Annotated in this window: 52 protein-coding genes and 1 other RNA gene (2 of these 53 cut by a window edge); 33 read left to right on the top strand and 20 right to left on the bottom strand. The window is 43.5% G+C overall.

Annotation, left to right across the window (positions count from 1 at the left end):
- Positions 1-624, bottom strand: the 5' portion of a protein-coding gene (locus GGD38_RS14160; RefSeq protein ID WP_375300179.1) for an agmatinase family protein. 423 nt of this gene lie to the left of the window's left edge; 624 of the gene's 1047 nt are visible here — the first part of the coding sequence; it begins with the start codon at positions 622-624; its stop codon lies off the left edge, out of view.
- 410 nt (positions 625-1034) lie between these two features.
- Between GGD38_RS14160 and GGD38_RS14155 the strand changes: the two genes are divergently transcribed.
- From GGD38_RS14155 to GGD38_RS14145, 3 genes are all read left to right on the top strand, one after another.
- On the top strand, positions 1035-1454 hold the full coding sequence (locus GGD38_RS14155; protein ID WP_375300180.1) for a cytochrome c maturation protein CcmE: 420 nt from the start codon (positions 1035-1037) through the stop codon (positions 1452-1454).
- Between the two features lie 9 nt (positions 1455-1463).
- A complete protein-coding gene (gene ccsA, locus GGD38_RS14150; protein WP_375300181.1) occupies positions 1464-3887 on the top strand; it encodes a cytochrome c biogenesis protein CcsA in 2424 nt (807 codons plus the stop codon).
- 487 nt (positions 3888-4374) lie between these two features.
- Positions 4375-5016 (top strand): DUF4294 domain-containing protein, encoded by a 642-nt coding sequence (locus GGD38_RS14145; RefSeq protein WP_375300182.1) that lies wholly within the window; start codon positions 4375-4377, stop codon positions 5014-5016.
- A gap of 150 nt (positions 5017-5166) precedes the next feature.
- Here the strand turns inward: GGD38_RS14145 and GGD38_RS14140 are convergent, their stop codons facing one another.
- The 5 genes from GGD38_RS14140 to panC all read right to left on the bottom strand — a co-directional run bounded on the left by GGD38_RS14140 (position 5167) and on the right by panC (position 8482).
- Complete coding sequence (locus GGD38_RS14140; RefSeq protein WP_375300183.1) at positions 5167-5574, bottom strand: hypothetical protein; 408 nt, start codon at positions 5572-5574, stop codon at positions 5167-5169.
- A gap of 15 nt (positions 5575-5589) precedes the next feature.
- The gene (gene rfaE2, locus GGD38_RS14135; RefSeq protein WP_375300184.1) at positions 5590-6078 is read right to left on the bottom strand and encodes a D-glycero-beta-D-manno-heptose 1-phosphate adenylyltransferase; all 489 of its coding nucleotides are present in this window, start codon (positions 6076-6078) and stop codon (positions 5590-5592) included.
- The gene (locus GGD38_RS14130; protein ID WP_375300185.1) at positions 6065-7087 is read right to left on the bottom strand and encodes a lysylphosphatidylglycerol synthase transmembrane domain-containing protein; all 1023 of its coding nucleotides are present in this window, start codon (positions 7085-7087) and stop codon (positions 6065-6067) included. The genes rfaE2 and GGD38_RS14130 overlap by 14 nt, the downstream gene beginning before the upstream one ends.
- Before the next feature lie 132 nt (positions 7088-7219).
- Positions 7220-7564, bottom strand: a complete 345-nt coding sequence (panD, locus tag GGD38_RS14125; RefSeq protein ID WP_375300186.1) for an aspartate 1-decarboxylase — start codon at positions 7562-7564, stop codon at positions 7220-7222.
- 75 nt (positions 7565-7639) lie between these two features.
- Positions 7640-8482 carry a pantoate--beta-alanine ligase gene (gene panC, locus GGD38_RS14120; protein WP_375300187.1) on the bottom strand — a complete coding sequence of 281 codons (843 nt, stop codon included), beginning with the start codon at positions 8480-8482 and terminating at the stop codon, positions 7640-7642.
- A 192-nt stretch (positions 8483-8674) separates the two neighbouring features.
- Between panC and GGD38_RS14115 the strand changes: the two genes are divergently transcribed.
- The 6 genes from GGD38_RS14115 to GGD38_RS14090 all read left to right on the top strand — a co-directional run bounded on the left by GGD38_RS14115 (position 8675) and on the right by GGD38_RS14090 (position 14831).
- Entirely contained in the window at positions 8675-9487 is an 813-nt protein-coding gene (locus GGD38_RS14115) for a glycogen/starch synthase (RefSeq protein WP_375300188.1), read from the top strand.
- A gap of 158 nt (positions 9488-9645) precedes the next feature.
- Positions 9646-10899, top strand: coding sequence for a methionine adenosyltransferase (gene metK / locus GGD38_RS14110; protein ID WP_375300189.1), 1254 nt, complete (start codon positions 9646-9648; stop codon positions 10897-10899).
- Between the two features lie 364 nt (positions 10900-11263).
- Complete coding sequence (locus GGD38_RS14105; protein WP_375300190.1) at positions 11264-11824, top strand: NUDIX domain-containing protein; 561 nt, start codon at positions 11264-11266, stop codon at positions 11822-11824.
- The gene (gene rlmB / locus GGD38_RS14100; protein ID WP_375300191.1) at positions 11808-12572 is read left to right on the top strand and encodes a 23S rRNA (guanosine(2251)-2'-O)-methyltransferase RlmB; all 765 of its coding nucleotides are present in this window, start codon (positions 11808-11810) and stop codon (positions 12570-12572) included. The genes GGD38_RS14105 and rlmB overlap by 17 nt, the downstream gene beginning before the upstream one ends.
- A 240-nt stretch (positions 12573-12812) precedes the next feature.
- Complete coding sequence (locus GGD38_RS14095) at positions 12813-13685, top strand: hydroxymethylglutaryl-CoA lyase (RefSeq protein ID WP_375300192.1); 873 nt, start codon at positions 12813-12815, stop codon at positions 13683-13685.
- 141 nt (positions 13686-13826) lie between these two features.
- A complete protein-coding gene (locus GGD38_RS14090; protein WP_375300193.1) occupies positions 13827-14831 on the top strand; it encodes a GSCFA domain-containing protein in 1005 nt (334 codons plus the stop codon).
- Positions 14832-14974: 143 nt separating this feature from the next.
- Here GGD38_RS14090 and GGD38_RS14085 read toward each other — a convergent pair whose 3' ends face one another.
- On the bottom strand, positions 14975-16324 hold the full coding sequence (locus GGD38_RS14085) for a Gfo/Idh/MocA family protein (RefSeq protein ID WP_375300194.1): 1350 nt from the start codon (positions 16322-16324) through the stop codon (positions 14975-14977).
- A gap of 51 nt (positions 16325-16375) precedes the next feature.
- On the opposite strand from GGD38_RS14085, the gene GGD38_RS14080 reads away from it, so the two are divergent.
- Positions 16376-17074 (top strand): uracil-DNA glycosylase family protein, encoded by a 699-nt coding sequence (locus GGD38_RS14080; RefSeq protein ID WP_375300195.1) that lies wholly within the window; start codon positions 16376-16378, stop codon positions 17072-17074.
- A 106-nt stretch (positions 17075-17180) separates the two neighbouring features.
- Here the strand turns inward: GGD38_RS14080 and GGD38_RS14075 are convergent, their stop codons facing one another.
- The gene (locus GGD38_RS14075; RefSeq protein ID WP_375300196.1) at positions 17181-17789 is read right to left on the bottom strand and encodes a tRNA-(ms[2]io[6]A)-hydroxylase; all 609 of its coding nucleotides are present in this window, start codon (positions 17787-17789) and stop codon (positions 17181-17183) included.
- Between the two features lie 45 nt (positions 17790-17834).
- Here GGD38_RS14075 and GGD38_RS14070 point away from each other — a divergent pair, with 45 nt between their 5' ends.
- A complete protein-coding gene (locus GGD38_RS14070) occupies positions 17835-18947 on the top strand; it encodes an aminotransferase class I/II-fold pyridoxal phosphate-dependent enzyme (RefSeq protein ID WP_375300197.1) in 1113 nt (370 codons plus the stop codon).
- Positions 18948-19040: 93 nt separating this feature from the next.
- Here the strand turns inward: GGD38_RS14070 and GGD38_RS14065 are convergent, their stop codons facing one another.
- Complete coding sequence (locus GGD38_RS14065; RefSeq protein ID WP_375300198.1) at positions 19041-19529, bottom strand: cupin domain-containing protein; 489 nt, start codon at positions 19527-19529, stop codon at positions 19041-19043.
- Between the two features lie 597 nt (positions 19530-20126).
- On the opposite strand from GGD38_RS14065, the gene GGD38_RS14060 reads away from it, so the two are divergent.
- The 6 genes from GGD38_RS14060 to GGD38_RS14035 all read left to right on the top strand — a co-directional run bounded on the left by GGD38_RS14060 (position 20127) and on the right by GGD38_RS14035 (position 28081).
- On the top strand, positions 20127-22586 hold the full coding sequence (locus GGD38_RS14060) for a penicillin acylase family protein (protein WP_375300199.1): 2460 nt from the start codon (positions 20127-20129) through the stop codon (positions 22584-22586).
- A gap of 4 nt (positions 22587-22590) precedes the next feature.
- Positions 22591-22992: a hypothetical protein gene (locus GGD38_RS14055; protein WP_375300200.1), complete on the top strand. Its 402-nt coding sequence runs from the start codon at positions 22591-22593 to the stop codon at positions 22990-22992.
- Positions 22993-23151: 159 nt separating this feature from the next.
- On the top strand, positions 23152-23640 hold the full coding sequence (locus GGD38_RS14050) for an RDD family protein (RefSeq protein ID WP_375300201.1): 489 nt from the start codon (positions 23152-23154) through the stop codon (positions 23638-23640).
- 136 nt (positions 23641-23776) lie between these two features.
- Positions 23777-26242 (top strand): DUF5686 and carboxypeptidase regulatory-like domain-containing protein, encoded by a 2466-nt coding sequence (locus GGD38_RS14045; RefSeq protein WP_375300202.1) that lies wholly within the window; start codon positions 23777-23779, stop codon positions 26240-26242.
- A 91-nt stretch (positions 26243-26333) separates the two neighbouring features.
- Positions 26334-26876, top strand: a complete 543-nt coding sequence (locus tag GGD38_RS14040) for a hypothetical protein (RefSeq protein ID WP_375300203.1) — start codon at positions 26334-26336, stop codon at positions 26874-26876.
- A 161-nt stretch (positions 26877-27037) separates the two neighbouring features.
- The gene (locus GGD38_RS14035; RefSeq protein ID WP_375300204.1) at positions 27038-28081 is read left to right on the top strand and encodes a rhodanese-related sulfurtransferase; all 1044 of its coding nucleotides are present in this window, start codon (positions 27038-27040) and stop codon (positions 28079-28081) included.
- A 759-nt stretch (positions 28082-28840) separates the two neighbouring features.
- On the opposite strand, the gene GGD38_RS14030 is transcribed toward GGD38_RS14035, so the two are convergent.
- Both GGD38_RS14030 and GGD38_RS14025 read right to left on the bottom strand, forming a co-directional pair.
- Positions 28841-29953, bottom strand: coding sequence for a lactonase family protein (locus tag GGD38_RS14030; protein ID WP_375300205.1), 1113 nt, complete (start codon positions 29951-29953; stop codon positions 28841-28843).
- A 91-nt stretch (positions 29954-30044) separates the two neighbouring features.
- Positions 30045-30458, bottom strand: a complete 414-nt coding sequence (locus tag GGD38_RS14025; protein ID WP_375300206.1) for a DUF3592 domain-containing protein — start codon at positions 30456-30458, stop codon at positions 30045-30047.
- 118 nt (positions 30459-30576) lie between these two features.
- On the opposite strand from GGD38_RS14025, the gene GGD38_RS14020 reads away from it, so the two are divergent.
- Positions 30577-31113 carry an STM3941 family protein gene (locus GGD38_RS14020; protein WP_375300207.1) on the top strand — a complete coding sequence of 179 codons (537 nt, stop codon included), beginning with the start codon at positions 30577-30579 and terminating at the stop codon, positions 31111-31113.
- 51 nt (positions 31114-31164) lie between these two features.
- On the opposite strand, the gene GGD38_RS14015 is transcribed toward GGD38_RS14020, so the two are convergent.
- Positions 31165-32091, bottom strand: coding sequence for a phosphoribosylaminoimidazolesuccinocarboxamide synthase (locus GGD38_RS14015; RefSeq protein WP_375300208.1), 927 nt, complete (start codon positions 32089-32091; stop codon positions 31165-31167).
- Between the two features lie 146 nt (positions 32092-32237).
- On the opposite strand from GGD38_RS14015, the gene GGD38_RS14010 reads away from it, so the two are divergent.
- A complete protein-coding gene (locus GGD38_RS14010; protein WP_375300209.1) occupies positions 32238-35096 on the top strand; it encodes a TonB-dependent receptor domain-containing protein in 2859 nt (952 codons plus the stop codon).
- A 56-nt stretch (positions 35097-35152) separates the two neighbouring features.
- Here GGD38_RS14010 and GGD38_RS14005 read toward each other — a convergent pair whose 3' ends face one another.
- From GGD38_RS14005 to GGD38_RS13995, 3 genes are all read right to left on the bottom strand, one after another.
- Complete coding sequence (locus GGD38_RS14005; RefSeq protein WP_375300210.1) at positions 35153-36274, bottom strand: epoxide hydrolase family protein; 1122 nt, start codon at positions 36272-36274, stop codon at positions 35153-35155.
- A 69-nt stretch (positions 36275-36343) separates the two neighbouring features.
- A complete protein-coding gene (locus tag GGD38_RS14000; RefSeq protein WP_375300211.1) occupies positions 36344-37171 on the bottom strand; it encodes a helix-turn-helix domain-containing protein in 828 nt (275 codons plus the stop codon).
- Positions 37172-37251: 80 nt separating this feature from the next.
- Positions 37252-37827, bottom strand: coding sequence for a hypothetical protein (locus GGD38_RS13995; RefSeq protein ID WP_375300212.1), 576 nt, complete (start codon positions 37825-37827; stop codon positions 37252-37254).
- 136 nt (positions 37828-37963) lie between these two features.
- On the opposite strand from GGD38_RS13995, the gene GGD38_RS13990 reads away from it, so the two are divergent.
- The 5 genes from GGD38_RS13990 to GGD38_RS13970 all read left to right on the top strand — a co-directional run bounded on the left by GGD38_RS13990 (position 37964) and on the right by GGD38_RS13970 (position 43113).
- Positions 37964-38755 carry a hypothetical protein gene (locus tag GGD38_RS13990; RefSeq protein ID WP_375300213.1) on the top strand — a complete coding sequence of 264 codons (792 nt, stop codon included), beginning with the start codon at positions 37964-37966 and terminating at the stop codon, positions 38753-38755.
- Between the two features lie 65 nt (positions 38756-38820).
- A complete protein-coding gene (locus tag GGD38_RS13985) occupies positions 38821-39840 on the top strand; it encodes a hypothetical protein (protein ID WP_375300214.1) in 1020 nt (339 codons plus the stop codon).
- Positions 39841-39903: 63 nt separating this feature from the next.
- Complete coding sequence (locus GGD38_RS13980; RefSeq protein ID WP_375300215.1) at positions 39904-41478, top strand: phosphate ABC transporter substrate-binding/OmpA family protein; 1575 nt, start codon at positions 39904-39906, stop codon at positions 41476-41478.
- An 11-nt stretch (positions 41479-41489) separates the two neighbouring features.
- On the top strand, positions 41490-42290 hold the full coding sequence (locus tag GGD38_RS13975; protein WP_375300216.1) for an ABC transporter permease: 801 nt from the start codon (positions 41490-41492) through the stop codon (positions 42288-42290).
- A 4-nt stretch (positions 42291-42294) separates the two neighbouring features.
- On the top strand, positions 42295-43113 hold the full coding sequence (locus GGD38_RS13970) for an ABC transporter ATP-binding protein (protein ID WP_375300217.1): 819 nt from the start codon (positions 42295-42297) through the stop codon (positions 43111-43113).
- An 87-nt stretch (positions 43114-43200) separates the two neighbouring features.
- Here the strand turns inward: GGD38_RS13970 and GGD38_RS13965 are convergent, their stop codons facing one another.
- Complete coding sequence (locus GGD38_RS13965; RefSeq protein WP_375300218.1) at positions 43201-43980, bottom strand: (Fe-S)-binding protein; 780 nt, start codon at positions 43978-43980, stop codon at positions 43201-43203.
- 147 nt (positions 43981-44127) lie between these two features.
- Between GGD38_RS13965 and GGD38_RS13960 the strand changes: the two genes are divergently transcribed.
- Positions 44128-45678: a S10 family peptidase gene (locus tag GGD38_RS13960; RefSeq protein WP_375303834.1), complete on the top strand. Its 1551-nt coding sequence runs from the start codon at positions 44128-44130 to the stop codon at positions 45676-45678.
- A 40-nt stretch (positions 45679-45718) separates the two neighbouring features.
- On the opposite strand, the gene GGD38_RS13955 is transcribed toward GGD38_RS13960, so the two are convergent.
- On the bottom strand, positions 45719-46132 hold the full coding sequence (locus GGD38_RS13955) for a winged helix-turn-helix transcriptional regulator (RefSeq protein WP_375300220.1): 414 nt from the start codon (positions 46130-46132) through the stop codon (positions 45719-45721).
- Positions 46133-46230: 98 nt separating this feature from the next.
- Here GGD38_RS13955 and fabF point away from each other — a divergent pair, with 98 nt between their 5' ends.
- The 4 genes from fabF to GGD38_RS13935 all read left to right on the top strand — a co-directional run bounded on the left by fabF (position 46231) and on the right by GGD38_RS13935 (position 51889).
- Complete coding sequence (gene fabF, locus GGD38_RS13950; RefSeq protein WP_375300221.1) at positions 46231-47472, top strand: beta-ketoacyl-ACP synthase II; 1242 nt, start codon at positions 46231-46233, stop codon at positions 47470-47472.
- 259 nt (positions 47473-47731) lie between these two features.
- Positions 47732-48373, top strand: coding sequence for a carbohydrate-binding family 9-like protein (locus GGD38_RS13945; protein WP_375300222.1), 642 nt, complete (start codon positions 47732-47734; stop codon positions 48371-48373).
- 334 nt (positions 48374-48707) lie between these two features.
- Complete coding sequence (locus GGD38_RS13940; protein WP_375300223.1) at positions 48708-49577, top strand: DUF6089 family protein; 870 nt, start codon at positions 48708-48710, stop codon at positions 49575-49577.
- Positions 49578-49966: 389 nt separating this feature from the next.
- Entirely contained in the window at positions 49967-51889 is a 1923-nt protein-coding gene (locus GGD38_RS13935) for a menaquinone biosynthesis decarboxylase (protein ID WP_375300224.1), read from the top strand.
- Between the two features lie 116 nt (positions 51890-52005).
- On the opposite strand, the gene GGD38_RS13930 is transcribed toward GGD38_RS13935, so the two are convergent.
- A complete protein-coding gene (locus GGD38_RS13930) occupies positions 52006-53235 on the bottom strand; it encodes an ABC transporter permease (protein WP_375300225.1) in 1230 nt (409 codons plus the stop codon).
- A gap of 361 nt (positions 53236-53596) precedes the next feature.
- On the opposite strand from GGD38_RS13930, the gene GGD38_RS13925 reads away from it, so the two are divergent.
- From GGD38_RS13925 to fsa, 3 genes are all read left to right on the top strand, one after another.
- Positions 53597-54889, top strand: coding sequence for a DUF5103 domain-containing protein (locus GGD38_RS13925; protein ID WP_375300226.1), 1293 nt, complete (start codon positions 53597-53599; stop codon positions 54887-54889).
- Between the two features lie 203 nt (positions 54890-55092).
- Positions 55093-55192, top strand: an RNA gene (gene ffs, locus GGD38_RS13920) — signal recognition particle sRNA small type.
- 215 nt (positions 55193-55407) lie between these two features.
- Positions 55408-56082 carry a fructose-6-phosphate aldolase gene (gene fsa, locus GGD38_RS13915; RefSeq protein WP_375300227.1) on the top strand — a complete coding sequence of 225 codons (675 nt, stop codon included), beginning with the start codon at positions 55408-55410 and terminating at the stop codon, positions 56080-56082.
- A gap of 73 nt (positions 56083-56155) precedes the next feature.
- Here the strand turns inward: fsa and GGD38_RS13910 are convergent, their stop codons facing one another.
- A complete protein-coding gene (locus tag GGD38_RS13910) occupies positions 56156-56605 on the bottom strand; it encodes a hypothetical protein (RefSeq protein WP_375300228.1) in 450 nt (149 codons plus the stop codon).
- Positions 56606-56803: 198 nt separating this feature from the next.
- Positions 56804-57124, bottom strand: a complete 321-nt coding sequence (locus GGD38_RS13905) for an antibiotic biosynthesis monooxygenase family protein (RefSeq protein WP_375300229.1) — start codon at positions 57122-57124, stop codon at positions 56804-56806.
- Positions 57125-57478: 354 nt separating this feature from the next.
- On the opposite strand from GGD38_RS13905, the gene smc reads away from it, so the two are divergent.
- On the top strand, positions 57479-57671 hold the 5' portion of the coding sequence (smc, locus tag GGD38_RS13900; RefSeq protein ID WP_375300230.1) for a chromosome segregation protein SMC. Its footprint extends 3332 nt past the window's final position; only the first 193 of its 3525 coding nucleotides appear in the window; the start codon lies at positions 57479-57481; the stop codon falls past the right edge of the window.

Here is a 57671-nt window from a genome sequence, read left to right as displayed (position 1 = left end):
TAGTGATGGAATTTCCTGCAGCGCATTGTACATAACACTGGCATGGCTGTACGTAAACCATTCGTATCCTTTGCGCAGGTCGCAGTGCGCATCTATTTGCAACACGCCAAAATCGCCGTGCTGTTCGGCCAGGGCTTTAAAATAACCCAGCACAACACTGTGGTCGCCTCCCAAAATGGCTACCAGTTTATTACGGTTCAGTAATTGTTTGGTTTGTTCGTACACCCATTTATTTAAATAGTTACCGCCTTCATTTATATCGCGCTGCGATTTGCACATGAAGAGGTTCTTCTCCAGTATTTCGCCGTGCGAAATGTAGTCGATGTACAGTTCCGCTTCTTTACGCAGGTAATCGCTTTTAAGCAGGATCTTTTTATCGGGCGAACGCATAAAAAAACCCTGTTTCCAAGCTTCCTTGGCATCAGGGTCAAAAAGGTCAACATGCATGCTGGCCTTGAATATATGATCGGCTGCACGGGCAGTACCTGCATTATAACTTACTGTTACTTCCCAGGGAACTGGCAAAATAACCAACCGGGCATCTTCTTCAGAGAAAGGCAATCCAAAAATGTTATTATTGGGATTACTTGCCGCGTTAGGATCAAAATGTGATAGATCTGTCATATATCTACGCTTACGCTAAAAAAAACGGGGTGCAAGGTAGCACTCGATCAATTAGTAGCAAAAAAATTATGATATCCAAGCTTACGTTTGTTAGTACAAAGTTCTTGATTTTTAGTTTTCAGTTCACTGTTCATAGTTCATAGTTCACTGTTCACAGTTCTTAGTTATGCCGAAATTCGGAGTTCCCGGCAGGCCGCGCCTACAGCCTGTGAACTGTAAACTGAAAACTGTGAACTTTTTTGAACCTTTTCCCGGGTCGCTTTGTTAGCTCCACAGTTAATGAAAACTGAGAACTTTTTAATGTCATATGATCAAAATCATTCCCTACCTCAATACATTTTTGAACTAACTTTGCGGTGCATATATAACAATTGTGCCACGCAGTCAAAGCGTTACAATAAAAATTTCAGATGAAAAAGATCCATATTGTTATACTGGTAGGCATTGCGGTCTGTATTATGATCCTTTTAAGCTTTATGGCCGACTTATCTACCTATGAAACAATCGCCTCAGCCCGTCAAAAAGAAGGAAAAACGGTAACAGTTATTGCCAAACTCGACAAAACGGTAGCAGTACCCATCGAGTACGACCCCGCCAAAGACCCCAACTTAACCAAATTCTACGTAGTTGACTCATTGGGGAACCGCGCACAGGTGCGTTACTATTTCGAAAAACCTTTCGATATGGAGAAGAGTGATCGTATTGTGCTGAAAGGAAAAATGCAGGGCGACGTTTTTGAAATTACCCGTAAAGATGGTATCCTCATTAAATGTCCTTCCAAGTATAAAGACGACCCCAAAGCTGCGCAGAACAACCTGACTCAAAATTAAAACCCTGTAATGAAGTATATCGGTGAACACCTGTTACCCGGTCAGTTGGGACATTTTTTGATAGTGCTTTCCCTGATAGCGTCGCTGGTGGCTACAATTGCTTATTTTAAAGCCGCCAATGCCACTACACCTCAAGACCACGATAGCTGGAAGAAACTGGCCCGTGCTGCATTTTTTGTCGATGCGGTTTCGGTGCTTACCACCTTCGGCATCATCTTCTATATCATTGCCAATCATTACCACGAATACTTTTATGCCTGGAACCACTCGGATGTTACCCTGAACCCAAAATACCTGCTTAGCAGCATTTGGGAAGGGCAGGAGGGCGCCTTTCTTTTATGGACCCTCTGGCAATCGATTTTAGGTCTGGTGCTTATAAAAACAAGCAAAAGGTTCGAAGCGCCCGTGATGACGGTAATGAGCTTTGCACAGTTTTGCCTGGCTACCCTTATTTTAGGTGTTTATGTGTTCGACCTGAAAATAGGAAGCAGTCCGTTTTTGCTTACACGCCACCAGTTTCAGGATGCGCCGGTATTTTCGGCCCTGGATTACCTGAAACAACCTAAAATAGCTAATGGTAACGGCCTCAACCAATTATTACAGAACTATTGGATGGTTATTCACCCACCGGTGCTGTTCCTGGGTTATGCCAGTACCATTGTTCCTTTTGCTTTTGCCATTGCCGGCTTATGGAAAAAGGACTTTGGCGGTTGGACGAAGATGGCCTTACCCTGGTCGTTATTCTCTGGCGCTATTTTCGGACTGGGCATTATGATGGGTGCCGCCTGGGCATACGAGTCGCTCACTTTTGGCGGTTACTGGGCCTGGGACCCCGTTGAAAATGCTTCACTGGTACCCTGGCTGGTAATGGTTGCTGGTATTCATACCCAGGTTATTTATAACTCAACCGGTCATTCTTTACGGGCAACAAACTTCTTTTTTATATTGAGCTTTCTGCTGGTATTGTATTCTACTTACCTTACCCGCAGCGGCGATTTGCAGGATACTTCCGTACATGCTTTTGTTGATTCGGGCATGAACTGGCAAATGCGCATCTGGCTGTTTATTATTATAGTTCCATCGCTGGCATTGTTCATTGCCCGGTATAAAAAGATACCGCATATTGCCAAGGAAGAAGAGTTCAACAGCCGCGAGTTTTGGATGTTTATTGGTTCGCTGGTATTGTTTCTGTCGGCCATGGCCATTATTGTTCCTACTTCGTTCCCAATAATTAATAAACTGTTTGGCACTTCGCTGGTTATTGGCGAAGACAAAGAATTCCCCTACAACCGCATTCAGGTTTTTGTAGCTGTGGTTATTGGAATTTTAACTGCCATTGGGCAATACCTCAAATACAAGAACACGGCAAAAGCCTATTTTGTAAAAAAGCTGTTATGGGCTACTGTTGTTTCCCTGTTGGTATCGGTTTCAATCAGTTACTTTGGTCATATTAATTACGATAAATACGGCATTGGTTTTCTGGCAGCTATTCACCTGGCATTGTTTGCTGCGGTGTATGCGGTTATTGCCAACGCTGCCTACATTTATACTGGTTTGAATGGTAAATGGAAAGCCGCCGGCGGCTCGGTAGCGCATTTTGGTTTTGCGCTGATGCTCGTGGGTATCCTTATTTCTTCTTCTAAAAAAGAAGTACTTTCTGTAAATACCTTCAACCCGCTCAATTTTGGTCCTGAAAGACCGAAAGAGGGTTTTGAGAACCTGACCCTGTTCCGCGGTGTAAAAACCGATATGGGTAAATACTGGGCAACTTACGAGAAGGATTCGGTGAGTGAAAACGGAAAGATCACCTGGTTCAAAGTAGATATGGAGCGTAAGGATGGGGGCGATAAGTTCACCCTGTATCCCGATCTTATCAAGAATACCAAGGGACAGGAGGGAATGTCGAACAACCCCGACTCACGGCACTACTGGCATAAGGATATTTTCAGTTATGTAAACCATGCCAGCTCTGTACAGGAAGGCCCCGATACGGCCCAGTTTAAAAATCATGTAGTGAAAACCGGCGATACGGTATTTTATTCTGAAGGGTATATGATCCTGGACAGCGTTACTGTTAACCCGAATGATGCAAAACATAAATTTACCGGTAAGGATACGGCTATAATGGCCAACCTGAGCGTTTACACCAAGGAGCAGCAAAAACTGAGCGCCAAACCGGTGTTCTATGTTCGCAATAACAGCGCTCAATTAATACCCGATACGCTTTATTCGGAAGGGCTGGCTATAAACCTGACCCGCGTGGCCGATGATAAGCACCTGGAGATCAGTGTAAAAGAATCATCGCGCCTGGCGCCGTTCCTGGCCCTAAAGGTGTTACAGTTCCCCTTTATTAACCTGGTTTGGTTAGGCACTATTTTGATGATCGTGGGGTTTGTGATGAGTATTGTGCGGAGGGTTAAGTTGTTGAAATAGTTGACTAGTTAACAAGTTGACGAGTTGACGAGGAAATACAGAGTAAGAATATCAAAATATTGAATAAGTCCTGCCTATGGCGGGACTTTTTCTTTTTAGCGAAGTTTAAAAAGGCGGTAAGCGAGGCTGAAAATAGTTTCGAGCTCAATGATAGGACTTTCACGTTTGCCGTTTCACGTTTCACGACAAGCGAGGCCTTGAATTTCGAGAGCCATTGCCGATTGCCGATTCACGATTGCCGGATCGAACCACCAAGGCGCCCGGACAGGAAAGGCATTACCATGAGAAGGATTAATTCCCAATAAGAGAATAGCCTTATTTCACAAAACCATCATCGCCCAACTGCTTTTCCTGAATACCTGGTATTGTACCTTTGGTGCAGTTCTTACATTTTTTTTAAGAATTGTTTTGCAGCGGAATGGGTTACGTTCCGTGTCTTTTTGGAATTATAATTACAAAGGAAATTGTATTATATTGTAGCACTCGAATGACTGCAAAAAGAAAAATACTCAGTTTGGTAATGGCTGTTTTGGCGCTTGTGGCGGTGTCGGTTAATCCGGCGGCTGGCCAAACAGCTCCCGATTCAATCCCATTACCGGTTTTGGGCCCTAATGATACCATTCCGGTACCCGCCGAAATTCATGGTGGTGAATATGTGCCCGTACAAACCCTCGAATGGACCTGGGTTCAGGTTCCCTATCCCAAACATTTATTAAAGAGAAGGCAGGAGTGGACGCGTTTGCGCAATGCCGTGTATGTTTGTTACCCGTATGCCCGCAAGGCCGGTGCCATTATGAACGACATTAATGCCCGCGTTGTGAATATGAACGATAAGGATAAAAAGAAATATATCCATTCGCGTGAGAAGGAATTGAAGAAACAGTTTGCCGAACCATTGAGCGAATTATCTATTTACCAGGGTAAAGTGCTGATGAAACTCATTAACCGGCAAACCGGTAATAACTGTTACAATATCATCAAGGAATATAAAGGTGGATTTACCGCCCGGGCCTGGCAAACCGTTGCATTTGTATTCGGCAGCAATCTCAAGCAGCCCTACGATGCAAATGGCAATGAGCGGGAGATAGAGATGATCGTTCAGGAAGTAGAGCGAATGCACCGGATGTAAGATATCCCCATCTCCCAGATCTTTACTGCTATTTTTGTTCCATCATCAAATGGCTTATATACCGCCCGCCTTTGGCAGCAATATTCAAGAACTGCACATCGGAAAGCTTTTGCAATTCAAAAAGCTGTTCCATAGTTAAAATGGAATTCCTCAGTGTAAAGTGGTCGACTGTTGAAAATGCTTTGGACGTAAAAAGTTTCCTGAACTTTTCAAATGATGAATGATCCTGTTGAACTTCCAGCTTTTTATTCCGTTTGCGCCTGTATCGGGGCCATCAAATGTCAAAGAGATCAATTTATCGGCATTCTCCTGTTCAATTATAAAATCAAGGAACCGGCAAAATGGGAAGTTCGTTTCAAAATCCAGGTCTACTGCTTTTGTTTCCGCATCATCATCATAGCCGTCTCCGTAAAAGGAAATGTCAAACAGTTCTCCAACCTGCTGGAAAAGTAATTTGGGCGAGTAGTTAACGTAATACGGTTTCGATTCTCCTTCGTCGTAATCAGTTGTAACGTAGGTATAGATCTCCTGTTGAAGTTGAAGTAAGGTTGGATTCATAGCTTCGGAATATGGTTATGACTGCATTTTCTGTATTATTCCCGTTGTAGAAAACCCTTCAACAATAGGATTAATTATTACTTTACCACCTGCAGCCATTACCTCTTTGGCGCCAACAATTTGTTCCAGCGTATAATCGCCACCTTTAACCAGCACATCGGGTTGCAGGGTGGTGATGAGGTTGAGTGGGGTATCTTCTTCAAAAATTACCACCATATCAACCATCAGCAAGGAGGCCATTATAAGCGCGCGTGATTGTTCGTCGTTCACGGGGCGGCTATCGCCTTTAAGGCGTTTGGTGCTGGCGTCGGAGTTTATTCCAACCACTAAATAATCAGCTTCTGCTGCGGCCTGTGAAAGTGAAAAAATATGACCGCGGTGTAAGATGTCGAATACGCCATTGGTAAATGCCACCTTTTTTCCTGTCACCCGCCACTGGTTCATTTTATGCACTGCTTCATTCAATGTACAAACCCGGGTGGGAATAATATCAGCTTTTCTCATTAACTGTAATGCTTTTATTGAAATAGGGTAATATGCTTAACGCAATAAAACCGCTAATTAAGGCAAAAAAGAATTGCACCGACCACATCAGCTGGCCAAAAGCAAAACCGAGCGTTTCTTTTAATCCATAAGCCAGCATGGTGTTTTGCACAAAAAGTGCGTATACACCCAGTCCGGCTCCGGGCGCAGGCACAATCATGGCCAGGCTGCCCATGGTTAAAACCGATAAGGCCTGTGGAATTCCATAGATCGAAGTTTCTTTCATGGCCCAGAAGCCGATCTGTACGCTCAGCAGGTACATTGTCCAAATGAAAATGGTGTGAAAAATGAACCACCCTTTATTCTTCAGGTAGCGTACACTGGTTATGCCATGCCAGATGCCCTCGAAAATGGTCTTTATTTTTTTGATGAAACTGCTGTGTGAGAATTTCTTTAAGATGAACACTACCGCTAAGATGGCTATTACAACCACTGCCAGCAATATGATGATTCGGGTTGTAGAAAATGCTCCGGCTTTTGATTGAACGATCTTGTGAAGCGTTTCATTCAAATAACCACCAATTACATCGGCCTGGGTAGCGATGGTAATAACGATCACCAGCAGCAGGCAAAGCACATCGAATGCCCGTTCGGCCACAATGGTGCCTACCAGTTTATCGGCAGGTACTTTTTCATAACGGGCAAGAATGGTGCATTTCAATACTTCGCCCAACCTGGGAATGGCCAGGTTGGCCATATAGCCAATGAGCACGGCCATATAAGTATTAAAAACCCTTGGTTTATAGCCCAGGGGTTCCATTAATATTTTCCAACGCATTGCCCGGCTGAAATGGCTTAATAACAAGGTGATCATAACGGGTATGATCAACAGGTAGTTTGCATTGCGAAACGCGCCCTTAATATCGTCCCAGCCTTTATCGCTGATATCTTTGATCGACCACCATACCAAAAAAATACTGAGTCCCAGAAAAAGGATATACTGTAATACACTCAGAACTTTTTTATTCATACAGTGGAAATTATACTACAAATTTAGGTTAACTAGTTAACAAGTTAACGAGTTGACAAGTTAACAAGTTAATAAGTTGATGAAAGGAGCAAAAAATTGCCCCTTTATTACGCAAAAAACTTATGTGTATACCTACAATTTATTTCCCGTTTGCGGAAATACTACAGATGGCTTGAATGATTTCGCTTTTTCAAATTCAATGGTTGCGTAGGAAATAACAATTACAATATCGCCTACAGCGCCCTGGCGGGCGGCTGGTCCGTTCAAACAGCACACACCAGAACCACGTTTTCCTTTAATTAGGTAAGTTTCGATACGGGTACCGTTGTTTACGTTCACGATCTGAACTTTTTCGTATTCGATCATGTTGGCGGCATCCATAAGGTCTTCATCGAGCGTTAAACTGCCCACATAGTTGAGGTTGGCCTCAGTTATGGTTACACGGTGAATTTTCGATTTCAGGATTTCTATCTCCATGTTATACGTATTGTTCGATTTTAGAAAACGGGCGCAAGCTAGTGAATAAGATTGAATATCAGCAATAGCCTATCATCACATCAGCATATTGTCAATAAGCCGCACGTCGTGTAAAAAAGCGGCTATTAAGGCTACCTGTGGGCCCTTGTTGGGAGCCGTGGCAGGTTCCAGGGTATTGGCATCGGCCAGTTCAACATAATCGATGCGGAAACCGGCATCGGTTAATAGTTGTGTGGCTTTGTTCTTAATAACAGGCCAGCTGCCGCCCTGGTTGCATTCCTGTTTAATTAGGGTGAGGCATTTATATATAGTGGTGGCTTTTTGCCGGTCGTCGGGTGTAAGGCGCAGGTTGCGGCTGCTCATCGCCAGTCCGTCGGCCTCGCGCAGAGTGGGGCAGGTGATCAGTTCGGTAGGGCATTGCATCAGTTGCAACAAACGGCTAACCACCATACATTGCTGGTAATCTTTTTGTCCCATAAATAATTTATGGGCATTAACCATCTTTAGCAATCGGTTCATTACCTGGCAAACCCCCTGAAAATGGCCGGGGCGGAATTTTCCTTCCAGCAAGGTTTCGAGATAACCCAGGTCGTATTTTTCGAGGTTGGCGGTACCCTGGGGGTACATTTCGGCAATGGCGGGCAGGAATAAAATATCGCAGCCGGCAGCTTCCAGTTTCTCAATATCTTTTTCAATGGTATTGGGATATAGCTGGTAATCGGTTGGGTTATTGAACTGGGTGGGGTTCACAAAAATACTGCAAACCGTAACCCCGGTGTTTTGTTTCGATTGGTCAATTAGTGCTATATGGCCATTGTGGAGGGCCCCCATAGTTGGCACAAAACCAATTACTTTACCGGCCTTTTTTTGCTGTTCTATATACCGGGCAAGCTGATCGGCATATTTAAAAATGATCATTTAACGAAATTTTAAGTTTTATATCCGCACTGTTACTGTTTCTATGGTGCGGAATGAATCAATCATTCAGAAATAGGGCTCCTGGAGCCGTTCTGGAAACACAGATCTGAGAACCCAGAACTTAGAACTAATAAAAAAACCTTAACTTTGCACCCTGATTTTTAAAAGTTAGCTCATTAACTATTATCTATAATGCTGACAAAGAAAAGAATTTTATTTATTGCTAACGAAATGTCCCCCTACCTGGAGTTAACAGAATTCTCCGAAACGGTTAACCGGTTGGCAATAAAGGCAAATGAAAATGGCTTTGAAGTGCGTTGTATTATGCCTCGGTTTGGGGTAATAAACGAAAGACGACATCGCCTGCATGAAGTGGTTCGGTTGTCGGGCATTAATGTTTCTGTAGGTAATGATGATTATCCCCTGCAAATTAAAGTAGCCTCATTACCCAATGCGCGGTTACAGGTGTACTTTCTGGATAATGAAGATCTGTTCAAGCGTAAGTCCATCTTCCACGACGATAGTGAAAAATGGTTCGATGACAATGACCTGCGTACGGTATTCTTCTGTAAAGGCGCCCTGGAAACGGTTAAAAAGTTCGGTTGGCCTCCAGACATCATTCATTGCAGTGGCTGGATGACCGGCTTAGTTCCTTTGTACCAAAAAACGGCTTACAAAAAGGAGCCAGTATTCTCACACAGCAAGGTTATTTATACTATTGGTAATAATACTGCTAAAGAAAAACTGGGTGATGATTTTCTGAAGATCGCTTCTATTAGCTCTTTTGTAAAAGAAAAAGACCTGGAACCATTTAAAGAAGGTACCACAACGGCCATGATGCGCGGCGGAGCCACGTATGCCGATGCTATTACCTTTGGCGCCGATAAGGTTGATAAAAAGCTGGTTGAGGATTTTGGAAAAGTAAAAGGTAAGAAGGTGCTCACTTATAATGCCGAGTCTGATTTAACAGATTACCTGCAACTGTATCACGATCTCACCAAATAATAAGATTGAAAGTGTCTGCGTTTAAGTTTCAAGCTTAATGGGATGTTCACAAGAAATCAACAATGACAATTGTGTAACAACTAAAGCTTGGAACTTACAACATAGATCATATATATTTACCCATTAATATTCTATACAACTAACTAACAAAAAGATCTATGCCTTATTTATTTACTTCTGAGAGTGTTTCGGAAGGTCATCCTGATAAAGTAGCTGACCAGATCTCTGATGCCTTGATTGATAACTTCCTGGCTTTTGATGCTCAATCAAAAGTAGCTTGTGAAACCCTGGTTACAACCGGTCAAGTAGTACTAGCTGGCGAAGTAAAATCTAAGGCATATCTCGATGTACAGACAATTGCCCGCGAAGTGATTCGCAAAATTGGTTACACCAAGAGCGAATATATGTTCGAAGCCAGCTCTTGTGGTGTATTATCTGCCATTCACGAGCAATCGGCCGATATTAACCAGGGCGTTGATAAAACAAAAAAAGAAGAACAAGGCGCCGGCGACCAGGGTATGATGTTTGGTTACGCTACCAACGAAACCGAAGATTATATGCCACTGGCGTTGGACATTGCCCATAAATTATTGATCGAGCTGGCTGCGCTGCGTCGCGAAGGCAAAAAGATCGAGTATTTGCGCCCTGATGCAAAAAGCCAGGTTACCCTCGAGTATGATGATAATAACAAACCTGTTCGTATTGATGCTATTGTTGTAAGTACACAACACGATGATTTCGATACAGAAGCTAAAATGGCTAAGAAGATCAAGGAAGATATTATCAACATCCTGATCCCACGCGTTAAAGCCAAGTATAAAAAATACGCTCACCTGTTCAACGATAAAATCAAGTATCACGTTAACCCAACTGGTAAATTCGTTATCGGTGGCCCACACGGCGATACTGGTTTAACCGGCCGTAAGATCATTGTTGATACTTATGGTGGTAAAGGTGCTCACGGTGGTGGTGCATTCAGCGGAAAAGATCCTTCAAAAGTTGACCGTTCTGCTGCTTATGCTACCCGTCACATTGCTAAAAACCTGGTTGCTTCAGGTTTGTGTGAAGAAGTACTGGTACAGGTTTCTTACGCTATTGGTGTTGCCCAGCCAATGGGATTGTACATCAATACCTACGGCACTGCCAAAGTAGAGCTTACCGATGGTGAGATCGCAAAACGCGTTAGCCAGATCTTCGATATGCGTCCTTACTTTATTGAGCAACGCCTGAAACTGCGTAACCCTATTTACAGCGAAACTGCTGCTTACGGTCACATGGGCCGCCAGCCAGAAGTGGTTGAAAAAACTTTCACTGCTCCTGATGGCAAAACTGTGAAGAAGAAAGTGGAGCTGTTCACCTGGGAAAAGCTTGATTATGTACGTAAGATCAAACAGGCTTTTGGTATTAGATAATAACATGTAAATCATGTGAATATAAAAAATATGCCGCTCGTTTAACGAGCGGCATATTTGTTTTTACATAGGGAAATATTTATATTTGTTGAAATCCGTGAAATGGAAACAACTCCAAATGAGAATGATCGCCTTGCTACCAAGCAAGACATGCTATTACTAAAGGAGGATTTGTCCAGGCTTGGCGATCGTATGGATCAGCTTTTCAAAAATCAGTTGAGGTGGCTAGTAATACTAATAGTGGGGTGGTCTTCTTTACTGGTGATAGCAATGAAACTCTTATAAAGCGTTTATAAATAGATTATTCAGTCCCGACGGTACCGTTGGGACTGTTTTTTTGTAGCATATGTTATATTTTCGGGCCATGAATGAACAACAGAATCCATGGCAGGTAATGGCTGAAAAGAAGGTCTATGAAAACCCATGGATAAAACTTACGGAGTTCGACGTCATTAACCCCTCTGGCGGTAAAGGCATTTATGGCAAAGTGCATTTTAAGGCAATTGCTGTAGGCGCCCTGGCGCTCGATGAAGAATTGAATACCTACCTTGTTGGTCAGTACCGCTTTCCTTTGGACCGCTATAGCTGGGAAATTCCCGAAGGCGGCGGCGCTTTTGGCATTGACCCGGTTGACTCGGCCAAACGCGAACTGCTGGAAGAAACCGGTCTGGTAGCCGCCGACTGGACCCAGATCGTTGAAATGCATTTGAGCAATTCTGTTTCTGATGAATATGCCGTTATTTACCTGGCCCGGGGCCTTCGCCAGGAAACTGCCTGTCCCGAAGAAACGGAACAACTTCAGGTAAAAAAACTGCCGTTTGAAGAGGCATATCAAATGGTAGAACGCGGTGAGATCACCGATTCTATGTCGGTAGCAGCTATTTTAAAAGTAAAACTCATGTTAGCAGATGGACGGTTATCATAAAAAGAAACCTGGTATAAATAAAGCATCCCTGATCATAGGCCGTCAGCCTGTAATTGAAGCCATAGAAAGTGGCCGGCCCATAGATAAAATATTCTTTCAACGCAATGTTAGCGGTGATTCTATTGGCACCATAAGACAATTGGCCAAAGAACAGAACATTCCCATTCAACAGGTGCCGCCCGAAAAGCTGCAATCCTTTACAAAGGCCAATCACCAGGGCGTTATTGCCATTGCCGGTTTGGTGCAGTATATGGACCTGCAACAGGTCATTGATCATGTAACAAGCAATGGCGAAACCCCATTGTTTGTAATACTCGATGGTATAACCGATGTGCGTAATATTGGCGCTATTGCCCGTAGCGCGGTTTGTTGCGGCGCTCAGGCCATTATTATTCCCGACAAAGGCGTTGGCGCCCTTAATGAAGAGGCCATGAAATCGTCGGCCGGGGCGTTGGAAAAGATCCATATTTGCCGGGTGAACAGTTTAATGAAAGCGGTTGATACGCTGCACCTGAATGGCATAAAAGTATTTGCTACTGAAATGATAGCCGAAAAGTTCCTGTATGAAGTTGATTATTCAGAACCCTGTTGTATTGTAATGGGGAATGAAGAGAACGGCGTTTTTCCGGCATTGATGAAAATATGCGATGAAAAAATAAAGATCCCAATGGCCGGAAACTTTGAGTCGTTTAATGTGTCGGTAGCTACGGGCATCGTGTTGTATGAGGCTATGAAGAAAAGGATGTAGACTTAGGTTAAAACAACCGTTGCAGGTTACATGTTACAAGTTGCAGGGGAAAAAGAATACAGTTACTGGTTACCGGTTACCGGTTGCCGGGAAATCAGAATGCAGTTTCCGGTTAAATACGGTAACAGTCGTCATTCAGCAGTAGCAAAATTGTAACGAGCCATTAACCTGAAACCTGAAACCTGAAACCTGGAACCCGGAACCCGGTACCTGGTAACTTATAAACCCAAATCATAATCATTGAGCACAAACACGCCCATACACCTCATCGAATGTCCCCGCGACGCCATGCAGGGCTGGCCGGTGTATATTCCAACCCAAAAAAAGATCGAGTACCTGCATTCCCTATTGCAGGTTGGGTTTAATACGCTTGATTTTGGCAGTTTTGTATCGCCCAAAGCCATTCCGCAACTGGCCGATACGGCGGAGGTTTTAAAGGGTCTGAGGCAGTTACAAACAGATACCCCCACCAAATTACTGGCCATAGTGGCCAATGTACGGGGGGCCGAAGAAGCGGCCGCCTTTGAAGAGATCAGCTACCTGGGTTTTCCCTTTTCGGTAAGCGAAACCTTTCAACTACGAAACACCAACAGTACCGTTGCCCAATCGTTGCAAAGGGTAATTGAAATACAACGCATTTGTGAACAAAGCCATAAACAGCTGGTCATTTATATTTCCATGGGTTTTGGCAATCCCTATGGCGATGCCTGGTCGCCCGAAATTGTATTTGAATGGGTTAACCGCATTGCCGGTATGGGCGTGCCCATTATTTCACTGGCCGATACCGTTGGTCTTGCTACGCCCGAACAGGTGTATTCCATGACCAATTATGTAGTTGAGAAACTGCCCAATCACGAAATTGGCGTACACCTGCATAGCAGTTCGCACAACCGGCAGCCCAAAATTGAAGCCGCCTGGAAGGCCGGCTGCCGCCGGTTCGATTCGGCCATGAAAGGTGTGGGCGGATGCCCTATGGCCAACGATGACCTGGTGGGCAACATAGATACAGAATGGCTCATATCATATTTAGAACAATATGACAATGTGCCCAAATTGAATAAAACAGCGCTGGCTAAAAGTGTTAACTTAGCTAACGAAATATTTACCTTATGAAAAGCATTCGTACAAACCGTACCGCGGTAACAACCGGGTTACAACACGCTATATATTCATCTCCATTTCACCCTTCACTATAACTACCTGTTAGCAAGCAACTACCTTATCTTATAATGTATAAACCTGTTAAACGTGCATATGGACCTACAGATACCCATTCAGATAGCTACTTTGCAAACGCCCATCAATTACCAGGACAATATCATGTTAATGGGATCGTGTTTTACCGAGCACATAGGTGAAAAGCTCGATGAGCTTAAGTTTGGTGTGCTGCAAAACCCCAATGGTATTTTGTTCGATCCGGCCAGTGTGGTAAGCAGCCTGGTATCCTATGTACAGAACAAACAGTATCAAAGCGAAGAGCTTTTTTATTATAACGAAGTATGGCAAAGCTGGCAGCACCATAGCCGGTTCTCAAAAACCGATCTGCAGGAATGTTTGCGGGGCATTAATGAATCGCAACAGGAAGCGCATACTTATTTGAAGACGGCCAACTGGCTCATCATTACATTGGGAACTTCATTCAGTTATCGTTTAACAGAACAGGTGCCTCAATCTTTCCGTCGCGGTGCGGTACGGGGTGCAGTTGCCAACAATCACCGCACACCGGCCGGCTGGTTCAACAAACACCTGCTTACGATTGAAGAAACAACCACCATGCTCGATAACTGTTTGCACCAGTTGTTTCAGTTCAATCCCAATTTAAAAATTATTTTTACTGTAAGCCCCGTGCGGCATATTCGCGATGGGGTTATTGATAATAACCGCAGTAAAGCGCGGTTGATAGAAGTGGTGCACCACCTGGTAAATAAGTTCGACAAGCTGTATTATTTTCCTGCGTATGAACTGGTGATAGATGTGTTGCGCGATTACCGGTTCTATGATATAGATATGGTGCATCCCAATTACCAGGCTACTTCATTTGTGCTCGACAAATTCATGCGGCATTTTGTTGATGAAAAAGCACAGCAACTGGCCGAGGAAATTAAAAAGATAGTGATAGCCCGTAAGCACAAACCTTTTCAGCCTGCTACCGAAGCGCATAAGCGGTTTTTAAAGACGCATTTGGAAAAGGCGCAGGAGTTACAGAGGAAATATCCGTTCCTGAATCTTGATGAAGATATTAGATACTTTCTTCAATAATTGAATCTAACAGGATATAAGTAAAAGGGTTGACAAGTTAACAGGTTAACAAGTTGACAAGGTAATACAGTTATAAATACCCTTGTCAACTTGTCAACTTTTATCCCTTATCTCAGCTCACACCCACGAACATAAATCATGCTTTAATATTCATCAGTTAACGCGAAGGAATTCTTCCTATACATCCACTGCCCACCGGTAAAATCGGGGAATTCAACCGTTTCATTACCCAACTCAATACTCTTTTCACTTAACGGCGTAATGGCGCTCCAGGCGGCGGCATCATAAACATCCATTGGTGTGGTGGTTTTGCGTTTTATTGATTCAATAAAGGCATGCAAAACGAAGAAGTCCATTCCACCATGACCTGCGCCTTCGGTAGAAGCGCCCCAACGTTTCCATAATGGATGATCGTATTGATCGAGGTAGGCTTTGGCATCTTCCCACTTATCGTTGGTTTTGCTTACACCTTCTATATACAGCGAATGATTAACATCCATCCAAATACCTTTGGTGCCCTGAACTCTGAAACCAAGTGAGTAGGGGCGGGGCAGGTTGGTATCGTGTTGTAATAAAATGGTTTCTCCATTGGCACAACGGATCTGTGTGGTAACTATGTCGCCCAGTTTAAATTCTACTTTGGCATTGGGGTGTTGTTCACCACCATTCTTTACAATATACTCATGCAGTCCGCGCGATTTGGTGGCAAAGCTGGAGAGCGATACAAAGCGGTTGCCGTAATTGATGTTGAGCATTTCCGCTACGGGGCCAATGCCGTGTGTAGGATACAAATCACCGTTACGATGTACAGAGTGTTCTGTACGCCAGTGGGCTTCCGACCATCCTTTCTCACCAAATTCAACACCACCACCATACGCCTGTTTACCATCGTTGAATTTAACAGCCCGCAGATCGTGCTGGTAACCACCCTGCAGGTGAAGCAACTCGCCAAACATACCCTGGCGCACCATATTTAATACAGCCATTACATCGCGGCGGTAGCAAACATTCTCCATCATCATAACATGGCCCTTGTGGTGTTCGGTTGCCTTAACCACATCCCAATGGTCTTGCAATGTGATGCCCAGCATTACTTCGGTACCAATATATTTAATGCCGGCTTCTAGGCAGCCAATGATCATGGGCGCATGCCATTCCCAGGGGGTGGCAATAATAACAGCATCCAGTTCTTTTAATTCAAGCATTTTCTTCCAGGCATTTACATCGTCTTTGTAAACCTTAGGCATGGGTTTACCCGATTTTTTAACGATGTTGACGCAACGCTCAAGCATACGCTCATCAATATCACATATGGCTACTACATTAACATCTTTACGCCGAAGCGCATTGTCGAGGTGGTTTTGTCCGCGTAAGCCAACACCAATAAAACCCAGTTTAACTACGGGGTCAGGCGCAGCAAAAATTTTTGCAGAAGGTAATATCAGGCCTGCTGTTGCGAGTCCCGTATTTTTGACAAATGATCTTCGGTTCATAGCTTATTTTTACGTGAAATTTGATGCTGCCAAAATACCAAATAAGCCAACATGAATGCCGCCGCTCAAAAACTTACGCAATCGAATGCAATCCTTGATTTTTACAAAAACCTGTCGCCAAACGTTAAATTACCGGCGGGCGTGGCCATTATGAACCCTTTTGCCGATGCGGGTTCGTGGCAGCTGGCCGAAACATTTTATCATAAGTTTTACAATGATCACCATGAACGCAAATTCATTTTTGGCATCAACCCCGGGCGGTTTGGCGGTGGTGTTACAGGGGTGCCCTTCACAGACCCTATACGATTAAAAGAAGTATGTGGTATTGATAACGACCTGCCAAAGAAAGCAGAGTTATCGTCGCATTTTATATATGCAGTGGTTGAAGCGTATGGCGGAGCCAAAGCATTCTATTACGATTTTTATATAACCGCCTTATCGCCTTTGGGCTTTACAAAAAATGGTGTTAATCTCAACTACTACGATGATAAAGAATTGCTGAAAAACAGTGAGCCGTATATCATTCAATGCATCAATGAACAGTTGAATACCATTGCCACTACAAGGGAGATATGTTTTTGTTTAGGTGAGGGAACCAACTACAAAATATTTCAGAAGATAAATGCAAAGCACGGGTTCTTTAAGGAGATCATTCCATTGCCGCATCCACGTTGGGTTATGCAATACCGACGTAAGAAGATTTCTGAGTTCGTTGATTTATATGTAGCGAAACTAAGAAAGAGTTTGTAGTTTGTGGTTTATGGTTTGTTGTTATTAACTGCGCAAGCTCAAAATTAATTGGGAACCTCAAAGCGGGGCAGCAACCACAAACAACAAACTACAAACCACAAACAAACTAATGCATGCGATCTCCACGAACTTCCAACTTTTGAATCAGGTCTGCTTCAAAAGTCAACCATTCCTGCCATCTTTTACGCACCATGGCTTTTTCACAATAGGTTTCGGCCAGCTCAATAAATAAATGATAATGGCCGGCTTCGCTTTCCATAAAGCGGCGATAGAAGTTGCGCAGGTATTCATCATCGAGCCCTTCGCTCAGCCTTTTAAAACGTTCGCAGCTGCGGGCTTCAATAAGGGCAAATATTAATAGTTTATCGAGCAGCCGTTGTTCGGGACTGCCATCTTTCTTTTGAAATACCTGTAACTGGTTTACGTACTCATCTTTTCGTTGTTTGCCCAACTTCAGATTGCGCTTTTGCAGCTCGGCCAGCACCAGCCTGAAGTGGCCCCATTCTTCGGTAACGATGGGCGCCAGTTCGGTTACCAGTTTTTCCAGGTCGCTATAGCGTTGAATAAGGGAAATACAGCTGGTTGCCGCTTTCTGCTCACAATAGGCATGGTCGGTAAGAATGTATTCTAAAGAAATCTCAGCCAGGTTCACCCAGCGTGGGTCGGTGGGCAGGTGCAGCCCCAATATATTCTTGGTATCGTTGGTAGTGCTCATAAAGTGCACAAAGTTAATGGCTAAGAGTGATATATTTGCCCCGGCATGTATCCACATATGAACGACGACTTCTTACTAAAAAAACTCGATGAGCGGCAGCAGCAAAATGCCTTCCGCCGGCTGTTATTGCCCAACGGCAAAACTGATTTCTGCTCAAACGATTACCTGGGTATTGTGCACAACGGGTTGATAGAGAAAAAGCTGACCGAAACGACCACCGTATATAAACATGGCAGCACCGGTTCGCGCCTGCTGGCCGGCAATTATGCATTGGTAGAAGAGACCGAGAAAATGCTGGCAGCCTTTCATGCTGCCGAAGCAGGTCTTATATTCAATTCGGGTTACGATGCCAACCTGGGCCTGTTGAGTTGTGTACCCCAGCGTGGCGATACCATCATATACGACTACCTAAGCCATGCCTCTCTGCGCGATGGCATCAGGCTTAGTTTTGCCCAATCTTTTTCGTTTAAACACAATGACCTGGAAGATCTGGAGAAAAGATTACAGGCAGCAACCGGTACCATCTTCGTAGTAACCGAATCGGTATTCTCTATGGATGGCGATAAAGCGCCCCTGGTGGCCATTAGCGCTTTGTGCCGGCAATATGGCGCCCATTTGATCGTTGATGAAGCACATGGCACGGGAGTGGTAGGCAGGCAGGGAGAAGGACTGGTGCAACAACTCAACCTGCAGGCAGCCTGTTTTGCGCGCATACATACCTTTGGCAAGGCTGTAGGTTGCCATGGCGCCATTGTATTGGGCAGCGAGCGCTTACGCAATTACCTGATTAATTTTTCGCGATCATTTATCTATAGCACATCACTACCCGAGGCCAGCGTGGCAGCCATACGTTGTGCATATGAGTTATTGGCCGGCATGCATGCCGAAAGGGCGCATTTGCAACAACTGATAAATACCTTTCAGCAGGCCGGTATGCGTTACGAAAAGCTGGTTTCCGATACACCTATACAAATAGTTATCATCCCTGGTAACGACCAGGTTAAAAAGGTGGCCGGTGAATTACAAACGGCCGGCCTCGATGTACGTGCCATCTTATATCCTACGGTTCCGAGAGGGAAAGAGAGGTTGCGGATCGTTCTTCATGCTTTTAATACCATGGGTGAGCTTGAGCAGGTAATAAAAGTTTTAGGCTCGTAGCTACAAGTTATTCAGTTCGTAAGTTATTCAGTTGTTCAGTTGTAGGTTTATCTGCTAACTCAATAACTGAACAACTCAATAACTCAACAATCACTATTTTTTAACTTCATTTTCCGGCAAGTAATATGTTTCATTTGGACCAATTCCCGAAACCTGCATGGTACATTCTTCGGTGAACCATTCATAGTGCGGTTGATCGGCTTTTATTAAAACATAACTTCCGGGGCCATAGGCCATCGACGCTGCAGTAGTGTCGAATACTTTATCCATAACTATATGAGCTGAACCACTGAGGATAGTAATATAGAGGTCGGAATTGTGTACATGCGGCATTCCTTTATAACCGGGCGGGAAAATGTAACGCTCGATGAAGAAACCGGGTTTATTGCGTTGCCCGGCAAGATAAATGTTCTTTCTGCCGCTTGCCAGTAGCGTGTCCTTCACGGGTGGCAATATCATCTTTGCTTTTTCACCTGTCGCCATTGGCGCTTTTGCAAGGTTCTGTACCGGGTTGTTATTATTAGTACAGGACAGCCATGGAACCAGCAGCACTGCCATGGCAAAATGGACTGTCTTTTTCATAGCAAACAATATTTAGGTGACGAATAAATAAAAGAACTGATAAGTAAGTTACTACAATTTGACCAATTATATATTAGTTTATATAGGAGGCTAACGATAATGACGGTGGTCAGCATTGCACGGTTGGGCGGGAGTTCAAGTTTAAACTTTACATGAAGAGCATAAAAAAAGCCCCGACGAGATGTCGGGGCGGTACCACGGACTGTAACCTCTAAGGTTGATGAACTAAACGATTGCTGATGACTACTGAACTGCGAACAACTTTAATGTATAATTGCTATACGAAAAATGCTATTATTAGTAATGCAGCGAACAACAAACCAAGCACTCTCTTCTTTCGCTGATAATTCACGGCTTCCATCTCACTTTTCTTTATAAGGTATCTACTGTATTTATTACACCACAAAAGTCAGCATTAGCCCGCTTTCGCACAATACAACTTTGTGGTAGTTTTCTTGTCAAAATTGGGGGCTATATGACTTACATAATTGCCGCTTTTTGCCCCCTACATGAATGTTATAGCATGCGGCTGCATTCCGTATTAAAAAATGCACTACTTTTAAAAAATCCTTCTAACCCCCGATGTGAATTAGCAATATGCGCATTATCCCATTTATTGTTACCGTAGTTGTAACTATCGGTTTAATTATCACCTTAAGCATGCCTATAGGAAGCATTCCGCCGCTGGGTCGTTTTCTCAGCCCCCAAACCGGGTTTTGGCAGAATGCAGAACCTGTAAATGCCCATCCCGATCTCAACCTTCATTTGCCACAGCTTAAAGATAAAGTGCAGGTGTACGTCGACGACAGAATGGTGCCGCATGTATTTGCGCAGAACGATGAAGACCTGTATCTCGTACAAGGTTACCTGCACGCTAAGTTCCGCCTGTGGCAAATGGAGTTTCAAACCCATGCCGCCGCCGGCCGTTTGTCAGAGATCTTAGGCGCCGGCCCTGATAATGCTTATTTGAACTACGATCGCAATATGCGCCGGGTAGGAATGAAATTGGGCGCCCACCGTTCGCTCGATACAATGGAAAGCGACCCCCAAACAAAAACGATGCTCGATGCTTACACCGCCGGTGTAAATGCTTATATCGATAACCTGCCTGCTAATGAACTTCCGCTCGAATACCGGTTGCTGAACTATGTACCCGAACACTGGAACAATTTTAAAACGGCGCTTTTTTTGAAGTACATGAGCTACGATCTTACGGGGTCAGAGAATGACTTTGAATATACTAATGTGAGAAATATATTAAGCCGTGAAGATTTTGAAATGCTGTATCCCTTACAACAGGATTCACTCGATCCCATAGTGCCCAAAGGAACGGCTTTCACTGCAGCAAAAGCGCCACCACAAACACCGGTATCTGCCGATTCATTATATTTTAAATGGAACACGTTTGCAGGTATAACCACGCCTTCGGCCATTGATAAACCCGATAAAGACAATGGCAGTAACAACTGGGCGGTAGATGGTACCAAAACAAAAAATGGCCGTCCCATTTTATGTAACGACCCGCACCTGGGTTTGAATCTTCCCTCGCTTTGGTTCGAAATGCAATTGCATACGCCGCAATACAATGTGTATGGGGTAACATTCCCCGGCTCGCCGGCTGTTATCATTGGGTTTAACGATAGTTGTTCGTGGGGCGTTACCAATGCAGGCCGCGATGTGAAAGATTATTTCGCTATAAACTTTAAAGACGGTAGCAAACAGGAATACGAACTCAATGGCGGCTGGGCGCAAAGCGATATAATCATTGATACCTTTAAAGTAAAAGGCCGTTTGCCTTTTTATGATACGGTTGCTTATACCATCTTTGGCCCTGTACAATACGATCGTTCTTTCACCGGCAACAGCAGGTCATCTGCTTTTACCAATTGCGCCGTTCGGTGGAAAGCCCACGATGGCTCAAACGAACTAAAAACATTTTACCTGCTCAATCGCATGAAGAATAAAGACGAGTACAAAGCGGCGATCGGGTTTTTTAATTGTCCGGGCCAGAACTTTGTATTTGCATCAAAAAGCGGTGATATAGCCATCTGGCAGCAGGGAAAATTCCCAGTTAAATGGCGCCGCCAGGGCGATTTTATAATGCCCGGTACCGACACTTCGTACCTGTGGCATGGTTCTATAAAAAGCGAAGATAACCCGCATGTGGGCGATACCGCAAACCCTGCACGTGGTTTTGTAAGCAGCGCCAACCAGGCAGCTACCGATACTACCTATCCTTATTATATTGGCGGCAACTATCCAATTTACCGTGGCATTATCATCAATCGTTACCTCAGCCAAATGACGGGCATCACCATCGACGATATGAAGAAAATGCAGACAGATAACTTCAATGTGTTTGCAGAAACTGCATTGCCCTTGTTGTTGACCAATATAGATGAAAGCCTGTTAAGCGCCGAAGAAAGTAAATACTACGATATTTTGCGTGGCTGGAACCTGCGTTACGACGCAATAGAAAAAGCACCGGCCATATTTCAATTATGGTGGGAGAACCTGGAGAAAGAAGTGTGGGCCGATGACCTCGATGTGGCCAGAAAGCCGGTTATAATGCCTGAAGATGCAACACTGGTGAAATGCCTTTCACTAAGCAATTTTAGATTCCTTGATAATATTACAACCCCCAATGTTGAAACGGTACAGGATGTAGTTACTGCTGCCTTTAAAAAAACAATACCGGTGGTTGCAAAGTCCGATGCTCAGTCAACACTGAACTGGGGGAAATATAAAGACGGTGGTATTCGGCATTTATTACGTCTGGCGCCATTAAGCCGTTTTCATTTAGAAACGGGTGGGGGCGAGAACATCATTAATGCCACCAAACAATTTCACGGTCCCAGCTGGCGCATGATCGTTGAGTTAACAGATAAGACCGACGCCTGGGGTATTTATCCGGGCGGACAAAGCGGTAACCCCGGCAGCAAGTTCTACGATGATTTAATTGACGACTGGGTGGCCGGAAAATATAAACGATTGTGGGTAATGGATGAGAAAGAAGCAAAGGATTCAAGGGTTTTATTTACCATCAACTTTAATTAACAACATGAAATTCGGCATCTCTATATTATTGACCTTTACTGTAAGTTTCGCCGCCGGCTTTTATCTTCCATTTTGGAGTGCGGCACTGGTTGCCTTTTTGGTAGCGGTATTTATTTATCAAAAACCGGGTATGGCTTATTTGACCGGCTTTCTAAGCATCTTTTTATTGTGGGGTGGCTTAAGCTGGTGGATCGATGCGCAGAACAACAACATCTTATCGCAAAAGATGGCCAGCCTGTTTCCTTTGGGCGGCAACAGCCTGCTGCTGATATTAATTACTGCCATCGTTGGCGCAATCATTGGCGGACTTTCAGCGTTATCGGGAAGCTTTTTACGCAGGTATTATGATGAAAGAAAGTTGGAAGAGGAGAGGGCGTATTCCGATGAAATATTAATTGGAAAGTAAGAATAAGTTCCTGGTTACAAGTTCCAGGTTCCCAGGCTTTATGTGCAGCCTGTTGAATAACGGCGAACGCTCCGAATTCCAAGACCCGGCACCCGGTAACTGGTAACCGGTAACAGCTTCTTAAAATCCCAAATCCTTATACAAGTAATATTAAATCCTATGAATGATATTCTAACCGGCTTCGACTATTCTCCGCCACCGGCATCCAGGCTAAAACGCTGGGTAGCCTGCTTCATTGATTATGTAATTTATTTTACCCTTATAGGATTTAGCGCATCTATTTGGGGCGATCGCCATGTTAACATTGACGGCAGCGTAAGCTGGGAGTTGAATGGCCTGCCCGGCTTTTTAGCCATTGTAATACCCTGGTTGTTCTTCTTCCCCGCCATTGAATCATTCAACAGCGGACAAACCATTGGCAAAGCCTTGTTTCGTATAAAAACAGTGCATGACGATTTCTTTAAGGTAAGCTTTGGCAGCAGCTTTGTAAAACATATGTTCGACCTCATTGATTTTCTGCCATTGTTTGGCATCCTGGGTTTGCTGGTTACAACCAATAATAAATACAGGCAGCGCATAGGTGACCTGGTAGCCAAAACTGTGGTAATAGATGCTAATTATACACCACCCGCTCAAAATACTTATTAACACAGAGCCCCACCATGGGCTCAACTTTTTTAACTCACAAGCTAAAAAAGCAGGTTGGTCTATTTATAATGCCGTTTTAACTATTTTAGAAAGCAGCTAATCAACAATTGGCCTTATTTTCGCGTTCGTCGCGATTATGAGATTTCTGACTGTCATTTTCCTTCTTATTGTTTGTTCCACATCTGCGCAGGCTGCACGAATCAGCGGCAAGGTTACCGACGAAAAAGGGCAAATGCTGTTGTATGCATCAATCCTCATAAAAGGCACTACCCAGGGTACTACGGCCAATAAAGAAGGCGCTTATTTTCTACAGTTGGAACCCGGTACTTATACCATTGTGGCTCAGTATGTAGGCTATAACCGGTTAGAAAAAACAATAACCGTAGGTGCCGATGATATCACCCTCGATTTTCAACTCTCGTTACAACAATTAAGTTTAAAAGAAGTGGTGGTGCGGCCCGGCGCCCAGGACCCCGCTTATGACATCATACGCAACGCCATAAAAAAGCGGCCGTACTATCTTAAACAACTCAACACGTTTCAAAGTGAAGTATATATAAAAGGGCAGTTACAATTACGGTCGTACCCCAAAAAGTTTTTGGGCGAGAAAATTGAATTTGAAGCGGAGGATACCAGTAAAATAAAAATGCTCTTTTTATCAGAGACCATTGCCCGCTACAGCGTTGAAAAAGGCCGTAAAAGTAAGGTAGAGGTATTGTCAACAAGGGTAAGCGGCCGAAGCGATGAGTTTGGTTTAAGCACGCCACAAATAGTTTCGTTTTACGAAAACAACATTAAGGTTGGCCGCGGGTTAAACCCACGCGGTTTTATTTCGCCCATTGCCAACAGCGCGCTTTATTTTTACCGCTATCAATATGAGGGCACGTTTATAGAAGATGGCCACGAGATCAATAGAATTAAAGTAATACCCCGGCGTAAATACGAACCCCTGTTTAGTGGTTATATTAATATTACCGAGGGCGATTGGCGCATACACAGTTTACAGTTGCAGCTTACCAAAACTTCGCAAATGGAGCTCATAGACTCGTTAAAGATAGAGCAGCTGTATGTTCCTTTTAACAACGATGTATGGGTAATAAAAACACAGGTATTGTACCCTTCGGTAAAACTGTTTGGGTTCGATGCCAGCGGCAGTTTTGTAAATGTGTATTCAAAATTCGATATAGAACCTTCGTTCGAACGCAAGTTCTTTAACAATACCTATCTTAAAATTTACGAAGGCTCAAATAAAAAGCCCCCTGCATTTTGGGATTCTATTCGCCCCCTGCCTTTGCAGTTGGAAGAGGTGAATGATTATCGTAAAAAAGACAGTCTTGAATTAGCACATAAAGCTCCGCAATACCTTGACTCTATTGACCGGCGACGGAATAAATTGCATTTATTTCCACTGGTAGCTACGGGCCAGAATTTTTATCGCGAAAAAAAGCGGGAGACCTATGGCTTTAACCCATTGCTGCAAACCGTGGCATATAATACTGTTGAAGGTTGGTTAATAAACCTGGGTGGGCGATATACAAAACGGCTCGATACCATTCCTGCTTCAAGACGGGCAATAAGTATAGAACCGGCGGTAAGGTACGGGTTCAGTAATAATCACCTGAATGCAGCCGGCACGGTTACCTATACACATGGCCGCAAGTATTTTTCATCGTTCAGCATAAGTGGTGGAAAATGGGTGGAGCAAATAAATAATAACAATCCCATCAGCCAGCTCAGTAATACCATCCGCAGCTGGTTGTTCGAACGTAATTATGCCAAATTTTACGAGGCCTGGTATGGACGATTCAATTTTTCAAATGATGTAGGTAATGGTATAACCATTTTCGGTGGTATGAAGTATGAAGACCGCATTCCATTGGAAAATACCAGCAGCTACTCGTTTGGCGATCGTAAAGGCATTGATTTTACACCCAACTTCCCAATAGAAATAATGACCCGGAACTTTGAACGGCACCAGGCATTGATTGGGAATATTGGTATAAGCTGGCTGCCCGGAACAAAATACATTGAGTACCCTGAGCGTATTGTAAATATCGGTTCGCGTTTGCCCACCCTTACGTTCGAATATTGGCAGGGTATACGTAACTGGCTGGGCAGTGATGTTGAATACGCCAAATGGCGTTTTGATGTAAGCGAGAGCCTGAACCTGCACCTGGGTGGCAACTTCAGATATAAAATGGTGGTAGGTGGTTTTCTGAAACGCGATAGTGTAGCGGTGATCGACTATACGCATTTTAATGGTAACCAAATTTTGGCTTCGGTTGAATATTTGAACGGCTTTCAATTGCTACCTTACTATAAATACAGCAATATGAACCGCCTGTATGCCGAAGGGCATATTGAGCATCACTTCAACGGTCTGCTTACCAATAAGATCCCCGGCTTTCGCGATATTAACTGGTACCTGGTAATGGGTGCCAATGCCCTGTATGCCGATAGCGATAAAGAGTATGTGGAGGTGTTTGTGGGGTTAGAAAACCTGCTTAAGATAGCCAGGTTCGATTGTGTTTGGGGGTTTGATAAAGGCAAAGTGTCTACGTTTGGTTTCCGGTTGGGTATCAGAGGGTTTGGTAAATTGTAAGCAATTGACAAAAGACAAGAATTGCCGGCAAAGTGGCGCATACATTGAACCGGAAGCAACAATTGGTTATATTTAGCTAAACATTTTACCTATGCGTATTAGTTTGCAAAAAATGACCATATGCGCTTTAGTTATGCTGGTTACCATACCGGCAGTAACTGCCCAAACAAGAAGTGGCGGCCAGTTTACACCAACCAATTTCGATCCTAAGAAACATATACTGCTGGTGGCCGAAATGCCCAGCGTAAAAAAGCCCGGCGAAAAGCATGAAGGCGCTACCAAAAAGCTTGATAAGTCGCTGCAGGAGCATTACCCTTACAAATATGAGATTGTTCCAATGGAAGAGATCATAGAAAACCCGGCAAAATATGCGGATACTAATGTATACAAATATGCTCTTATATGCAGTTTAAACAGCTATGAGGGTTCAACTAAAACAACCATAACCACCAGGGATATTTCAGGCACACGTAGTCATTCGGTTTCCCCATCGGCAAATGTAACCAGTATTGATTTTTATTTCTACGACCGGGTTACAGGTGAACATTTTCCCGAAAGCGGCTGGCATTCTTCATTTATAGGAATGACCATGAAAAAGGTTACAGGCATTATTAAAAAGGAAAAAGGACTGTAGAATCAATAGGCAATAGACATTTGGCAATTCGCAAAATTGACAGAGGTTTCGAATTTAAGGAGCCCTTGCCAATTGTGTATTGCCCATTGCATATTGATTTCTTATCTTTGCCGCGTTTAAAAATTTTTGACTGCCCTGCAAGCAGTCGCAAAAATTAAAATATGGCTATTTTACACAACCGCGTCTCCCAGAAGGAGTTGAAAGAACGTTTGTACCAGGAAACCGAACCCCGTACTACCATTTCTTTTTATCAGTATTTCCCCATTGCCGAACCAGAGCAATTCCGCAACGAGCTTTACAGGAATTTAGAGGGCTTAAAAGTGTTTGGCCGCATCTATGTGGCACATGAAGGTATTAATGCCCAAATAAGCGTTCCTGCAAGCAATTTTGAAGCATTTAAAACCTATCTGTATACCATTGAACCATTGAATGGCCTGCGCCTGAACATTGCTGTTGACGATGACGGCAAATCGTTTTGGGTGTTGAAGATAAAAGTGCGTGAAAAGATAGTGGCCGATGGTATTGCCGATGAAACGTTCAATATGAGCAACAAAGGCAGGTATGTGAATGCTGAGCAAATGAATTCCCTGCTCAACGACCCGCAAACAATTGTGGTTGATATGCGCAACCACTATGAATATGAAGTAGGCCATTTTGTAAAAGCGCTGGAAGTGCCGAGCGATACCTTCCGCGAGCAATTACCCATGGCGGTTGATATGTTGAAGGACCAGAAGGATAAGAACATCATCATGTATTGCACCGGCGGTATCCGTTGTGAAAAGGCCAGCGCCTACATGTTACATCACGGGTTTACAAATGTATTTCACCTCGAAGGCGGTATTATCAATTACGCCAAACAAATAAAAGAACAGGGGCTCGATAGCAAATTTATAGGTAAGAACTTTGTGTTCGATAACCGGTTGGGCGAGCGTATTACACCCGAGATCATTTCCAAATGCCACCAGTGCGGCAAACCTGCCGATACACATACCAACTGTGCCAATGATGGCTGTCACCTGTTATTTATACAGTGTGAGGAGTGCCAGCAAAAGCACGAAGGTTGTTGCAGCAAGGAATGCCAGGATTTTATTCATTTACCCGAAGAAGAAAGAAAAGAACTGCGTAAAGGCATCGATAAAGGCCGCAACATCTTCAATAAATCGCGTGCGCGGTTAAGACCAAGGCTTGGTCAAATGGACGAATAAGTTGCAATTCATTTAAAGTAGATGTGTAGCGCACCATTGTTGTGTTGCAATACGCCGTTGCAGGCTGCAACGATCCATTGTAAGGCTGCAATGGACCGAAATCAGGTTGCAATATGGCATTGTTAAGCTGCAACGACCATTAAACAGGTTGCAATGGGGCATTGTAAGCTTGCATTGAACCGAAGTGAGCTTGCAATAACTCATTGCAAGGCTGCAATTCATCGTTGTAAGGCTGCAACGACCCGTTGTAAGCCATCTGCGAGGAAACCTTGTAAGAAAACGCGAATTCCTTCCAACTTTCCTGATTTCTTTCAGGGAAATGTGAATTCCTTTCAGCTTTTCTGGTTTCTTTCCAGGTTTTCCCAATTCCTTTAAACTTTTTTGAATTCCTTCAGGGAAATGCGAATTCCTTCCAACTTTTCTGTTTTCCTTCAAACTTTCCCGAATTCTTTCAGGGTTTTCTCAATTCCTTTAAATATTTCCGTTTTCTTTCAACCTTTCGAGGATCCTTTCCAACTTTCCTTAATTCCTTTAAAATTCTTGGAATTGTTGAAAGGTTTTGGGATTCCTTTTAAAGAATCCGTCTTTTATTAAAATATCAAAACCGTTTTGCAAAGAATGACGATCTCTTTGCAAAACGGCTTAAAGAATAAAATTGATTACCAATTGTTTATTGCAAATTGCTTCTGAGTGGTGTATGCCCGGCCCTTGGCGGGAAGTTGAAGGCTTGCCAATTGCCAATTGCTTATTGCCAATTGTCTATTGGCTTTTCGCCCATTTCAAACACACGGGGTTGCCTACTTCTATGCGCTTTCCGGTATCGGTGAGCAGTCCGGTTTTTTTATCGCGTTTGAAGATCACGATGTTGTCACTTTCCTGGTTGGCTACCAGTAAAAAATTACCCGATGGGTCAATAGTGAAATTCCGCGGTACGTCGCCCCCGGTTGATACATGCCCCAATGGTTTTAACTGGCCGGTTTGGGTATCGATGCTGAAAGTAGCTATGGTGTTCGATGGTGTACGATTGGTAGCATACAGGAATTTTCCATCGGGTGAAATATGAATATCGGCACTCCATTTTTTACCGGTGTAATTGGTGGGGTAAGTTGAAATATGCTGCACCGGCGTAAGCTTCCCGTCTTTATACTTAAAAGCAGAAACCGAACCGCCCATTTCCTCAACCAGGTAGGCCAGTTTGCCATTGGGGTGAAAGGTAAAATGGCGGGGGCCGCTGCCCGGCGTTGTGGCCACAAATGGTACCGCTGCCGGTTCTGGTTTGCCGCTACCGGGGTTAAAGGAATAGATCATTACTTTATCAATACCAAGGTCGCTTACAAAAAGGTATTTATCGTCGGGCGAAAAAACGGTGGAGTGCACATGCGGTTTTTCCTGCCGGTTTTTATCAACGCTGTTGCCGGTGTGTTGAATGGTTGTTGGGGCGCCCAGCGTTCCGTTGGCCATTACAGGCAGGGTTGAAAAGCTGCCGCCGGTATAGTTGGCTGCCGCCACCCATTTGCCGGTTTTGTTTACGGCTACATAACAGGGATGGTCGCCACCGCTTGTTTGTTTATCGATGTATTTTAAGGTGCCATTGTTTTTGTCGAATGCAAAAACCGATACACTGCCTTTGTCATTGGCATCTTCATTAACGGCATATACAAATTTTTCATCGGGACTAAGATCGAGGTAGGATGGATTGGCCGCCTTTGCATTACTAACGGCAACCACCTCCCCGGTTTGGCTATTCATTTTGTATACGTACAATCCTTCACTTTTACCCTTGGTATAGGTTCCCACTAATAAGTAGTTCATTTGGCAATCAGCAATTACAGGAAGCGCAAGCAATAAAGTTTTGAGCCATATGTGTTTCATACACGGAAGTTAGGGAAATAGTTAATAAGTTAACGAGTTGACAAGTTGACGAGTTGACAAATATGCGGAAGACTATTTGTTTTATTACCTGTTACAATTTATTGAAAAAATGTTGGGACCAATAATAGCCGGCTGAAAAACAAACGAGAATCAGAGCAAAAGATAATAAAATTACAATTAAACCAAATGCGCCAAAATAAGTAAGTACTACTACTTTCGCAGGGTTGTCTTTTTCGTAAATCACTTTTATTGTTTCCCCAACATACCAGCTACTGGGCTTGCTTGAAACATCGTGCTCATATATTCTTTTTTCATTATTGTGGGTGGTAAATGTAAAGATCGGCTTGTACGATGTACTATTATCGCTGTCTGTTACTTCTTTTAGCTCTTTTACCATTGCAATAGCTATCATTCCATTTTTTATAAATGTAATACGATTACGAAGAAGAACCAGTCCAACGATAAGTAAAATAAGGCCGGCAATGAAAGTGATAGCGTATCCCATAGTACCCACAAAATATAAAAAGCCCCGAATTTCTGAAAATATCGGGGCCTGTATTTATACTGGTTTTTTCAAACGTGCAAAGCTATAAGATATCAGTAATTTTTTGTAATCTTAACTTATGGCAGAAAATAACGACATTGAAATTCCACTCAGTAAAACAAAGCTAACAAAGCTTTTATTCTTTAGTATTTTATTCCTTGCAGGCGGAGCCTGGATGATCATAGCAAACCCACAGGTTAGTAATCCAATTTTCAATAACGCTTTTGTAAAGGCTTTGGCAGCTTATGGTTCTCTGATTATGGGAGTGTTTGGCATTTATTTCTTTTCGAAAAAGTTGTTCGACAAAAAGCCCGGACTTATTATAAATGAGCAGGGAATTTATGACAATTCAAGTGCTTTCAGGTTTGGGCTTGTACCATGGTCAGACATTTTACAAGTTTATGAAAGAACAGTTCAAAAACAACACTTCGTTACAATAGGTCTTGTAGATCCCGAAAAGTATATTTCGAGGGAAACAAATATTTTTAAGAAGAAATTATTACAGGTAAATTTAAAAAGCTATGGTTCGCCTATACATATTTCAACAAATGGTTTGAAGACGAATCATAAAGACCTGCTCAATTTAATCAATTCATGTTTTGAAAAATACAAATAAAAAAGCCCCGGTGTATTGTAAACACCGGGGCTGCTATTTTAACTCGTCAAGCTACTTCACTTTCTCCAACTCATTCACGATACGGCTATAAGTTTCCTCTTCTGAAAGGTCCTGTGGCACAAACTTCTCCCCAATTACCTTCTCATACAAATCAATATATCTTTTAGAAATTGTATTTATCCACTCATCGCTCATTTCAGGAACGGTTTGTCCTTCCTTGCCCATAAAATTGTTGGCAATAAGCCATTCGCGTACAAACTCCTTGCTCAGCTGTTGCTGGCGTTCGCCGGTTTTTTGTCTTTCTTCAAACCCATCGGCATAAAAATAGCGGCTGCTATCGGGGGTATGAATTTCATCCATCAGGTAAACGGTATCACCAATTTTACCAAATTCATATTTTGTATCTACTAAAATTAATCCCTGTTTGGCGGCAATTTCTTTACCCCGGGCAAACAATTTCAGCGTATAATCTTCAAGTATAGCCCAATCTTCGGCAGTGGCCAACCCTGTAGCAATTATTTGTTCTTTTGATATATCTTCATCGTGTCCTGCTTCGGCCTTAGTGCTGGGCGTTATAATAGGGGTGGGGAAGTAGTCATTTTCTTTCATGCCTTCGGGCAGGGGTACACCGCACAGTTCCCGTTTTCCACTGGCATAGGTACGCCATGCATGGCCCGTTAAATTACCACGCACCACCATCTCTATCTTGAATGGCACACATTTTTTACCAATCGATACATTAGGCGCCGGTACACTTACTAACCAGTTGGCACAAATGTCGCGGGTAGCCTGCAGCATGTATGCAGCGATCTGGTTTAATACTTGTCCTTTATATGGAATGGGACGGGGTAAAATCACATCAAATGCAGAAATGCGGTCACTGGCTATCATTACCAGCCACTGATCTTCAATGGTATACACATCTCTGACCTTACCTTTATAGAAATTCGTCTGCTGTGGGAATTGTAATGATTTCATGGGCCGAAGATACCAGCACTATAGAATATGATGAAAAAAAAGAATTCCCGAAATATCAACAAAATCAACAAGATGTGATTAAATTAATTTTTCTGTTGAATATTACAAGTCGTATTATTGCTCTATAACCATAAAAACTCCATGCTATGAGTAAATGCCCTCGTTGCCTGGCAGCTTTATCCTTGCTCTTATTTTTGACGATTGCTGCCAGTGCTCAAACTAGTACTATTTCGGGAACCGTACGAAATAGTGAGACCAAAGAAGCCGTTCCCTTTGTTACGGTTGCTATTAAGGGAACCGGTTCTGGAACTTATACCAATGAAAAAGGTACTTTTAAACTAACCACATCCCGTGCGTTTCCCCTGACTCTTGAATTTTCTTCCGTTGGTTTTGCTCCTAAAGAATTAGCTGTGCCTGCTGCCGGCGTTCCTTTGGAAGTAGACCTTGTGCCCGGTTCCGACCTGGGTTCCGAAGTAGTTGTATCGGCCAGCCGCGTTCCGGAACGCATTCTGGAATCGCCTGTGTCAATAGAACGCATGAATGTTGGCGCCGTACGCGCCGCCGCTGCGCCGAATTATTATGATGGAATTGCCAACATGAAAGGGGTAGACCTTACAACATCAAGTCTTACCTTCCGAACTATCAGTACGCGTGGTTTTAACGGCAGTGGTAACCTGCGGTTCAACCAGCTGGTTGATGGTATGGATAACCAGGCGCCTGGTTTAAATTTTAGCGTGGGTAATATCATTGGGCTTACCGAGCTGGATGTTGACAACGTTGAACTGTTACAGGGCGCTTCATCTGCATTGTATGGTTCGGGCGGTATGAATGGTACGCTGTTAATGAGCAGTAAAAGCCCATGGAAGTACCAGGGATTAAGTGTTCAGGGAAAACAAGGCTTTATGCATTTTAACGATCCCGCGCAAAGTAATGCCACTCCTTATTACGACTGGTCGCTTCGTTATGCAAAAAAGATCAGTGAAAAATTTGCCTTCAGAGTTTCAGGTCAATTTGTAAAAGCCGATGACTGGCAGGCTACCGATTACCGCAACCTGCAACGGAATAACGTGTTTAGCGGATTGAAGGATGGCGATCGCAATTCAGATCCCAATTATGATGGGGTGAATGTGTTTGGCGATGAGGCCAGCGCCAATCTGGGCTCATTGGCGCAGGCGGGATTATTCGGTCCCACAAATACCACACTTCAGAGTGTAGTTGCTGCATTGGTCCCAACGTTAGGGCGTGCACCTACACCACAGGAAATAATTGGCTATTATGCTAGCCGGCCTGCATATGGGGGGTATTATGCATTGGCTAATGGATTAGCCAGGAACTGGTATGGTTCAAATGTAAGCAGAAGCGGTTATAATGAAAATGATCTGGTTGATTATGATACCTACAATGTGAAAGTGTCAGGTGCATTACATTATAAAATTACAGAGAATACAGAAGTTATATTAGCCGGTAATTGGGGAACTGGTACCACTGTGTATACCGGCGCCGATCGCTATTCTATAAAGAACCTGAAAATGGGGCAGTATAAACTAGAGTTTAAAGGCAAAAACTGGTTTGCAAGAGGATATACCATTCAGGAAAATTCAGGCGATGCTTATACTGCTACGACTGCCGCAGTTGCCATAAACCGGGCCTGGAAAACGGATGCTGCCTGGTTTAATCAATATCTGAGTAAGTATACAGAGCAACGTGCAGGCGGCGCTACTGAGGCTGCAGCACATGCTGAAGCAAGAAACTTTGCCCAAGTTGGAGCACTTGTTCCCGGCGGAGACGGATTTGAAACAGCATTTGATAATGCGGTAAATACACCTATCAGCAAAGACGGCGCTAAGTTTGCAGACAAATCAGACATGTATCATTTCGAAGGTCAGTATAACCTCACTGAGCAAATTAAATTTGCAGAAGTACTGATAGGCGCTAACTTTCGTCGCTATGTGCTCAACTCAAAAGGCACCATATTTGCCGATAGCACCGGCACCATCGGTATCAACGAAATAGGAGGGTATGCCCAGGTATCTAAATGGCTTATTGAAGACCGCCTGAAATTAACCTTTTCGGGCCGGTACGATAAGAACGAAAACTTTAAAGGCCGCTTTACGCCGCGAGCTACTGCATTGATCAAAGTTGCAAAAGACAATAGTTTCCGCTTATCATATCAGCAGGCCTATCGTTTCCCTTCAACGCAGGATCAATGGATAAATCTGAAAACACCAGCAAGTAAACTTATTGGTGGGTTACCTGATTTTTATTCGTTTTATAATTTTGATACAAGCCCGGCATACACGGCAGAAAGTATTACTGCCTATAGGGCCACAGGTAATAACAAGTTGTTGCAGGTGGCGGACTTTGGTACCTTGAAGCCTGAGATTGCCAACTCATATGAGGTTGGTTATCGAGGTTTACTTACCCCAAATTTGCTCATAGATGCATATGGTTATTACAGCCAATACAAGGATTTTCTGGGCCGTAAAGCTGTAGGTCGGCCGATAAATAGAGGCACTGATACTACTCAGTTAAAAAGTCCATTTACAACCGAAAACTACTCTTTTATTGACAACTCAGAAAATACAGTAAATGCGTTAGGCTGGGGCCTAAGCGTAAACTATCGCTTTAGCAAAGGGTACGACTTTGGTGTTAACGTATCGGGCGATCAGTTGAATGATGTTGATTCAGGTTTGGTAACCTTCTTCAATACCCCTAAAGTTCGCTTCAACGTTACTTTCGGTAATGAAAAAGTGAATGGCAGCAACTGGGGCTTTAATATTTTGTACCGCTGGCAGGATGAAATGCTGTGGGAAGGAACGTTTGGTACCGGTCAGGTGAAATCTTTTGGCTCGCTCGATGCACAGGTTAGCTATCGTTTGCCAAAGATCAAAAGCCTTATTAAACTGGGCGCTACCAACCTCACCAATAAGTATTACACCACTGCCTTTGGTAACCCAAGTATAGGCGGTTTGTATTATGTGAGCGTTGGATATAATGTGTTTTAATTTGTAAGTATGAATATAAAAAGGCTGTCTCCCGGTAAGAGACAGCCTTTGCTTTTTTAACTTCTGCCTTCGAAAAAATTCTTGAGCTCAACTGCATACAGGTAAGGAACTTCCATGGCGGCAAAATGTCCGCCCTTTTCGGGTTTACTAAAGTTTGCCACATTCACCTTTCTTTCGGCCCACTCCTGAGGGAACTGTGCCTCGCCGGGAAAAAGCGAAACACCTACCGGCACCTCTACTTTTTTCGCAGATTGTAAACCGCCCATATAAGAAGCTCTTGCATTTTCTGCATACGTTCTAATAGAGCTGTTGATACTCTGGCTTACCCAGTAGATCATTATATTGGTAATTAATTCGTCTTTTGTAAAGCTGTTCTCTATATCGCCGCCGTTATCGCTCCAGGCGTAGAATTTCTCTAAAATCCAGGCTGCGAGGCCTACCGGCGAATCATTTAACCCATAGCTCAACGTTTGCGGTTTTGTTGATTGCAGCATATTGAACGCCCCTTCAGTAAAAAACCAATGCTGTACAGTTTGTCCAAACTGCTGCTCAGCAGGCGACATAACACTCCAGTCCTCACTGCCATCGGGATAACCCACATCTGTAATATGTATTGCTTTAACCTGTTGCGGAAATTGATTGGCCATTGATTTGGCAACAACACTACCCATATCGCCGCCTGCTATAAAGTATTTATCATAGGATAAAACATCCGTCATTAATTTATGTAATATTTCGCCCGACTTATCGCTATTGACAGCCGTGTGACCTGAAAAGCCAAAACCCGGAAGGGAAGGAATAATTAAGTCGAAAGAATTGTTGAACTCCGTTAGTAAGGGTATCACTTTGTAAAAGCGAAAAAATGAATCGGGCCAACCATGTATCAGTAACAGCGGTTTTCTTTGCTCACCTTTTCCTTTTACATGTACAAAATGAATAGCTATACCATCTATTTCTGTTGTAAACTGGTCATACTGGTTTAACCAGGCTTCCTGTTTGCGCCAGTCGTAACCATTGCTCCAATACTGTACTAATTCTTTAAGGTATCCTGAGTTGGTTCCATATCCCCAGCCGGCGCCGGTTGGTTCTTCTGTCCACCTGGTTTGCTTTATTCTTACAAAAAGATCTTCTATTTCTGCCTGCGGTACATTGATCGTAAATCGGTTAATGTTTGCCATGTTTGTTTTGTTTGTTGGTGCATGACAAAAGTAGAAACCAGGGAACACGTGGCATTGTAAAAAATTTACCTATCCCCCGATCAGTTTGATATCAGAAAATATTTTATTATGATCAGAGCCGGTATGAATGTTAAAGTATTGGGCGGGGCTATACCCTGTGAAATGAATAAACTCCTTTACAAAATGCGCCTGATCAAAATAACCATGATCGTAGGTTATGGAGGTCCAGCTAATGTTTGGGCCCTGTTGTTGAATAGCGTTGAGCACTTTGCGAAACCGGTGAAGCCGTTGCAGATATTTAAGTGAAAAGCCGGTTTGCTTTTTCACAACCTGTATTACATGTTTATGCGAGTAACCCGATTTGTGAACAAGCCAGTCGATAGGACTGTCGATATGTTTATCAATAAATTTAACCAGTGACGTTTCAAAGCTGTTATCGGCAATATAATTTATAAAGTAGCGCTCTATATGTTCAAATATTTTGTCGATCTCCGGTTCGTTTATAAGCAGCTGATAAAGCTTGTTGGCAGTGTTGCCTAATAACAGATCTATTTCCAGACCGGGATAAATGATCTCAGACATGGGTATTTTGGTAAGTGCATAAAACCCGCCGATTGTAAACCGAATGCTTACAATGGTGGAATGCATGTTGTTTTTGTAAACAACTGCCTGGGCATTGGAACCCGAAACCCAACCCCGCTTCATGGTGCGCTCACCCTGTAACTTGCTATCGGTATACAATGTATTTACCGAATCATTCTCCAGTTCAATAACAAGGTTCAGCTTTGCATCGGGCAATTCAATTAAATACGGCACCTGCTGGGGACCATTTATATATAAAATGTGCTGTATGTATTGCGACAGCGGATAAGCGGGAATATGTTTTTTGAAGATCAAACCGGCAAGTAATTTTTGTAAATTACAAAAAAGGACCGCATCGCTGCGATCCTTTTTCTTTATGCTTTAATTAAATGCGGTTATACTTTATTGAGCGCATTGGTGAAATCGATAACAATACCATTTCTTTTTTCAGGGTTCGACCATGCTGTAAAAGTTGGAATTGTTTTATCCTGCAGTGCGCGATTGAATTGATAAGCCCGGCTAACATCAGTTACTTCTTTCAGTTTTTCACCGGTTTTATAAAAATGGGTAAGGTAGCACATGTCCTCGGTATATTTTTCAGTAAGCCATTCGTCAAGGTCATACACGCCCAGTTGGTGCAATATAAAAATGCCATAACAGTTGGCTTCCCATTCGTATTGTTGTAATCTTAGCAAAGTAGCATCATCGGGTTTCTCATGCAATACAGACCCTAATGATCGCAGTTCGTCGCTTACATTCCATTGTATAGAGTGCCCCACCAGGTGAAGTACGTTAAAAAGTTCCTCCTCATCATCGAGAGCACTGGCTATCCAAATTCTTGCCCCATCGAGGTCGCCTTTAAAATAGGGGTCAAGGTCAGATGTGTCAATTATTTTTAATCCGAGCTGGTTTTCAGCATAAAGCTGCAATTTTTTTAATACGTCGGTAAATCGCTGGGGGGTGATTGCCATATTTACTATAGTGGTTTTTCGGTAAAAGCCGGTGTAACGTCTATTTTTTGGCTCGCAACCAGACTATAAATGATTTCAGTTTGAATAAAAACTCGAAATTAGCGTTTAAAACACACAATTTCATAATACATATACCATGTCACTCAAAAAATTCCTGCAACAAAAAGGTTTCATTGAGAAAGAGGAGGAACCTGTAAAAAAAGAAGGCGAAAAAAAGGCCGGCAGTTCGGGAACACAAGATCAACAGCAACAGCAGCAATCGATTGAACCAACTTACTTTCCGCTTTATGGTAGTGAGGCAACAACAGATACCAAAGCTGGCGCCACGCCGGCCCAAACACCCGTTGCAACTACCAGCACTCCGGTGAGCAATACTGCCGAAAGTGTAGACCCCGCCTTTATTAAATTTTTTGAGGACGAGCTGGCGAAACAAAACTTCCCGGGGCCCGACTATTTCGAATTTCGTAAACAAATGCAGGCAATGTACCAGAAGATAGGAAAGGGTACACCGCCCAACGTTATATTGCAGGCAGTATTAACAAGTTTTGAAGCAATGAATGTTCCCGCATCAAGACTGCTCGAAACGGCTAAGCAATACAAAGATATTCTTGAGAAGAAAAAAGTTGAGTTCCTGAATGGCGCCGGCGCCGAAAAAGAAAAACAACTAAAAAAACGGCAGGATGCATTACAGGCGCACCAAAACAACCTGAAAACAATGCAGGACCAACTGACGCAACTGAAAAACCAGGAGCGTCAATTAATGGAGTTGATCACAAAAGAGCAAACCCAGCTCGAAGTGAACAAAACGCTCGGAAAGGAAAGCATTGAAAAGATAGAGCGTGCTGAAAAACAAATAGCTATGGCCCATAATTATATGGTGACCGCCATAGATGCCGACATATCGCAACTAAATTCCACCCATCATTGATAGTGTATTTTGTAACATATTGATCCATTTCACGACTAACCCTTAAAACAATTACTTATCATACTATGAGCAACATGGTAAAAAGTTCTTCTAACATCTTTACGTTGGAAACGAATGACGAGAAAAAAATGCGGATGGTTATTACCGCAATAGCTATTATCGCATTCCTTGGTATCGGTTTGTTTTTCCTGCCAAAAATTACGCAGATCATCCATAACTGGATCGACTTCGGTATTGCGTTGATAGAATTGTTCGTTATCGCAGTGGTAATAGGTACCCTGTTTGTAATGCGTAATGTGCTTTATAACTTATGGAAAGGCATGGTGCGGAAAATGACACGCTGGTTAATTAAAACCAACCTGCCCGACATGCTTGAAGTAGTAGTAGCCAATCGTAGAGAAGTGCTTTCCAAATTCAATGGCAGCATTCACAAAATGATGAGTGCAATTACCCTGCACGAAAGGAAAATGGTGGATAGAAAGAAATCCATGCAAGACAATCTCGACTACGCCACACAATTTAAAAAGCAGGCTGAAAATCCAAAAGCAGATGCCCATGCCCGTGAAAAGGCGGAAGACCAGGCAAAACACTTTGGGCGCGAAGCTGCTGAAGATAGAAAGCTGTTGGAAAGCATGCAGGCCGATAAAGAAAAAATGCTTAAAAGCTATAATTTCTTCGATCGCCTGTATAACAACCTGCAGAACAGCACAGAGTCTGTATCCAATACCATTGGCCGCTTACGCGATCAGCTGGAAACTTCAGAAACATGGCGCGAAGCCGCAAAAAGCGCATCGAGCCTGTTAGGTGTATCGGAGTTTGAGACCATTACACTTGAAGAAACACGTAATCGCATTGCCGAAAATGAAGCCGAAGTAATGATGATGATCCACGATCATGAAACATTACTGATGAAGATGGAAGCCGAAAACGGTATCATGGACGATGCTGGTCAAAAACTGCTGGAGCAATACAGCAATAAAGTAGATGTGTTTGCATTCATGGATAACAAGGATACAAAACCCTCTTCAAATGATGGCGGCCTTGATACTTCATGGTTATCTGCCAACCAGGACCTGCTTAAATAACAATATTCAAATCATTCATTTAATAAACGTTTTTTTAGATCGTTTAACCCGAATCAATCAGTCATGGAATTAACACCTAAAGGTCGCCAGACCGTTAAAGCAATTCGTAATCTGGCAATATTACTCGCCGTTTTAGGAATAGGATATTTTGCCGTTAAAAAATGGGGCACTTCAAAAGACGGAAAAGTGTCTATAAGCGGAGCAAGCACCGGCCAGCCCGACCTGGTACTTGCATACAATACATTTACCGGCGTAGAAGGTATTGTATTGATGAACGGTGGTATGGACCCCAATGAGAACAGCGAACTGTATAAGAGTTTTGGAATAAAGCTGCAGATAAAACAAATGGACGCGGTAAAAGATACAAGAGCCGGCCTGCACTCAGGCGATCTTGATCTGGTTTATTGTACCACCGATGCGTTACCTGTAGAAATGGGTTCAAGCAGCGAACTGCGTGCAGATGACGTTGTGCAGATCATGCAGGTAAACCAAAGCCATGGTGCCGATGCCGTTGTTGTTCGTAAAGGAATTGACGAAGTTGGTAACCTGAAAGGAAAGAAAATTGCCTACGCTGTAGGTACAGCTTCGCACACCTTATTACTGAACGTGCTTGAAACAGCCAATATGAAAATGGCCGATATCGATGGCTACCAGGTAGCCGATGGTGTTGAAGCAGCTACTGCATTCAAGAACGGTCAGTGTGATGCTGCACTTGTATGGGCGCCCGATGATGAGGATTGCGTTGCAGCCTTACCCGGTGCAAAAGTACTGGTGAGCAGCGCCGTTGCCAGCCAGATCATTGCCGATGGTCTTTTAGTAAAGAAAAAAAATCTCGATGCAAAAAGAGTGGTAATTACAAAACTGGTGAAAGCCTGGTTACAGGGTAATGCAAAGATCAATACCGATGCCGCTGCTAAAAAAGAGGCGAATGCCCTTTTTGCAAAAGGCTTCAAATTCCCTGAGGATGTGGCTGCAAAATCGGCCGACAAAGTATATTTCTCAACCCTGGGCGATAACGTAAACTTCTTTGGTTTGAACAGCACTTACACTGGTATGACCGGTGAAAGAATGTATGGAAGAATGGCGGTGAAGTATACTGAAATTGGTTTGGCTAAATCACCAGCTCCCTGGAGAAATGTATCTGATCCTTCAGTTATTCAGGAGTTGAGCAATGACCCTGATTTTTCTAAGGACAACAAACAAACGGCTGCAAAAGCTGAGACCTTCCAGGCGCCAACACCCGAAATGAAAACACAACAGGCGCAAAGCAGCAAGGTGGTAAAACTGGAGTTCCCCAGTAACTCAGCCAAGCTTACTGAAGATAACGTAGTAACTATCGACAGAGAGATAAAAGAATTGCTGCAGGGTTTTGAAAAAGCATATGTGCGTATTGAAGGTAATACCGATAATACCGGTTTGGCAAAAAATAACGACCGCTTATCGCTCGACAGAGCTAATTCAGTGGTTAACTACCTGGTGAATGAATATCACCTCGATAGAAACAAGTTCATTGTTATTGGTAATGGTTCAAAAAAACCGGTAGAGGGTTGTGAAGACAACCAGGACGAAGCCTGTAAAGCCCGTAACCGCCGTACCGAGTTCCAGTTCATTTGGGAAAAACCAGTAGCAAAGAAATAACCAATATCATTATGACAAAAAGCCCCGAAAATAAACCGGTAATTGTAGTTAAAAAATTCCTGAAAGAGCACCTTTCACTGGTGCAGCTGGCAGGATGGCTGATCATCCTGGCGATCTGGTTCGTGATCACCAATTTTGGCCTCATCAATACCCACGTATTGCCAACTCCTCAAAAAACGCTTAGTGCTTTGAGTGAGATGAAGAAGGAAGACAATCTTTGGAAGAACATTCTTTTTTCGGTACGCATTAACCTTATAGGTTATTTGAAATGTATTGTTGGCGCCATTGCATTTGGTTTTGCCATTGGGTTGAACCCAACGCTAAGGCGCATGTTCAGTCACCAGATCAACGCCCTTCGTTTTGTACCTATCACTGCCATGATGGGAATATTCATAGCAATAAGCGGTCTTACATTGGCTACCAAGATCAACTTCCTGGCCTTTGGTATTTGGGTATACCTGGTGCCGGTGGTTGTGCAAAGGATAGATGAAGTATCGGCCACGCACCTGCAAATGATGAAAACCCTGGGCGCTTCTGCATGGCAAACACTCATACATGTACAATGGCGGTCGGTGATCGCACGCCTGTCAGATGATATACGCATTCTGGTAGGTATCAGCTGGACGTATATCATCGTTGCTGAACTCGCCGGCATTCAGGGCGGGCTGGGTAGCCTTATCTTCCTGGGCGAAAGACAAAGCAACGTTGGAAAAGTGTATGCCGTGATCTTTATAATTGTTGCTATTGGCATTATACAAGACCTGATATTTAAGATCATAGACAGATTATTATTCAAATTCAAATACCAATAACAGCATGACCCAGTCAAGTGGGCTTCCTCCTATATTGGAACTTCGCAATATCCATCAATCCTATTTTGATGATAAAAAGCAACAGGATTTCGTTGTATTCAACGACTTCAGCTTAGCTATAGAAGATTATGAGAACCTTGGCCAGTTTGTAGTAATAATGGGTAAATCGGGTTGTGGTAAAAGCACCTGTTTACGTTACTGGTCGGGCTTGCAAAAGCCTACCGCTGGTGAAGTATTGATTGGCGGTAAACCTATTGGCGACAAGCAAAGTATTCCCATGGTGTTTCAACAATACTCTTCCCTTGAGTGGTACACTGTACTTGAGAACGTGGCTTTGCCGCTTACGTTAAAAGGTGTATCAAAAAAGGAAGCGCATGAGAAAGCTATGCATATGATACAGGTAGTTGGTTTGGAAGGGCACGAAAACAAGTTTGCAAAAACACCCCAGTTATCGGGCGGCCAGTTGCAGCGTGTAGCCATTGCCCGAAGCCTGGTGGCCAACCCTAGTATGATATTGTTGGATGAACCGTTTGGCGCACTGGATGGTTTTACAAGGGCTAAAATGCAATTCTTTTTGCTCGATCTTTTCCAGAAAAGCGAACTGGCCGATCTTAACCCAACCGTAGTGCTGGTTACACACGATCCGCGTGAAGCAGTTCTGCTTGGAAACGATATTTATATCATGGATGCAAACCCCGGCCGGGTTATTAAACACCTGCGCCCCGAGTTACCAAAAACAAGGGACAGGGCTATTCGTAAAGACCCACGATTTATTGAGATCGTAGCGTATGTAGAAGATGTGATGGAAGGAAACCAGAAATAACCAATGTGATAATGTGATAATTTGCTAATGTGATAATTGAATACACAGCTGCGCGGCAGACGTTTAATAGATGTCTGCCGCATTTTTTTATTCCATGCTGGCGGCCACCAACTCAGCCACATCCAACACCTTCACCGACTCCTCTTTCTCTTTTTGCTTTACGCCATCGGTTAACATGGTATTACAAAACGGACAGGCAGAGGCTACTATATTCGATTCGGTTTCCAGCGCCTCCTGAATTCGTTCCTGGTTAATACGCAGGTTGCCTTTTTCTTCTTCCTTAAACATTTGTGCACCACCGGCACCACAGCACAAGCCCTTGGTACGGCAGCGTTTCATTTCAACCAGTTCGGCATCCAATGCTTCAAGCACTTTGCGGGGCGCTTCATAAATATCATTGGCGCGGCCCAGGTAACAGCTATCGTGGTAGGTTATTTTTTTCCCTTTAAACGCACCGCCTTCCTTCAAAGTTATCTTTCCTTCATCAATAAGTTGCTGCAAAAAGGTGGTATGGTGAATGACCTCGTAATTACCTCCCAGTTCGGGATATTCGTTCTTAAGAATATTAAAGCAGTGGGGGCAGGCCGTTACAATTTTTTTGATACCGTAGTTATTCAGGATCTGAATATTCTGGTAGGCCATCATCTGGAACATAAATTCATTACCAGCCCGGCGCGCAGGATCGCCTGTACAGCACTCTTCTTTACCAAGTACGGCAAAATTGATCCCAACTTTGGTAAGAATGGTTGCAAATGCTTTAGTGATCTTTTGAGCACGCTGGTCGAAACTGCCAGAACAGCCGACCCAAAACAGTACATCCGGCGGGGTGCCGGCGGCAATCATTTCAGCAACAGTTCGTATTTGCATGTGGTATACCGGTTTATGTGCTCAAATATACAGTTTATGGTGGCAAATCATACATCGTACGATCATAATACCATTTGTGTATATCTTATCTTGTATGTGCAGGGAACCGGTATATTTACATACCTGAAAACGGAAACTACACACATCATGAGAAAAAAACTATTCATCATTGTACCTTTTACGTGCATTTTTGCACTAAGCCTGCAGGCTCAAAGGCGGGCCGAACCTGAATCTGCACCTGCTCCTGCACCACCCAGGGTGGCGAAACCAGCAGATAATACAAATACCGTTCGGCTGGCGCTCGACAGCAGCGTTACTACTTCCAATGCTGTAACCATAAAAGGGCAGCGTGTGCCATACACGGTAACGGCTGGTTCCATGCCCGTTTGGGATGAAAGTGGCAAACCGCTTGCCGGCGTATTTTACACTTATTACGAACGAAGCGATATAAAAGATCAATCCACCCGGCCGCTGGTGATCTCATTCAACGGTGGGCCCGGTACCTCATCTGTTTGGATGGAGATCGGTTACACGGGGCCGCGAATGCTAAAGATAGATGATGAAGGCTATCCCATTCAACCCTATGGCTTACGCGATAACCCGCATAGCATACTCGACGTAGCCGATATTGTATATGTTGATCCCGTGAATACCGGTTTTTCGCGCCCCGCCGATAAAGACATTGCGCCCGCTACTTTTTTTGGGGTGAATGCCGATATAAGATACCTAGCCGGCTGGATAAGCACTTTTGTTAGCAGAAATAAACGCTGGGCATCGCCAAAATTCCTTATTGGTGAAAGTTATGGCACTACCCGCGTAAGTGGCCTGGCCCTTGAATTACAAAACAGCCAGTGGATGTACCTTAACGGCGTAATACTGGTTTCACCAACCGAGCTGGGTATCGAACGCACCGGCCCGGTTGATGCAGCGCTGAGCCTTCCTTATTTTGCAGCTACCGCCTGGTACCATAAAAAATTACCGGCCGACCTGCAAAGCAAAGACCTCACCGCCGTATTGCCCGAAGTAGAAGCTTTTACAGTAAATGAACTGGTGCCTGCGCTTACCAAAGGCGGTAGTTTAACCGATGCAGATAGAACAGCCATTGCTGCAAAAATGGCGCGTTATTCGGGTTTGTCGCAACAATTTATTGTACAGAACAATCTTGAAATATTGCCTAATGCATTCTGGAAAGAACTGCTGCGCGATAAAGGATTTACCGTTGGCCGCCTTGATAGCCGCTACCTGGGTATCGATCGTAAAGATGCAGGCGTTGCACCTGATTACAATGCAGAGATCAGTCATTGGCTGCATGCGTTTACGCCGGCCATCAATATGTATTTGCGCGATGAGCTGCGTTATAAAACAGATTTGAAGTACTATATGTTTGGCCCTGTTCATCCCTGGGACCGTTCGAATGACCGTACCGGTGAAAATCTGCGGCAGGCCATGGCCATGAACCCTTATTTGCATGTTTTTGTGCAATCGGGTTATTATGATGGCGCCTGTGATTACTTCAACGCCAAATACAATTTGTGGCAAATAGATGCGGCCGGAAAATTAAAAGGGCGGTTAACGTGGGAAGGCTACCGCAGCGGCCATATGATGTACTTGCGAAAAGAAGACCTGGCTATAGCCAATCAGCATTTGAGGGATTTTATTTTGAATGCTATTCCTGGCAGTAAACCAGCTAAATATTAATTAACGGGTTGACGAGTTAACTTGTTAACTAGTTAACTCGTCAACCAACCTCATGTTCCTTAATAAGTTTTTTTCTCATTTTATCGATCCCCCTTGTTAGCCCCTTCTTCGCTTCACCAAGAATAATATCTCTACCGGGATTTAGCTTAATGTCGGCATGCTTTTCAGACCAGAGCCCAATAGTTAAGATAACCGGCAGCAGGTCGATGCCTTTTTCTGTTAAACTATATACGATCTTTTGTTTGTGCTGGGTATCTTTGCTTTTGCGAATGATCTTTTCCTTTTCAAGCATGGAGAGCCTGTCGGCCAGCAAATTGGTGGCAATATGTTCTTCGGAGTGGAGGAATTCATTAAAATACCGCTTTCCAAAGAACATCAGGTCGCGAATGATCAGCAACGACCACTTATCGCAGAATATTTCAATGCCATAATTCAGGGGGCAATCAGATCGCATATTGTTAAATTTAAATTAGAACCACTTGCAAATATAAAGTAGTTTGCTTTATCTTTGTTGCCGCTTGTGTTTTGCAAGTGGTTAATTTTTTAATAATTATGAACAGAGTTGTAGTAACCGGAATGGGTGCATTAACGCCCATTGGTAACGATGTACCTACTTATATAAAGAATTTATGGGCGGGAGCGAGTGGCGCGGCGCCCATCACCCGCTTTAATGCAGAACGTTTCAGAACACGTTTTGCGTGTGAGTTAAAAGATTTTAATGTTGCGTCCTTCCTTGATAAAGGTGAATTACGTAAAACCGATCTGTATACGCAATATGCGCTGATAGCGGCAGATCAGGCTATTAAAGATTCGGGGCTCGATTTCAGTACCATGGACCCCTTCGATACCGGTGTTATTTGGGGAACCGGCCAGGGTGGTATGGAAACCTTTGAAGAGCAGATGACAGAGTATGTTGAAGGCGGACGCAATCCGCGGTTCAGTCCATATTTTGTCCCCAAAATGATCGCCAACATGGCTTCTGGTATGATCTCCATGAAATACCGCCTCATGGGTATTAACTATACAACTATTTCGGCCTGCGCTACCTCCAATACGGCTATTATGGATGCGCTGAATTACATCAGGCTGGGCAAGGCAAAAGTGTTCATTACCGGTGGTAGCGAATCGCCTATCAGCGATGCTTCAATAGGCGGATTCTGCGCCATGAAGGCCATGAGTCAGCGGAACGATGATCCCGCAACAGGTTCCCGTCCGTTCGATGTAGACCGCGATGGATTTGTAATGGGCGAGGGGGCCGGCGCTCTCGTGCTGGAGGAGTATGAGCATGCCCGCAAGCGGGGCGCCAAAATATATGCTGAAGTAGCCGGCGCCGCCATGACAGCCGATGCCTATCATATGACGGCTACCCATCCCGAAGGATTGGGCGCTGCCCAGGCAATGCGGCTTGCTTTAAAGGATGCCGGTCTTAATGCAAGTGATGTTGACTACGTAAATATGCACGCCACGTCTACACCTGTAGGCGACTTAAGCGAAATAGCAGCTATTACAAAGGTATTTGGAAATGACCTGTCGAGAGTACATTTAAACGCCACCAAATCGATGACCGGGCATTTGCTGGGTGCTGCCGGTGCTGTAGAAGCCATTGCATCAATAGCAAGTATAAACGAAAGCATTATTGCTCCCACCATCAATACACAAAACCTCGATCCCGAATTGCCCGCCGGTGTACAAATAGTATTAAAAGAGGCTATGGAGAAGAAAGTGAATGTGGCTATGAGTAATACGTTTGGGTTTGGGGGGCATAACGGGATAGTTGTGTTTAAACGAATATAATTGTACTGTTGGGTAATGGGACTGTTTGTTACAAAACAGGGGCAGAAGTAGGAGGTAGGATGTAAGAAAAGCCTGTATTTCTTACATCCTACTTCGTATTTCCTACTTCTCATTCTAAGAAATAAAACGGTTACCCATTAACTGGATTCTTCTTGCCTGTAGCTTTTTCAAACAAACGGTTGCGCAATTATAGTTTTTCAAGTCAATGCTATGGAGTAATTTTTCGGCTTCTTTAAACAAAAAGAAGCGGCTTTATAGTATGAGTTTTTTGCGTGTTCCTTATCTGAACGGTCTTAGTCAGCATACGCCTTTACGTGAGATTTCTACGGTGCTCGACAATGCCCCCAGGCAGCAGTTGGCGTATGCGCCCTGGGCCGAATATCCCTATCACCCCAGTGTGCAGTTCTCAATGGCACATGGTAACGATGCCGTGTTCATCAAATATTTTGTAAAGGAAAAAACGGTAAGAGCTGTAAATAATACCCTGAATTCACCTGTATATAAAGACAGTTGTGTTGAGTTCTTTATTGGTTTTGATGAGGAACCTGCGTATTACAATTTTGAGTTCAATTGCATTGGCGCCCATTTAATAGGGTATGGAGAAAATAACCAGGACCGCACATTTTTACCGCCCGATGTAAGTCAGCAGATAAAATATAAAGCGGTGCTCACAAATGACCACAACCAGGAAACCATTGGTTGGGAACTAACCCTGATGATACCGGTTGCAGCATTTCACTTTCACAATATTCAAACCCTAAAAGGTAAAAACTGCGTTGCTAACTTTTATAAATGCGGCGATGAGTTACCCGAACCGCATTTTGTAACCTGGTCGAACATCCAATGGCCACAACCTAATTTTCATTTACGCGAGTTTTTCGGCACGCTTGAATTTGAGTAATTAGCCAATTTGATAATTCGATAATGTGATAATTCGATAATGGAATACAGGCTCGCCATTGCGCGAGGTTACGGAAAGTAAGCCTGCAGCGCAGAAAGCACCATTGTCGAATTATCACATTATCACATTAACTTGCGTGAGGCAACGGACAATGAGCCGTTTGCACACAAAGCATTAGCACATTAGCAAATTAGCACATTATCAAATTGTGGCTTACATTTTGCTTACCTACCCCAGTTCAAAATTTCACGTATCTACCTTTTAATCTAAGTATTAGCTGGAGTCCGCTATCCCCTGAAGACTTTCTCTGAAAACATTAATTAAAAAATTTTGCATGCGAAAGTTTTTGCTTCTTAGCATTCTATGTCCATTGGTAGCCGTATCTCAACAACGTTTTCACGTAACCCTGTCTGCGGGCCTTTCGAATTATGCCGGCGACCTGCAGGACCATCAGTTTACTTTACAGCAATCGAATTTTGCGTTTGGCGCGGGTATTAAGTACGATTTTTCTCCCCATCTTGCTTTACGCCTGGCGTATAATCACGCAAGTATAGAAGGTGATGATAAAAAGAGCAGTGATCCGTTATTACGTGCCCGTAACCTCAGCTTTGCCTCAAAGATCAATGAGGGAAGTTTGTTGCTCGAGTACACAGTATTGAATTTGGAAGATAGAAAGGTATCGCCCTATATCTACAGCGGTGTTTCGGTTTTTCATTTCAACCCATATGCATACGATACATTGGGTAACAAAGTTTTCCTGAAACCGCTTAGTACCGAAGGGCAGGGGCTTGAACAATACCCCGACCGCAAACCTTACAAGCTGACACAATTTGCCATTCCTTTCGGAATAGGCGTTAAATTCAGGATCAGTGAAAACACCGTACTGGCGTACGAGGTAGCTGTTCGCAAAACTTTCACCGATCACCTCGATGATGTAAGCAACACATATGTTGATCAGTTTGCGCTTGCCCAGGCGCGTGGCACCAAGGCCGTGGAAATGGCCTTCAGGGCCGATGAATTAAAAGGCAGCACTTCAACATACCCCGCCGATGGTAGTGTGCGTGGTGGTCCAAAGTATGACGACTGGTATTATACTACCGGCTTCACTTTATACATAGGTTTAGGTTCAGGCAATGGCGGCAGCAGCCCGTTCGGCCGCTCAAAAGGCGGAAGAAACAGATTGGGTTGTCCGAATGTTTTATAAGGGAATATCGTCTGGTTTCAAGTTCCAGGTTGTAAACAAAAAGCCAAAAGCTATAAGCCGTAAGCTACAAGCAAATACAGCTTCGCTATACTGAACACCATCGCGGCAACCCGAAACCTGAAACTCGAAACTCGAAACTTGCAGCTATTTCTCGTGAGCCTGCAGTAGAGGAACTAAGAACTAAAAACTAAGAACTAAAATAGACCCGGAAGAAAACTCTTCCGGTTTTTTTATTTACTAAACATACTAAACCGTCTTTTGGTGCGTTTTAATAGTCCCCAAATTGATCGTACCCCTTTATTTTTACCTCTACACCAATTTTTTATCGCATTAGTTTCTTCCCCTTGTCAACTTGTTAACGTGTCAACTTTTCAACTTACTTTTGCCCCATGTCATTTAGAAATCAACAACATTTTATCGATACGTTGGAGCAGGCCGGTGAACTGGTTCGTATCAAATCCTATGTAGACCCCAAGCTGGAAATAGCAGAGATCACAGATAGAATAAGTAAAACGGCAGGCGGCGGTAAAGCCCTGTTGTTTGAAAATACCGGGTACGATTTTCCCGTGCTGATGAATGCCTATGGCAGCGAAAAACGTATGTGTTTGGCCCTGGGTGTTGAGCACCTCGACGATGTGGCCCATGAAATTGAGAATTTGTTCAAACTGCTGGCTTCGCCCAAGGAAAGCATTCTCGATAAACTACGCGTATTACCCAAGCTGTCGCAGTTTGCCAGTTGGATGCCTAAAGTAAAAAGCGGCCGCGGCGCCTGTCAGGAAGTAGTAATGGCGCAGCCCGATATTTCGAAGCTGCCGGTTATTACTTGTTGGCCAAAAGATGGCGGTCCGTTTGTGACGCTGCCGGTAATTCATACAAAAGACCCTAATACCAATACCCGCAACGTAGGCATGTACCGCATGCAGGTGTTTGGGCCAACCCTTACCGGTATGCACTGGCACAAACATAAAGTGAGCGCTCGCCATTTTAACGAATATAAAAAGCTGGGTAAACGTATGCCGGTGGCAGTAGCGCTTGGCGGCGACCCTGTATATGCTTATTCAGCCACTGCTCCCTTGCCCGATAATGTGGATGAATACATGCTCGCCGGTTTTCTGCGTAAGAAAAAAGTAGAGCTGGTAAAATGTATTACACAACCGGAAATAGAAGTGCCTGCCGATGCCGATTTTGTGATAGAAGGCTATGTAGACCCCAATGATGAAATGATTTGGGAGGGGCCATTTGGCGACCATACCGGTTATTATTCATTGCCCGATTGGTACCCCCGTTTTCATATTACAGCCATTACCCATAAAAAAGAGGCCGTGTATCCGGCAACCATAGTAGGTATTCCGCCACAGGAAGATGCCTGGCTGGGTAAAGCTACCGAACGTATTTTCCTGGCGCCAATAAAAATGACCATGGTGCCCGAGATCGTTGATATGGATATGCCTATAGAAGGCGTTTTTCATAACCTGGTTATAACAAAGATCAAAAAAGACTATGCCGGCCAGGGACAAAAAGTAATGAATGCCATGTGGGGCGCCGGACAAATGATGTTCAATAAGATCCTTGTGTTGGCCGATGAAGGCGTTAAAATACAGGATTACACCAAACTGGCAGAATATGTTTTTGCCAATATGAACCCGGCTACCGATATACATCTTGCATCGGGCCCAATGGATGTGCTTGATCATAGCTGTAGCAAGCTGGGCTTTGGCGGAAAGATGTGCATCGATGGCACCAAAAAGTTTGATGAAGAAACCGAAGACTCATTTGCGTTTCCGATACTGAGCAACCGCTTCGATAAACAAGGCTTAATGCAGCAGTTTCCCGAAATAAAGGGCATCAATGATGCGTTGCCTGCTATTCATATTCCCTGTTTGGTTATTTCTGTTGAGAAGAACCGGAAGGGGCATGTGCGTGAGCTGCATCAGCAATTATGTGCTGCCGGTGTTATTGAAGGAATAAAGATGGTGCTCTATGTAGAACATACTGTAAATGCCAACGACCTGCCGGTTGCATTATGGCGTTTCTGTAATAACCTCGATCCCCGCCGCGATAGCATACTGGTGCAACAACCCGCCAAACAAATACCTGGCAAAACCTGGGCCTGTATGGGTTTCGATGGTACTATTAAAACGGCCGCCCTCGACGATTTTCACCGCGACTGGCCAAACATTATTGTAGCCGATGATAAAACCATCGCTTCAGTTGATGCCAAATGGAATCAGTTAGGGTTGGGTGAGTTTATACCATCGCCTTCTTTGAAGTTTAAAGATCAGATGTATGGGGAAGAAGCAGTAGTTAGTTAGTTGCCGTTACCAGTTACCGGTTTCCGGTTACCGGGCTTTATGTGCGGCACGCTGAAATTAGTGGGGCACATCGAATTTCGGGCCTGGCAACCGGCACCTGGTAACTGGTAACTGAATTATCTAAACTGAATCGCTTTAATAGGCTGTACTCTTTTAATAATAATAGTAGGTATCAATAATACAAGAAAGCAAATAATGAATGTAACTATGTTTACTGCTGCTATTTGCCACCAAATGATATCAACGGCGGCTTCAGAAATATAGTAAGCGTCTTCGGGTAATTTAATAAAGCCGGTTTGTTTTTGCAGCCAGGCAATTAACAGGGCGCATATATTTCCCAACAGTAAACCAAAGAAGGTGATAATAGCGCCATGATAAAGAAAAACGCCCCGCACTGTACGGTTACGCGCACCCAGCGCTTTCAACATACCAATCATGCGCGTACGCTCCAGCACCAATATCAATAAACAGGTAATTAAATTCAGGATAGCTATACCGGTCATAATGGCCAGCACAATAAAGATGGTTTTGTTTTGCAGCGCCAGCCAGTCGAATATACTGGGGTAAATATACTTGATGGTATTGCTTTGTAAACCGATGGGTATGTCGGGCACAATCTCATCGCTTACCTTATCCATTCGGTTATAATCGTGCAGGAATATTTCATACCCGCCGATCTGATCGGGAGTCCAGTCGTTTAAACGTTGAATCAGCTTCAGGTCGCCAATGGCTATCAGCTTGTCATAATCTTCAATACCCGTTTTAAAAATACCGGCTACGGTAAGCTTGCGGGGGCGGGGGGCGGCGCCTGGTTGAATAAAATAGATCAGCAGCTGATCGTTTGTTTTTAACTTTAACAGGTTGGCGGTATAGGCCGATAGCATGATCTCATTACTGTAACCGCTATCGGTATATTTTATCCAGCGGCCATCTACCTTAAATTTATTCAGGTTGCTGAAATCATAATCCTGTTCAACTCCTTTAAACATTACGCCTTCTATGGTTTCAGCTGTTTTTAGAATGGCGTTCTTGGTGGCAAAGGCCTGTACCGTTTTTATGGCCGGGTATAATTTCTTCAAATTGGTAACCGAATCGCTGCGATGGATGGGCACCTCTTCAGCAATGGCCACACGGGCACTATAATAACTTTGAATACGGATATGTCCCCAGAAACTAAAAACCTTTTCACTGATCGTTTTTTGAAACCCGCTGGCAAAGGTTAACGTAAGTATCATTACCATTACGCTGATAACAGTTGCTCCAATGGATAACCTGATAACAAAACGGGAAAACGATTTTTGCTGATTGAACGCAATTCTGCGTGCTATAAAGGCGGCAATATTCAAACCGGCACTATTTTTAGTTCACCCAAATAACGCTATTAAATCTCAAATCACAAATTACAAGCTCCAAATAAATTCCAAATCGCAAGCTTCAGGACCCTAAAGAAATTCCAAATTACAAGCTCCAAGACCCAAAAAAATAAAACCCAAATCCCAAGCGCCAAGAACCAAATAAATTCCAAATCGCAAAATTCAAATGTCAATTTAATCCCAAATCCCGCAGCGGATAACCACCCGGCCTTATATTTGGTGTTTTTCTTTGGTTCTTGTAATTTGGGTTTGGAGCCTTTGGGATCTTGAGATTTGTGATTTGGTTCTTTTCTTTGGATCTTGTGATTTGAGATTTGGAATTTTAAAGCATATCATGAAAAATATTCTCATACTATTAACCACCTTCCTGGCATGTTCACTGGCAGGTAAAGGGCAACTGATCGAAGCCACCTATTATCCCAATATCAAAACAGCTCAGTTATTCCCCTCGGGTAATCAGATAGGCTATCCTGTACTGAACCTGGGTGGCTCAGAAAGGCTGGAGCTGCATTTTGACGACCTCGATGGTAATGTTAAAAATTACTCCTATACATTCCAGTTGTGTAATGCCGACTGGACGCCTGCATTGTTAAGCAGCTTTGATTTTATAAAGGGCTTTTCTTACCAGCGTATAAATACCTATCGTATTTCTTCCGTTGCGTTTACCCGTTACACCCACTACTCGGCGGTAGTGCCAGATAATAACTGCGCACCTTCACGCTCGGGCAATTATATCTTAAAAGTATTTTTGAATGGCGATACTTCAAAGGTGGCATTTACCAAACGCTTTTTGGTAGTGGAAAACCAGGCCACCATAACCGCCCAAATACAACAACCATTCAATGGCGAGATCTTTCGTACCTGGCAAAAAATACCTTTCCAGGTTTTACTAAGCGACCGCTTACAGGTTATGAACCATCTGCAACAGATAAAAGTAGTGATACTGCAAAACAACCGCTGGGATAACGCACTTATAAACGTTCGGCCTACATTTTTCTCAGGTAAAAAGCTCGACTTCAATACCGAAGAGCAGATCGTTATGCCGGGTGGAAAAGAGTGGCGCTGGCTCGACTTGCGTAGCTTCAGATTGCAGAGCGACCGCGTAGCAAAGGTTAATTATAATAGAAACTCAACCGAGATCTTTGTAAAACCCGATATTGATCGCAGTCAGCAGCGCTTTGTTTATTACCGCGATATTAATGGAATGAATACCATTGAAACCACTGAAAGCATCAACCCATACTGGCAAACCGATTATGCAACGGTTCACTTTACTTATATACCACCCGACAATGTGCCTTTTGCCAATAAAGACCTGTTTTTAATTGGGCGCCTTAATGATTATAATCTTAACGACAGCGCCAAAATGGTTTTCAACAATGATACCCGGGTGTATGAAAGAACGCTTTTCTTAAAACAGGGTTACTATAACTATAATTATGTGACCATTGATCAGGGCGATGCCAAACGGGCCGCTTCTTACGAAAGCACCGAAGGCAACTTTTGGGATACCGAGAACGATTACATGATACTTGTGTATTACAAAGCACTGGCCGGCCGTGCCGATGAACTGGTAGGCGTTACACACATAAGTTCACTTACTGGTAGAAAAGGAATTGGTCAGTAGGCAATAAGCAATGGGCAATGAGCAATAGACAATTAGCAATAGGCAATAAGCAATACGGGAAATTGCAAATAATTATACTGTTCGAAATTCAGAATCCCTCGCCAATTGCCAATTGCCAATTGTTTTCCTTGCCAATTGAAAAAGTTTCCTATTGAGTTTTAATATTCTATTTGTGATATTCAATATTTTCCTACATTTGCACCCGGCAGGTCTTACACGACCAGCTCCCGCTGAACCCCCCCAGGGCCGGAAGGCAGCAAGGGTAGGTGGTTGTAGCGGTGCGATGTAAATCGCCTGCCTTTTTTTCTTTTTTTGGAGCTTTCTGTTTCTTATATCTACATGGCTCCTAACAAACTGCATGCTCTAGAAGATATTTCTTCCCTGAAAAGTACAAGCTCACACAATCATTACATTATCATTTAAGTTTAAAACAACGCAAATTCGTAGATTTGCAATGTTCATTTTATAAAAAAACAATATCCCTTAAGCATTCTTGCAATTTTAAATCTAAAATAATCATGAAGTTTTTTATTGATACAGCGAATCTTGCCCAAATTAAAGAAGCTCACGACCTTGGTATCTTAGACGGTGTTACTACCAACCCTTCACTTATGGCCAAAGAAGGCATCAAAGGTGAAGACGCTATTGCCAAACACTACCACACTATTTGTGAACTGGTTGATGGCGATGTTAGCGCTGAAGTATTAGGTACTACTTTCGATGAGATCGTTGAAGAGGGCAAAAAGCTGGCAGCTATTCACCCAAACATTGTGGTAAAAGTGCCTATGATCAAAGATGGTGTGAAAGCATTGAAATGGTTTACCGACAACGGCATTAAAACAAACTGTACGCTGGTGTTCTCTGCAGGTCAGGCAATTTTGGCCGCTAAAGCTGGTGCTGCATATGTTTCTCCATTCATTGGCCGTATCGACGATAGCAACTGGGATGGTCTTGAGCTCATCAAACAGATCGCTCAGATCTATGCTATTCAGGGTTATAAAACTGAGATCCTGTCTGCTTCTATCCGCAATCCTTTACACATTGTAAAATGCGCTGAAGCTGGTTCCGATGTAATTACTTCACCACTGGAACCAATTCTGGGTCTGTTGAAACACCCATTGACCGATATCGGTTTGGCTAAGTTCCTCGAAGACGCTAAAAAAATGCGTTCTGAACTGGCTGCCGCCAAATAAGTTAATTGGTAATTATTATAAGAAGAAGCGATATAAAGAACCCCGGCGGTAACGTCGGGGTTGCTTTTTTATATTACAGGCCCGACACCAGGCCCCGTCTGCTTTTTCGCGATGAGTTCGAAGGTGTGTTCAATATCTCATCTACCGTTCGCAGCCGCTCCACGATCTCCACTTTCTTAATATAAATGGTAGCCTCCTTCCAAATGGCCGTATTGTTTTTCAAAACTGCCTTTACGGTCACCTTTTCACCTTTAAAGGCGGTATCAATGATGAGGCTGTTGCCTTCGAATTTACCATAGGAGGAGGTAAAGTCTATTTCCTTATTGGTCAATGGCTGCCAGCGCCCGTTCGACATTTTGCCATCCACATTAATATAATTATGGGTGCCTTTTTTAAGACTGTCGGTGTACAGGTGAAAGAAAATACTATCCACCTGTTGGGCACGCACAACAGTACCAGCTGCTGTTATTAACAGTAGAAATACTATTTGTTTAAGGGGTACGGTGTTTTTTTGCTGATGCATGTGTAATATATAATTGTCTATTGGTTAGACTATAACGTACCTATATTGGTTGTGTTGTAAGGGTATAATATAGTGTTAAAGAGGTCAATGGTGAATGGTCAATTGTGAATGCACGCCTGCACCGCCAGTTGGCCTGCATTTAGTCAGCAACTCAAAAACTGAATAACTGAACAACTAGGCCGCCTGTGAACTAAGAACTTAACTCTCCGCAGGTACTAAATTTATCACTTCCTCATAATGCCTCACAACCGGGTCATACCTGACCATCATCTCCTGGGCAACCTGGGGCACTACGGCAATATCTGCCGATTCGCCGGCAAACTGTTTAATGGCATCCATGGTATCCCAATAGGTAACTACCAAAAACTCAACGCCATCGGTAACTACCCGTTTAAAGATCGACGCATTCACAAATCCTTTGATAGCAGATAATTTTTTTAAGGTGTCGTTTTGCAGGTGAGCGAGGTAATCATCAGCACGCTCAGGTTTAATAACACCTGTCCAGTTTCTGGTGATCATAGTAAATGGGATTGGTTATTGATTGTAATGTAGTGTTCAGCTTTCAGAAAGTTAAGGCAGAATGGCGAGGTAACAATGGAGAAATTGTGCATAAATGGGCCGAAAGGTCACTAATTCCACCAAATTGGTACTCAATTTAATTCACATTAATAATATATATCTGCAACCCGCTTGTTTATTGAATAAATCACCCCATTTTCGCGGGGTTACTCACAAGATATTAACATTTATAAACACCAGTTAACAGTACTTATCCCACAAAAGTGCACAACTTTTGAGGTTGATTAGTAGAAGCGGCACTATTTTGTATCGCTATTTGTTACTTTTGTCGTCTTCTAAAATAAAATAGATCAAGTGCGCTTAAAAAGCTTAGAAATCAAAGGGTTCAAGAGTTTTGCCGATAAAACTGTTCTTCATTTCGATGAGGGTATAACTGGCGTTATTGGTCCCAACGGATGTGGAAAGAGTAATATTATCGACAGCATCCGCTGGGTGATCGGAGAGCAAAAGATCAGCCACCTCCGCAGTGAAAACCTCGAGAGCCTGG

Origin of the sequence: Niastella sp. OAS944 (assembly GCA_024809215.1) — a bacterium.
In the GTDB taxonomy this organism is placed as follows: domain Bacteria; phylum Bacteroidota; class Bacteroidia; order Chitinophagales; family Chitinophagaceae; genus Niastella.
Note: the sequence above shows the minus strand (reverse complement) of the source record. Positions and strands in the feature narration are given on the sequence as shown.

What these genes read in the sequence shown, in the direction of transcription:
- GGD38_RS14155 (WP_375300180.1), top strand. Translation starts at nt 1,035, where the DNA reads ATGAAAAAGATCCATATTGTTATACTGGTAGGCATTGCGGTCTGTATT.
- ccsA (WP_375300181.1), top strand. Translation starts at nt 1,464, where the DNA reads ATGAAGTATATCGGTGAACACCTGTTACCCGGTCAGTTGGGACATTTT.
- GGD38_RS14145 (WP_375300182.1), top strand. Translation starts at nt 4,375, where the DNA reads ATGACTGCAAAAAGAAAAATACTCAGTTTGGTAATGGCTGTTTTGGCG.
- GGD38_RS14140 (WP_375300183.1), bottom strand. Translation starts at nt 5,574, where the DNA reads ATGAATCCAACCTTACTTCAACTTCAACAGGAGATCTATACCTACGTT.
- rfaE2 (WP_375300184.1), bottom strand. Translation starts at nt 6,078, where the DNA reads ATGAGAAAAGCTGATATTATTCCCACCCGGGTTTGTACATTGAATGAA.
- GGD38_RS14130 (WP_375300185.1), bottom strand. Translation starts at nt 7,087, where the DNA reads ATGAATAAAAAAGTTCTGAGTGTATTACAGTATATCCTTTTTCTGGGA.
- panD (WP_375300186.1), bottom strand. Translation starts at nt 7,564, where the DNA reads ATGGAGATAGAAATCCTGAAATCGAAAATTCACCGTGTAACCATAACT.
- panC (WP_375300187.1), bottom strand. Translation starts at nt 8,482, where the DNA reads ATGATCATTTTTAAATATGCCGATCAGCTTGCCCGGTATATAGAACAG.
- GGD38_RS14115 (WP_375300188.1), top strand. Translation starts at nt 8,675, where the DNA reads ATGCTGACAAAGAAAAGAATTTTATTTATTGCTAACGAAATGTCCCCC.
- metK (WP_375300189.1), top strand. Translation starts at nt 9,646, where the DNA reads ATGCCTTATTTATTTACTTCTGAGAGTGTTTCGGAAGGTCATCCTGAT.
- GGD38_RS14105 (WP_375300190.1), top strand. Translation starts at nt 11,264, where the DNA reads ATGAATGAACAACAGAATCCATGGCAGGTAATGGCTGAAAAGAAGGTC.
- rlmB (WP_375300191.1), top strand. Translation starts at nt 11,808, where the DNA reads ATGGACGGTTATCATAAAAAGAAACCTGGTATAAATAAAGCATCCCTG.
- GGD38_RS14090 (WP_375300193.1), top strand. Translation starts at nt 13,827, where the DNA reads ATGGACCTACAGATACCCATTCAGATAGCTACTTTGCAAACGCCCATC.
- GGD38_RS14085 (WP_375300194.1), bottom strand. Translation starts at nt 16,324, where the DNA reads ATGAACCGAAGATCATTTGTCAAAAATACGGGACTCGCAACAGCAGGC.
- GGD38_RS14080 (WP_375300195.1), top strand. Translation starts at nt 16,376, where the DNA reads ATGAATGCCGCCGCTCAAAAACTTACGCAATCGAATGCAATCCTTGAT.
- GGD38_RS14075 (WP_375300196.1), bottom strand. Translation starts at nt 17,789, where the DNA reads ATGAGCACTACCAACGATACCAAGAATATATTGGGGCTGCACCTGCCC.
- GGD38_RS14070 (WP_375300197.1), top strand. Translation starts at nt 17,835, where the DNA reads ATGTATCCACATATGAACGACGACTTCTTACTAAAAAAACTCGATGAG.
- GGD38_RS14065 (WP_375300198.1), bottom strand. Translation starts at nt 19,529, where the DNA reads ATGAAAAAGACAGTCCATTTTGCCATGGCAGTGCTGCTGGTTCCATGG.
- GGD38_RS14060 (WP_375300199.1), top strand. Translation starts at nt 20,127, where the DNA reads ATGCGCATTATCCCATTTATTGTTACCGTAGTTGTAACTATCGGTTTA.
- GGD38_RS14055 (WP_375300200.1), top strand. Translation starts at nt 22,591, where the DNA reads ATGAAATTCGGCATCTCTATATTATTGACCTTTACTGTAAGTTTCGCC.
- GGD38_RS14050 (WP_375300201.1), top strand. Translation starts at nt 23,152, where the DNA reads ATGAATGATATTCTAACCGGCTTCGACTATTCTCCGCCACCGGCATCC.
- GGD38_RS14045 (WP_375300202.1), top strand. Translation starts at nt 23,777, where the DNA reads ATGAGATTTCTGACTGTCATTTTCCTTCTTATTGTTTGTTCCACATCT.
- GGD38_RS14040 (WP_375300203.1), top strand. Translation starts at nt 26,334, where the DNA reads ATGCGTATTAGTTTGCAAAAAATGACCATATGCGCTTTAGTTATGCTG.
- GGD38_RS14035 (WP_375300204.1), top strand. Translation starts at nt 27,038, where the DNA reads ATGGCTATTTTACACAACCGCGTCTCCCAGAAGGAGTTGAAAGAACGT.
- GGD38_RS14030 (WP_375300205.1), bottom strand. Translation starts at nt 29,953, where the DNA reads ATGAAACACATATGGCTCAAAACTTTATTGCTTGCGCTTCCTGTAATT.
- GGD38_RS14025 (WP_375300206.1), bottom strand. Translation starts at nt 30,458, where the DNA reads ATGGGATACGCTATCACTTTCATTGCCGGCCTTATTTTACTTATCGTT.
- GGD38_RS14020 (WP_375300207.1), top strand. Translation starts at nt 30,577, where the DNA reads ATGGCAGAAAATAACGACATTGAAATTCCACTCAGTAAAACAAAGCTA.
- GGD38_RS14015 (WP_375300208.1), bottom strand. Translation starts at nt 32,091, where the DNA reads ATGAAATCATTACAATTCCCACAGCAGACGAATTTCTATAAAGGTAAG.
- GGD38_RS14010 (WP_375300209.1), top strand. Translation starts at nt 32,238, where the DNA reads ATGAGTAAATGCCCTCGTTGCCTGGCAGCTTTATCCTTGCTCTTATTT.
- GGD38_RS14005 (WP_375300210.1), bottom strand. Translation starts at nt 36,274, where the DNA reads ATGGCAAACATTAACCGATTTACGATCAATGTACCGCAGGCAGAAATA.
- GGD38_RS13995 (WP_375300212.1), bottom strand. Translation starts at nt 37,827, where the DNA reads ATGGCAATCACCCCCCAGCGATTTACCGACGTATTAAAAAAATTGCAG.
- GGD38_RS13990 (WP_375300213.1), top strand. Translation starts at nt 37,964, where the DNA reads ATGTCACTCAAAAAATTCCTGCAACAAAAAGGTTTCATTGAGAAAGAG.
- GGD38_RS13985 (WP_375300214.1), top strand. Translation starts at nt 38,821, where the DNA reads ATGAGCAACATGGTAAAAAGTTCTTCTAACATCTTTACGTTGGAAACG.
- GGD38_RS13980 (WP_375300215.1), top strand. Translation starts at nt 39,904, where the DNA reads ATGGAATTAACACCTAAAGGTCGCCAGACCGTTAAAGCAATTCGTAAT.
- GGD38_RS13975 (WP_375300216.1), top strand. Translation starts at nt 41,490, where the DNA reads ATGACAAAAAGCCCCGAAAATAAACCGGTAATTGTAGTTAAAAAATTC.
- GGD38_RS13970 (WP_375300217.1), top strand. Translation starts at nt 42,295, where the DNA reads ATGACCCAGTCAAGTGGGCTTCCTCCTATATTGGAACTTCGCAATATC.
- GGD38_RS13965 (WP_375300218.1), bottom strand. Translation starts at nt 43,980, where the DNA reads ATGCAAATACGAACTGTTGCTGAAATGATTGCCGCCGGCACCCCGCCG.
- GGD38_RS13960 (WP_375303834.1), top strand. Translation starts at nt 44,128, where the DNA reads ATGAGAAAAAAACTATTCATCATTGTACCTTTTACGTGCATTTTTGCA.
- GGD38_RS13955 (WP_375300220.1), bottom strand. Translation starts at nt 46,132, where the DNA reads ATGCGATCTGATTGCCCCCTGAATTATGGCATTGAAATATTCTGCGAT.
- fabF (WP_375300221.1), top strand. Translation starts at nt 46,231, where the DNA reads ATGAACAGAGTTGTAGTAACCGGAATGGGTGCATTAACGCCCATTGGT.
- GGD38_RS13945 (WP_375300222.1), top strand. Translation starts at nt 47,732, where the DNA reads ATGAGTTTTTTGCGTGTTCCTTATCTGAACGGTCTTAGTCAGCATACG.
- GGD38_RS13940 (WP_375300223.1), top strand. Translation starts at nt 48,708, where the DNA reads ATGCGAAAGTTTTTGCTTCTTAGCATTCTATGTCCATTGGTAGCCGTA.
- GGD38_RS13935 (WP_375300224.1), top strand. Translation starts at nt 49,967, where the DNA reads ATGTCATTTAGAAATCAACAACATTTTATCGATACGTTGGAGCAGGCC.
- GGD38_RS13925 (WP_375300226.1), top strand. Translation starts at nt 53,597, where the DNA reads ATGAAAAATATTCTCATACTATTAACCACCTTCCTGGCATGTTCACTG.
- fsa (WP_375300227.1), top strand. Translation starts at nt 55,408, where the DNA reads ATGAAGTTTTTTATTGATACAGCGAATCTTGCCCAAATTAAAGAAGCT.
- GGD38_RS13910 (WP_375300228.1), bottom strand. Translation starts at nt 56,605, where the DNA reads ATGCATCAGCAAAAAAACACCGTACCCCTTAAACAAATAGTATTTCTA.
- GGD38_RS13905 (WP_375300229.1), bottom strand. Translation starts at nt 57,124, where the DNA reads ATGATCACCAGAAACTGGACAGGTGTTATTAAACCTGAGCGTGCTGAT.